This is a genomic window from uncultured Erythrobacter sp., from assembly GCF_947502395.1.
Lineage (GTDB): Bacteria > Pseudomonadota > Alphaproteobacteria > Sphingomonadales > Sphingomonadaceae > Erythrobacter.
Genome location: NZ_CANMZM010000001.1, coordinates 909181 through 965443, shown reverse-complemented (window position 1 = coordinate 965443; position 56263 = coordinate 909181). Strand labels below are relative to the sequence as shown.

At 57.1% G+C, this 56263-nt stretch carries 57 protein-coding genes and 1 other RNA gene (2 of these 58 running past the window's edge); 31 read left to right on the top strand and 27 right to left on the bottom strand.

Features of this window, described 5'->3' with window-relative positions; translation table 11 throughout:
* Both Q0778_RS04720 and uvrB read right to left on the bottom strand, forming a co-directional pair.
* Nucleotides 1–60 carry the 5' portion of a hypothetical protein gene (locus Q0778_RS04720; protein WP_298334384.1) on the bottom strand. The gene continues 468 nt to the left of window position 1, outside the view, so only the first 60 of its 528 coding nucleotides appear in the window; its start codon is at nt 58–60; its stop codon lies off the left edge, out of view.
* 65 nt (nt 61–125) lie between these two features.
* Nucleotides 126–2321, bottom strand: coding sequence for an excinuclease ABC subunit UvrB (gene uvrB / locus Q0778_RS04715; RefSeq protein ID WP_298334382.1), 2196 nt, complete (start codon nt 2319–2321; stop codon nt 126–128).
* A gap of 88 nt (nt 2322–2409) precedes the next feature.
* Between uvrB and Q0778_RS04710 the strand changes: the two genes are divergently transcribed.
* The 7 genes from Q0778_RS04710 to Q0778_RS04680 all read left to right on the top strand — a co-directional run bounded on the left by Q0778_RS04710 (nt 2410) and on the right by Q0778_RS04680 (nt 8798).
* Complete coding sequence (locus Q0778_RS04710) at nt 2410–2982, top strand: DUF3617 domain-containing protein (RefSeq protein ID WP_298303799.1); 573 nt, start codon at nt 2410–2412, stop codon at nt 2980–2982.
* A gap of 132 nt (nt 2983–3114) precedes the next feature.
* Nucleotides 3115–3897, top strand: coding sequence for an alpha/beta fold hydrolase (locus tag Q0778_RS04705; protein WP_298303801.1), 783 nt, complete (start codon nt 3115–3117; stop codon nt 3895–3897).
* A 98-nt stretch (nt 3898–3995) separates the two neighbouring features.
* Nucleotides 3996–5450 carry a circularly permuted type 2 ATP-grasp protein gene (locus Q0778_RS04700; protein WP_298334380.1) on the top strand — a complete coding sequence of 485 codons (1455 nt, stop codon included), beginning with the start codon at nt 3996–3998 and terminating at the stop codon, nt 5448–5450.
* Nucleotides 5451–5467: 17 nt separating this feature from the next.
* The gene (locus Q0778_RS04695; protein ID WP_298303804.1) at nt 5468–6412 is read left to right on the top strand and encodes an alpha-E domain-containing protein; all 945 of its coding nucleotides are present in this window, start codon (nt 5468–5470) and stop codon (nt 6410–6412) included.
* A gap of 10 nt (nt 6413–6422) precedes the next feature.
* The gene (locus Q0778_RS04690) at nt 6423–7232 is read left to right on the top strand and encodes a transglutaminase family protein (RefSeq protein ID WP_298334378.1); all 810 of its coding nucleotides are present in this window, start codon (nt 6423–6425) and stop codon (nt 7230–7232) included.
* A gap of 25 nt (nt 7233–7257) precedes the next feature.
* The gene (locus Q0778_RS04685; RefSeq protein ID WP_298303808.1) at nt 7258–7995 is read left to right on the top strand and encodes a peptidase; all 738 of its coding nucleotides are present in this window, start codon (nt 7258–7260) and stop codon (nt 7993–7995) included.
* 170 nt (nt 7996–8165) lie between these two features.
* A complete protein-coding gene (locus Q0778_RS04680; RefSeq protein ID WP_298303810.1) occupies nt 8166–8798 on the top strand; it encodes a LuxR C-terminal-related transcriptional regulator in 633 nt (210 codons plus the stop codon).
* Nucleotides 8799–8965: 167 nt separating this feature from the next.
* On the opposite strand, the gene Q0778_RS04675 is transcribed toward Q0778_RS04680, so the two are convergent.
* Together Q0778_RS04675 and Q0778_RS04670 are read right to left on the bottom strand one after the other, a co-directional pair.
* Entirely contained in the window at nt 8966–9355 is a 390-nt protein-coding gene (locus Q0778_RS04675) for a VOC family protein (RefSeq protein ID WP_298334376.1), read from the bottom strand.
* Nucleotides 9356–9575: 220 nt separating this feature from the next.
* Nucleotides 9576–9977, bottom strand: a complete 402-nt coding sequence (locus Q0778_RS04670) for a thioredoxin family protein (protein WP_298303815.1) — start codon at nt 9975–9977, stop codon at nt 9576–9578.
* Between the two features lie 476 nt (nt 9978–10453).
* Here Q0778_RS04670 and Q0778_RS04665 point away from each other — a divergent pair, with 476 nt between their 5' ends.
* The 6 genes from Q0778_RS04665 (at nt 10454) to Q0778_RS04640 (ending at nt 15966) form a co-directional block, all read left to right on the top strand.
* On the top strand, nt 10454–12817 hold the full coding sequence (locus tag Q0778_RS04665; RefSeq protein ID WP_298334374.1) for a DNA/RNA non-specific endonuclease: 2364 nt from the start codon (nt 10454–10456) through the stop codon (nt 12815–12817).
* 73 nt (nt 12818–12890) lie between these two features.
* Nucleotides 12891–13667 carry an SDR family oxidoreductase gene (locus Q0778_RS04660; protein ID WP_298334372.1) on the top strand — a complete coding sequence of 259 codons (777 nt, stop codon included), beginning with the start codon at nt 12891–12893 and terminating at the stop codon, nt 13665–13667.
* A 107-nt stretch (nt 13668–13774) separates the two neighbouring features.
* Nucleotides 13775–14293, top strand: a complete 519-nt coding sequence (locus Q0778_RS04655; RefSeq protein WP_298334370.1) for a MarR family transcriptional regulator — start codon at nt 13775–13777, stop codon at nt 14291–14293.
* Nucleotides 14265–15194, top strand: a complete 930-nt coding sequence (locus Q0778_RS04650; protein ID WP_298303823.1) for a S41 family peptidase — start codon at nt 14265–14267, stop codon at nt 15192–15194. The genes Q0778_RS04655 and Q0778_RS04650 overlap by 29 nt, the downstream gene beginning before the upstream one ends.
* 153 nt (nt 15195–15347) lie before the next feature.
* Nucleotides 15348–15755: a hypothetical protein gene (locus Q0778_RS04645; protein ID WP_298334369.1), complete on the top strand. Its 408-nt coding sequence runs from the start codon at nt 15348–15350 to the stop codon at nt 15753–15755.
* Entirely contained in the window at nt 15748–15966 is a 219-nt protein-coding gene (locus tag Q0778_RS04640) for a hypothetical protein (RefSeq protein WP_298334367.1), read from the top strand. Before Q0778_RS04645 ends, Q0778_RS04640 begins: the two co-directional genes overlap by 8 nt.
* Here Q0778_RS04640 and typA read toward each other — a convergent pair.
* Nucleotides 15963–17795, bottom strand: a complete 1833-nt coding sequence (gene typA, locus Q0778_RS04635; protein WP_298334365.1) for a translational GTPase TypA — start codon at nt 17793–17795, stop codon at nt 15963–15965. The genes Q0778_RS04640 and typA overlap by 4 nt on opposite strands.
* Before the next feature lie 383 nt (nt 17796–18178).
* Between typA and Q0778_RS04630 the strand changes: the two genes are divergently transcribed.
* Entirely contained in the window at nt 18179–20839 is a 2661-nt protein-coding gene (locus Q0778_RS04630; protein ID WP_298334362.1) for a TonB-dependent receptor, read from the top strand.
* A 129-nt stretch (nt 20840–20968) separates the two neighbouring features.
* Nucleotides 20969–21451: an RDD family protein gene (locus Q0778_RS04625; protein WP_298334360.1), complete on the top strand. Its 483-nt coding sequence runs from the start codon at nt 20969–20971 to the stop codon at nt 21449–21451.
* Between the two features lie 31 nt (nt 21452–21482).
* Here the strand turns inward: Q0778_RS04625 and Q0778_RS04620 are convergent, their stop codons facing one another.
* Both Q0778_RS04620 and Q0778_RS04615 read right to left on the bottom strand, forming a co-directional pair.
* Nucleotides 21483–24038, bottom strand: a complete 2556-nt coding sequence (locus tag Q0778_RS04620; RefSeq protein WP_298334358.1) for an FtsX-like permease family protein — start codon at nt 24036–24038, stop codon at nt 21483–21485.
* The gene (locus Q0778_RS04615) at nt 24035–24799 is read right to left on the bottom strand and encodes an ABC transporter ATP-binding protein (RefSeq protein ID WP_298334356.1); all 765 of its coding nucleotides are present in this window, start codon (nt 24797–24799) and stop codon (nt 24035–24037) included. Before Q0778_RS04615 ends, Q0778_RS04620 begins: the two co-directional genes overlap by 4 nt.
* A gap of 94 nt (nt 24800–24893) precedes the next feature.
* Here Q0778_RS04615 and Q0778_RS04610 point away from each other — a divergent pair, with 94 nt between their 5' ends.
* Nucleotides 24894–25601, top strand: a complete 708-nt coding sequence (locus Q0778_RS04610) for an arylesterase (protein WP_298303840.1) — start codon at nt 24894–24896, stop codon at nt 25599–25601.
* Here Q0778_RS04610 and recF read toward each other — a convergent pair.
* Nucleotides 25598–26698 (bottom strand): DNA replication/repair protein RecF, encoded by a 1101-nt coding sequence (gene recF / locus Q0778_RS04605; RefSeq protein WP_298334354.1) that lies wholly within the window; start codon nt 26696–26698, stop codon nt 25598–25600. The two genes, Q0778_RS04610 and recF, sit on opposite strands and share 4 nt — an antisense overlap.
* A 244-nt stretch (nt 26699–26942) precedes the next feature.
* Here recF and Q0778_RS04600 point away from each other — a divergent pair, with 244 nt between their 5' ends.
* From Q0778_RS04600 to Q0778_RS04585, 4 genes are read left to right on the top strand one after another with little or no spacing between them, the layout of a single operon-like run.
* Nucleotides 26943–27053: an enoyl-CoA hydratase gene (locus Q0778_RS04600; protein WP_298334352.1), complete on the top strand. Its 111-nt coding sequence runs from the start codon at nt 26943–26945 to the stop codon at nt 27051–27053.
* A 40-nt stretch (nt 27054–27093) separates the two neighbouring features.
* Entirely contained in the window at nt 27094–27204 is a 111-nt protein-coding gene (locus Q0778_RS04595; RefSeq protein WP_298303845.1) for an enoyl-CoA hydratase, read from the top strand.
* A gap of 46 nt (nt 27205–27250) precedes the next feature.
* On the top strand, nt 27251–27412 hold the full coding sequence (locus Q0778_RS04590) for a hypothetical protein (RefSeq protein WP_298303848.1): 162 nt from the start codon (nt 27251–27253) through the stop codon (nt 27410–27412).
* Nucleotides 27409–27621 carry a PspC domain-containing protein gene (locus tag Q0778_RS04585; RefSeq protein ID WP_298303849.1) on the top strand — a complete coding sequence of 71 codons (213 nt, stop codon included), beginning with the start codon at nt 27409–27411 and terminating at the stop codon, nt 27619–27621. The genes Q0778_RS04590 and Q0778_RS04585 overlap by 4 nt, the downstream gene beginning before the upstream one ends.
* A 246-nt stretch (nt 27622–27867) precedes the next feature.
* On the opposite strand, the gene Q0778_RS04580 is transcribed toward Q0778_RS04585, so the two are convergent.
* Entirely contained in the window at nt 27868–28854 is a 987-nt protein-coding gene (locus tag Q0778_RS04580; protein ID WP_298334350.1) for an AraC family transcriptional regulator, read from the bottom strand.
* 216 nt (nt 28855–29070) lie between these two features.
* Between Q0778_RS04580 and Q0778_RS04575 the strand changes: the two genes are divergently transcribed.
* Nucleotides 29071–30084, top strand: coding sequence for a sensor histidine kinase (locus Q0778_RS04575; protein ID WP_298334348.1), 1014 nt, complete (start codon nt 29071–29073; stop codon nt 30082–30084).
* Nucleotides 30085–30321: 237 nt separating this feature from the next.
* Here Q0778_RS04575 and Q0778_RS04570 read toward each other — a convergent pair whose 3' ends face one another.
* The 6 genes from Q0778_RS04570 to Q0778_RS04545 form a co-directional block, all read right to left on the bottom strand.
* Nucleotides 30322–31110 carry an SDR family oxidoreductase gene (locus Q0778_RS04570; RefSeq protein ID WP_298334346.1) on the bottom strand — a complete coding sequence of 263 codons (789 nt, stop codon included), beginning with the start codon at nt 31108–31110 and terminating at the stop codon, nt 30322–30324.
* A complete protein-coding gene (locus Q0778_RS04565) occupies nt 31107–31718 on the bottom strand; it encodes an NUDIX hydrolase (protein WP_298334344.1) in 612 nt (203 codons plus the stop codon). The genes Q0778_RS04570 and Q0778_RS04565 overlap by 4 nt, the downstream gene beginning before the upstream one ends.
* 152 nt (nt 31719–31870) lie before the next feature.
* Complete coding sequence (locus Q0778_RS04560) at nt 31871–32545, bottom strand: hypothetical protein (protein ID WP_298334342.1); 675 nt, start codon at nt 32543–32545, stop codon at nt 31871–31873.
* A 3-nt stretch (nt 32546–32548) separates the two neighbouring features.
* Nucleotides 32549–33421 carry a TPM domain-containing protein gene (locus tag Q0778_RS04555; protein WP_298303863.1) on the bottom strand — a complete coding sequence of 291 codons (873 nt, stop codon included), beginning with the start codon at nt 33419–33421 and terminating at the stop codon, nt 32549–32551.
* The gene (locus Q0778_RS04550) at nt 33418–33954 is read right to left on the bottom strand and encodes a TPM domain-containing protein (RefSeq protein ID WP_298303865.1); all 537 of its coding nucleotides are present in this window, start codon (nt 33952–33954) and stop codon (nt 33418–33420) included. Before Q0778_RS04550 ends, Q0778_RS04555 begins: the two co-directional genes overlap by 4 nt.
* Before the next feature lie 2 nt (nt 33955–33956).
* The gene (locus tag Q0778_RS04545; protein WP_298334340.1) at nt 33957–34559 is read right to left on the bottom strand and encodes a LemA family protein; all 603 of its coding nucleotides are present in this window, start codon (nt 34557–34559) and stop codon (nt 33957–33959) included.
* A 183-nt stretch (nt 34560–34742) separates the two neighbouring features.
* On the opposite strand from Q0778_RS04545, the gene mscL reads away from it, so the two are divergent.
* From mscL to Q0778_RS04530, 3 genes are all read left to right on the top strand, one after another.
* Entirely contained in the window at nt 34743–35180 is a 438-nt protein-coding gene (gene mscL, locus Q0778_RS04540) for a large conductance mechanosensitive channel protein MscL (RefSeq protein ID WP_298334338.1), read from the top strand.
* 34 nt (nt 35181–35214) lie between these two features.
* Nucleotides 35215–35580: a transfer-messenger RNA gene (gene ssrA / locus Q0778_RS04535) on the top strand.
* A gap of 169 nt (nt 35581–35749) precedes the next feature.
* Nucleotides 35750–36214 (top strand): GNAT family N-acetyltransferase, encoded by a 465-nt coding sequence (locus Q0778_RS04530; RefSeq protein WP_298334337.1) that lies wholly within the window; start codon nt 35750–35752, stop codon nt 36212–36214.
* Here the strand turns inward: Q0778_RS04530 and Q0778_RS04525 are convergent, their stop codons facing one another.
* The 4 genes from Q0778_RS04525 to Q0778_RS04510 form a co-directional block, all read right to left on the bottom strand.
* Entirely contained in the window at nt 36215–36505 is a 291-nt protein-coding gene (locus Q0778_RS04525) for a hypothetical protein (RefSeq protein WP_298334335.1), read from the bottom strand.
* 140 nt (nt 36506–36645) lie between these two features.
* Nucleotides 36646–37893 carry an N-succinylarginine dihydrolase gene (locus Q0778_RS04520; RefSeq protein ID WP_298334333.1) on the bottom strand — a complete coding sequence of 416 codons (1248 nt, stop codon included), beginning with the start codon at nt 37891–37893 and terminating at the stop codon, nt 36646–36648.
* Nucleotides 37893–38909 carry an arginine N-succinyltransferase gene (locus Q0778_RS04515; RefSeq protein ID WP_298303880.1) on the bottom strand — a complete coding sequence of 339 codons (1017 nt, stop codon included), beginning with the start codon at nt 38907–38909 and terminating at the stop codon, nt 37893–37895. Before Q0778_RS04515 ends, Q0778_RS04520 begins: the two co-directional genes overlap by 1 nt.
* Nucleotides 38906–40108 (bottom strand): hydrolase, encoded by a 1203-nt coding sequence (locus Q0778_RS04510; protein WP_298334331.1) that lies wholly within the window; start codon nt 40106–40108, stop codon nt 38906–38908. Before Q0778_RS04510 ends, Q0778_RS04515 begins: the two co-directional genes overlap by 4 nt.
* 154 nt (nt 40109–40262) lie before the next feature.
* Here Q0778_RS04510 and Q0778_RS04505 point away from each other — a divergent pair, with 154 nt between their 5' ends.
* The gene (locus Q0778_RS04505) at nt 40263–42359 is read left to right on the top strand and encodes a malate synthase G (RefSeq protein WP_298334329.1); all 2097 of its coding nucleotides are present in this window, start codon (nt 40263–40265) and stop codon (nt 42357–42359) included.
* A 7-nt stretch (nt 42360–42366) separates the two neighbouring features.
* On the opposite strand, the gene Q0778_RS04500 is transcribed toward Q0778_RS04505, so the two are convergent.
* The 5 genes from Q0778_RS04500 to lptD all read right to left on the bottom strand — a co-directional run bounded on the left by Q0778_RS04500 (nt 42367) and on the right by lptD (nt 48736).
* Nucleotides 42367–42936: a hypothetical protein gene (locus Q0778_RS04500; protein WP_298334327.1), complete on the bottom strand. Its 570-nt coding sequence runs from the start codon at nt 42934–42936 to the stop codon at nt 42367–42369.
* Between the two features lie 50 nt (nt 42937–42986).
* Nucleotides 42987–43817 (bottom strand): 16S rRNA (adenine(1518)-N(6)/adenine(1519)-N(6))-dimethyltransferase RsmA, encoded by an 831-nt coding sequence (gene rsmA, locus Q0778_RS04495; RefSeq protein WP_298334324.1) that lies wholly within the window; start codon nt 43815–43817, stop codon nt 42987–42989.
* On the bottom strand, nt 43818–44819 hold the full coding sequence (pdxA, locus tag Q0778_RS04490) for a 4-hydroxythreonine-4-phosphate dehydrogenase PdxA (RefSeq protein WP_298334320.1): 1002 nt from the start codon (nt 44817–44819) through the stop codon (nt 43818–43820). It lies immediately after the preceding gene.
* A gap of 12 nt (nt 44820–44831) precedes the next feature.
* Nucleotides 44832–46232: a peptidylprolyl isomerase gene (locus Q0778_RS04485; protein ID WP_298334318.1), complete on the bottom strand. Its 1401-nt coding sequence runs from the start codon at nt 46230–46232 to the stop codon at nt 44832–44834.
* Between the two features lie 185 nt (nt 46233–46417).
* On the bottom strand, nt 46418–48736 hold the full coding sequence (lptD, locus tag Q0778_RS04480; RefSeq protein WP_298303894.1) for an LPS assembly protein LptD: 2319 nt from the start codon (nt 48734–48736) through the stop codon (nt 46418–46420).
* Between the two features lie 144 nt (nt 48737–48880).
* Here lptD and Q0778_RS04475 point away from each other — a divergent pair, with 144 nt between their 5' ends.
* The 5 genes from Q0778_RS04475 (at nt 48881) to ndk (ending at nt 52167) form a co-directional block, all read left to right on the top strand.
* A complete protein-coding gene (locus Q0778_RS04475; protein ID WP_298334316.1) occupies nt 48881–50338 on the top strand; it encodes a leucyl aminopeptidase in 1458 nt (485 codons plus the stop codon).
* A gap of 40 nt (nt 50339–50378) precedes the next feature.
* Nucleotides 50379–50522 carry a DUF2256 domain-containing protein gene (locus tag Q0778_RS04470; RefSeq protein WP_298334315.1) on the top strand — a complete coding sequence of 48 codons (144 nt, stop codon included), beginning with the start codon at nt 50379–50381 and terminating at the stop codon, nt 50520–50522.
* 98 nt (nt 50523–50620) lie between these two features.
* Nucleotides 50621–51055, top strand: coding sequence for a DNA polymerase III subunit chi (locus Q0778_RS04465; protein ID WP_298303901.1), 435 nt, complete (start codon nt 50621–50623; stop codon nt 51053–51055).
* Nucleotides 51056–51115: 60 nt separating this feature from the next.
* Nucleotides 51116–51625: a hypothetical protein gene (locus Q0778_RS04460; RefSeq protein WP_298334313.1), complete on the top strand. Its 510-nt coding sequence runs from the start codon at nt 51116–51118 to the stop codon at nt 51623–51625.
* A gap of 119 nt (nt 51626–51744) precedes the next feature.
* Entirely contained in the window at nt 51745–52167 is a 423-nt protein-coding gene (ndk, locus tag Q0778_RS04455; protein WP_298303906.1) for a nucleoside-diphosphate kinase, read from the top strand.
* A gap of 59 nt (nt 52168–52226) precedes the next feature.
* On the opposite strand, the gene Q0778_RS04450 is transcribed toward ndk, so the two are convergent.
* From Q0778_RS04450 to purM, 3 genes are read right to left on the bottom strand one after another with little or no spacing between them, the layout of a single operon-like run.
* On the bottom strand, nt 52227–53432 hold the full coding sequence (locus Q0778_RS04450; RefSeq protein ID WP_298334311.1) for a sulfotransferase: 1206 nt from the start codon (nt 53430–53432) through the stop codon (nt 52227–52229).
* Nucleotides 53432–54409: a phosphoribosylglycinamide formyltransferase gene (gene purN / locus Q0778_RS04445; protein WP_298334308.1), complete on the bottom strand. Its 978-nt coding sequence runs from the start codon at nt 54407–54409 to the stop codon at nt 53432–53434. The genes Q0778_RS04450 and purN overlap by 1 nt, the downstream gene beginning before the upstream one ends.
* The gene (purM, locus tag Q0778_RS04440) at nt 54402–55499 is read right to left on the bottom strand and encodes a phosphoribosylformylglycinamidine cyclo-ligase (RefSeq protein WP_298334306.1); all 1098 of its coding nucleotides are present in this window, start codon (nt 55497–55499) and stop codon (nt 54402–54404) included. The genes purN and purM overlap by 8 nt, the downstream gene beginning before the upstream one ends.
* A 70-nt stretch (nt 55500–55569) precedes the next feature.
* Between purM and Q0778_RS04435 the strand changes: the two genes are divergently transcribed.
* A protein-coding gene (locus Q0778_RS04435; RefSeq protein ID WP_298303916.1) for a heavy-metal-associated domain-containing protein crosses the window boundary here: on the top strand, nt 55570–56263 show its 5' portion. The gene runs 593 nt beyond the window's last position; the window shows 694 of its 1287 coding nt (coding positions 1–694); the start codon lies at nt 55570–55572; its stop codon lies beyond the right edge, outside the window.

The following is a 56263-nucleotide window of genomic DNA, read 5'->3' as shown; positions in this document are numbered from 1 at the left end:
AGGCGAGGGCAGGGGATCGGAAGCGAAAGTCTCTGCAGCCTCAGGCATATCGCGCATCATATCCGCATCCGTGGGAGGCGGTTTACAGGCTGCGAGGGGAAGCAGTGAGAGTAGCGCGAGTGTCCTCACGGTTTCCCACCCATCCGCTTGGCTCGTGTCTTGCCGAACCGTGTCTTCCTCGTGCCTGGCTTGCCCTCGTTTGAGCGCCCCACGCGTGGGGCTTTCTTCTGTTCGTCGGGCAGGCCCAACTCGTCATTCTCAAGCCTGCGGATTTCGTCGCGCAGGCGGCCTGCTTCTTCGAACTCAAGATTAGCGGCGGCATCGCGCATGCGTTTCTCAAGGTCTTCAATGTAGCTGCGCAGATTATGGCCGACGAGGTTATTGACCTCATCATCGCCGGTATCGACCGTCACCCCATCCTGCGACGCGGTGTGCGCAACGATATCGGCAATGTCACGCTTGATCGTTTGTGGGGTGATGCCATGCTCTTCGTTGAAGGCGCGCTGCTTCTCGCGGCGACGGTCGGTCTCGGCCATCGCGCGTTCCATGCTGCCGGTGACGCGATCGGCGTAGAGGATGACGCGCCCGTCGACGTTGCGCGCCGCGCGCCCGATGGTTTGAACAAGCGAAGTCTCTGAACGCAGGAAGCCTTCCTTGTCCGCATCCAAGATCGCAACCAAGCCGCATTCGGGGATATCAAGTCCCTCGCGCAGCAAGTTGATGCCGATCAACACATCATACACGCCCATGCGCAGGTCGCGGATAAGCTCGATACGCTCCAACGTCTCGACATCGGAGTGCATGTAGCGGACCTTCACGCCTGCTTCGTGCATAAACTCAGTGAGGTCCTCTGCCATGCGTTTGGTCAGAGTGGTGACGAGTGTGCGATAGCCTTTCTTGGCGGTGGCAAGGCATTCCTGAATGCAATCTTGGACCTGATCTTCAACTGGACGGATTTCGACCGGCGGGTCAATCAGGCCGGTGGGACGGATAACCTGTTCGGCGAACACACCGCCTGTTTGCTCCATCTCCCATGGACCAGGTGTTGCTGAGACAGCCACGGTTTGCGGGCGCATCGCGTCCCATTCGTTGAAACGAAGCGGGCGATTGTCAATGCACGAGGGCAGGCGGAAACCATACTCCGCGAGCGTAATCTTGCGGCGATGGTCTCCCCGCGCCATCGCGCCGATTTGCGGCACGGTCTGGTGGCTTTCATCAACGAAGAGCAGAGCGTTTTCAGGCAAGTACTCGAACAGCGTTGGCGGCGGTTCGCCGGGAAGGCGACCGGTCAGGAAGCGCGAATAGTTCTCGATCCCATTGCATGACCCCGTCGCACCGATCATTTCGAGGTCAAAATGAGTGCGTTGTTCGAGGCGTTGATGCTCCAGGAGCTGACCCTCTGCTTCCAGTTCCTTCAACCGCTCGGCCAGTTCGAATTTGATCGCTTCGGTTGCCTGCTTCATGGTTGGGCCGGGCGTTACATAGTGCGAGTTAGCATACACCCGTACTGTATCCAGCTTCGCTCCGGTCTTGCCGGTTAGCGGGTCAAATTCGGCAATCTCTTCAATATCATCGCCAAAAAAGCTGATGCGCCATGCCATGTCTTCATAGTGGCTGGGGAAGAGCTCCAGATTGTCGCCGCGCACCCGGAAACATCCGCGTGTGAAGGCAGCATCATTGCGCTTGTACTGGAGTGCAACGAGCTTTCGGATCAGCTCGCGTTGATCGACGCTCTCGTCTTTCTTGATGTCAAAGATCATCGCCGAATAGGTTTCGACAGATCCAATACCGTAAAGGCACGAAACCGAGGCAACGATCACCACATCGTCGCGCTCAAGCAGTGCACGCGTGGCCGAGTGCCTCATTCGGTCGATCGCCTCGTTCACCGAGGACTCTTTCTCAATGTAAGTGTCGGAGCGTGGGACGTAGGCTTCGGGTTGGTAATAGTCGTAGTAGGAGACGAAATACTCGACCGCATTCTCTGGAAAGAAGCTTTTCATCTCGCCATACAATTGAGCGGCAAGGATCTTGTTGGGCGCAAGGATCAGGGCAGGACGTTGCAGTTCATTGATGACGCTGGCCATGGTGAAGGTCTTGCCTGACCCGGTCACACCCAGCAGGGTTTGCGTCTGTTCCCCCTCGCGCGTGCCCGCCACAAGCTCTGCAATCGCAGTGGGTTGATCGCCAGCGGGCTCATATTCGGAGACAAGCTTAAACGGCTTGCCCGGCATCGACTTTTCCGGCCTCGCGGGACGGTGCGGAGTGAATTCCTCCCCGGTTTCGGGCTCTTCCAGCCCGCGTCTAATCACCAATTCTGACATGCGAACATATATGGTACATCAGATGGCTGTTGTGAAGCGGTGGCTTGGTCTCTATTCACCCTTTCGCAATGAGGGAGGAACTTTAGAAATGACTACAGCCAAATTCATGGGCGCAGGCGCTCTCGCTTCGGCCTTGGCTCTTGCCGCTTGTGGCGGCGCGCCGGAAGCCGACGCAGACGGTGACGGCACAATCACTCAGGCAGAGGCCGAAGCTGTCCTCGCCAATTCTGACCTGACCATCTCCCCCGGCGAGTGGGAAAACACGGTCGAGTTTGTTGACATCAAATTTGACGAAAGCCAGTTGCCAGAAGAGGCCCGCGGCATGGTTGGGCCGATGCTTGATGCGATGCGCGGGCAGAAGAACACGACCAAATCCTGTGTGACTGAGGAAGAGGCGAAAGAACCTGCGGCTGAAATGTTCTCAGGCAGCGATGCCGCGGACTGCGAATACTCAAAGTTCCAGTTTGCTGGTGGTACCATCGATATGGCGATGACCTGCACTGATCCGAACTCGGGCGTGGCCAAGATCACCAACACCGGCACCTATGATGAAACAAGCTACGCTATGGAAATGGACATCTCCATGGAAGGCTCTGAGATGGGTGCGATGAGCATCAGTGCAAAGAGCAACGGCAAGCGCGTGGGTGACTGCACCGGGTAAACTGGTGCATTGACTGCATTTGAAAAGCGGCTGGGGCGACCTGGCCGCTTTTTCGTCGAGCCGTTGGAGTGAACGGGTACCTCACGAAGCCTTCACTATGCGTTCATTGGCTCAGTGTGTATATGAGAGCCGATGTCCCCGGTTGAACATTTTCTCGCTTCTTCCAAAGCGGCTCTCAATGAGACCGAACTTGCGCGTCGCATTGCATTGGCAACCGGCGATTATTCGGAAGAGGAAAAGGGCAAGCCCAGCCTGTTCAAACTTATGGCTGAGGCGGATTTGCTGATCGAGCCGGCACGACGATTGATCCGAAAGTTTGAAGTACCGCTCGCAGAAAACCCACAAACTGTGATCCTCTTCCCCGGCTTTGGTCATGGCCCGTCGCGGATGCAATATATGGCCGAGCGTTTGGAGGAGGCTGGTCACACGGTCAAAGACTGGGGGCAGGGCCGCAATTGGGGGGTCGCGGAGGAAACTCTGGGAGCTCTTGAAGGTCGCCTTGCCGAGGTTTGCGAGAAGAATGGAGGCTCTGTCGCGCTGGTTGGGTGGAGCCTTGGCGGGCTTTACGCGCGTGAGCTTGCCAAATTGCATCCCGACCTTATCACCAAAGTCATCACCATGGGCTCCCCTTTTTCGGGGAGCCCGCGCAACAATAACATCTGGCGGCTCTATTCTGTGATTGCGGGTCATAGTGTGGATGAGCCGCCGATTGAAACCGATGCTTCGGAAAAGCCCGATGTTGAAACCATCGCTTTCTGGAGTCCGAATGATGGCGCGATTGGCCCTCGTAGCGCTGCGGGTAAGCCGGGTGAACGGGACCACGCGATTGCCCTGCGCTGCACGCATTCCGGCTTTACTTATGATCCCAACGCAATCCTTGCGGTTCTGGCTGAACTCGACCGGCAAAATGACTGATTTGCACCTCTTTTTGCGAATACCGAAAGACGCGCTTTTCTTTTAGAGTTCGAGCGTTACATTGCCATTCTGCACTTGTGATAAGCGTGTGGGGACAGATGGCTGGTGGCGCTTCGCCCGATGGATCGGGCAATTTTGATGAGATGACCGATGGAGCGGGAGATGTGCGTCCCGCTTACGCCGCCTATGGCCAATGGTATGAAGGACAAGAAGCCTCCTACCTAAAGCGCAAAAACTCCGAAGCAGACGAGAGCTTTCGCCGAACGGGCATCACTTTCAATGTCTATGGCGAAGATGAGGCCGAGGAACGCCTGATCCCTTTCGACATGGTGCCGCGCATTATCACAGCGGGCGAATGGCGCAGGCTCGCTCGTGGGATCGAACAGCGGGTGCGTGCGCTCAATGCCTTCCTCTACGACCTCTATCATCGGCAGGAGATCGTGCGCTCTGGCCGACTTCCGGAGCGTCTGCTTCGAGACAATGCCGCATGGCTCCCGAATATGGTTGGTCATACGCCACCGGGAGGCATCTACACCCATATTGTCGGCATCGATTTGGTCCGCACAGGACCCGATGAGTGGTTTGTTCTTGAGGACAATGCCCGCACACCTTCGGGCGTGTCTTACATGCTCGAAAATCGCGAGACGATGATGGCGATGTTCCCGGACCTGTTCAGTCAGGTCGGGGTCGAACCGGTCTCGAATTACCCACGCCGTCTGGCTCGCTCTCTCGCGGCTTGTGCTCCGCCGCAATTTGACGCGAGCGGAGGGCGCGAACCCACTGTCGCTGTCCTGACCCCGGGTATCTACAATTCCGCTTATTATGAGCATGCCTTCCTTGCCGACCAAATGGGGGCCGAGCTGGTCGAAGGCAGCGACCTTCGAGTGATCGACGGCAAGGTGCAGATGCGCACAACGCGCGGGTTTGAGCCGGTGGATGTGATCTACCGCCGGGTGGACGATGAATATCTCGACCCGCTGACATTCCATCCGGATAGCGTACTCGGAGTGCCCGGCATAATGGATGTCTATCGCGCGGGCGGGGTAACTATCGCCAATGCGCCGGGAACGGGTATTTCTGACGATAAGGCGATCTATTCTTTCATGCCGGAGATCGTCGAGTTCTACACCGGTGAGAAACCACTTTTGCCTAATGTAAAGACGTGGCGTTGTGCGGACAGCGATAGCCTCGCCTATGTGCTCGACAATCTCGATGAGTTGGTAGTGAAAGAAGTCCACGGGTCTGGCGGATACGGTATGCTGATCGGGCCAACCGCGACCAAGAAGGAAATCAAAGCTTTCCGCGCAAAGCTTGAGGCTAAGCCGGAAAACTACATTGCCCAGCCAACTCTCTCATTGTCGACCTGCCCGATTTACACCCGCGCAGGCCTGGCCCCGCGCCATGTCGACTTGCGACCCTATGTGCTGGTCTCACCAGATGGCGTCGACATCACTCCGGGTGGGCTTAGCCGTGTCGCTCTCAAACCGGGTTCGCTCGTGGTCAACTCCTCACAAGGGGGCGGCACAAAAGATACTTGGGTGCTGAAAGACTGATGGGGGGACGCACGCATATGCTAGGCCGCACCGCCAATGGTCTCTTCTGGATGTTTCGCTATCTGGAGCGGGCTGAGAACACCGCTCGATTACTTGAAGCTGGCCTGCGCATGGCACTCACTCGCGATGTCCAGAGTGCTGAGGAGGAATGGCGGTCGGTTATTTCGACCCTTGGACTTAAGTCCTCATTCGAAGCTGCTTCTGACACCTATGACGGCGCAACTGTTTGGAATTTCGTTCTTCGCGACCGCGCGAACCCTGCAAATGTTCGGGAAATGATGGGGGCCGTGCGAAGCAATGCTCGCACCGCGCGCACCCATATTTCAAGCCAGGTGTGGGAAGCGGTCAATGAAAATTGGATGAAGCTCGACAACCAGTTGAGCCGACCGATCAGTCAATCGGCACTGGGCGATGTTGTCACCCGGTTAAGGCGCACAGGGATGGAGATCCACGGTGCGATGGATGGGACGATCTTGCGCGATGAAGGTCACCATTTTGCGCGCGCTGGCACCTATCTTGAACGCGCAGAAAGCACCGCGCGCATTCTCGATATGAAATATTATCTGTTGCTTCCCTCCCTTTCCTATGTGGGTTCCAGTCTTGATACCGGTCAGTGGGAGCAGGTTCTGCGCTCGGTCGCCGGGGTGAGCAGCTACAGCTGGATCAACCACGGCAATATCGATGCGCCGTCCATAGTTGAGTTTCTGGTGCTCGATGATCGTTTCCCGCGGAGTCTTGCATTCTGCCGCAACGCGGTGCGCGTTCATCTCACCGGGCTTGCGCGACTGCATGAGCGTGAGGGGAAGTGCTCGGCCTTACTGGCTGCCAGGGAGAGCGATATTTCCGGACACACAGTCGATGCGATCTTCGACCAGGGCCTCCATGAGTTTCTGATCGAGTTCATGGCCCATAATACGGCGATTGGTGAAGCAATAACCGAAGACTACAGATTTCTCGCGTGAGGAACAGGACATGAAACTCGCGATCCGCCATTCCACCCGATACGCTTTTAAAGAGCCGGTGATTCATGCGCTCCAACGCCTGCGAAAGATGCCGAAGGAGACCCAAGGCCAGCAGATCCTCGAATGGGATATGCTGTATGAGAATGCTCACCCTGAGCTCCAATATGAGGATCAGAACCACAACACGGTGACACTGATCGCAGTCGACCCTGGCGCCTGCGATGTTACGGTTACGTGCCAGGGCAAGGTCGAAACGCGCGATTATGCCGGAGTGATCGGTCGGCATTCCGGACACCTCCCATTGTGGAGCTTCCTGGACCAGACAGAGCTAACCAAACCTGGGCCTCAGATGCGCGCCCTGCTGCGTGAGGTTGGACCAGCCAAGGATGCCGGTGTCAATTTCCTGCACGAGCTTTCCACCCATATTGCTGAACGAGTGCCCTATGCGAAGGGGGCAACTGGTGTTGCTACCAAGGCAGAGGAGGCCGTTGCGGCAGGGGAAGGTGTTTGTCAGGATCATACGCATATATTTATCGGTGCCGCGCGCATGCTCGATATTCCGGCGCGATATGTTTCTGGCTATCTCATGATGAACGACCGGGTCACCCAAGAAGCGAGCCACGCCTGGGCCGAGGCGCACATTGATGGACTTGGATGGGTTGGCTTTGACGTTTCAAACGGAATTAGTCCCGACCCGCGCTATGTTCGGGTTGCTACGGGGCGTGATTACCGTGATGCAGCCCCCGTAACCGGCATCAGCTTCGGTGCGAACGAACAAGTACTCAGTGTCGATCTCGAAGTTGAGCAGCAGAGCCAGTAGACGGGCCAGTAAGGAAGAAATCACAATGACATATTGCGTTGGCATGGTGCTCAGCAAGGGCCTAGTCTTGATGAGCGACACACGGACCAATTCGGGTGTCGACAACATATCTGTCTTTCGCAAGATGTTCTCTTGGCAGGTCCCGGGCGAACGGATGATATCGGTCATGACGGCGGGAAATCTGGCCACGACGCAAGCAGTTGTCAGCAAGCTTGAAGAGCGTACCAAACAGCCCGGTGAACGCGACACGACTTTGCTCAACGGACCCACCATGTTCACGGTCGCGACCGAAATCGGCAAGCTGCTGCGCCAGACTATCAGCGAAGTTCAAGATGCGAACAGCACGACCAACCGATTTACCGCTTCAATCATCCTTGCTGGTCAGATCGCGGGAATGGAACCGCGCCTCTTCATGATCTATCCGGAAGGCAACTTTATCGAGGCAAGCTCTGACACACCCTTCTTCCAGATTGGCGAAACAAAGTATGGTCGCCCGATCCTGATCCGGGGTTACGATGCCGATATGAGTATTGAAGACGCAGTGAAGCTGCTCATGGTTTCCTTCGACTCCACTCTGAAGGCGAACTTGTCGGTCGGTTTACCGCTAGATCTGATGGTGATCGGCAAAGATGATTTTGCCCCGACCCACAAGCGCCGTGTCAATCAAGGGGATGTCTATTTCGAGACAATCTCTTCGAATTGGGGCGATGCATTGCGGTCAGCTTTTCAGTCTTTACCCGGTTACAGCCTCGATTCGCAGTAGAATAAGAGACTAATCCGTGAATAACTTTGGATGAGTTGCAAACAAATGATCCGTTCCGGATGAATTTATTGTCAGAGATTCACTATTTTGGGTAAAATCTGGGCGCTAATGCTCGACAATGGAGTTAGTGCCGCGTGAATTAAAATTTGGGTGAGCGCACGACACTAAGCATGTCACGCAAAGCCACCCTCCATTTCATCGATTCCAGCAGTCGCCATCGCGCCGAATTGGCTCGTGTCGGGTTTTCACTCGGCCACCATTCGGAAGTGTATGGCGACATTTCGGAATTATCCTCTCATCCTCCACGCGAAGGGATCATCGTTGCTCGAGATCTGCCTGATCAGGGCGGAGTATCGATGATCTTGGATCGACTAAGTCGCTTGGGCATCTGGTTGCCCCTTATCGCAATCGAAACTGACCCTCGTCCGGGCAGGATTGTGGAGGCGATCAAAGCGGGGGCGCTTGATTACCTTTCACTTCCACTTGATCCGGGTCGGTTCGAAAGGTGTCTCACCCGGATTGAGAAGGAAGCCGAAGTGTTTGGCGCGGCTCGTCGTCGAATGATCGAAGCTCGCGACCGTATTGCCAGTCTGTCGGGCCGTGAACGGGAAGTCCTGGAATGGCTCGCCCAAGGAAGCAGCAACAAAGTCATCGCTCGGGAACTGGAGATCAGCCCGCGCACCGTTGAAATCCACCGTGCCAACATGATGCACAAGCTTGGCGCACGCCATGCTGCCGAAGCCGTCCGTCTCAAACTTGAGGCGAAATTGGAACCTCAGATTGAACCCCAAGTGAACCATTAATCCCGCTTAAGAAGTGCTGGTCTACTTCCGGCCTCCATCCTGCGAAGGGCGCCCTTACGATACGCGCAAGGCCATCCCGCCCTTGGTACCCGCACGACCTCGATATCTTCCCCCCTGATGTCGGGGTCGTGTTTGGCTCTAGGCACTCTCCGCAATGGGTCGAGCGTCTAGGGTGTCTCGTCAGCGACCTGTTCCCACAGCTCGATCTTCACTCCGTCGGGATCGAGTATCCAGGCAAACTTGCCATACCCTTCATCAGCAGTGTCGAGCACTTCGACATCCCGCGATTTGAGGATTTCGACAAAGCCATCAAGATCGGTCACGCGTAGGTTGATCATGAAACCGCCTTTGCCAGGCTTGATATACTCATCGTCCTTGAAGTGGCTGATCAGAGAGTAGGGGTTTTCTTTGGGTTCCTCTGACCAAGCAAACTGCGGCCCATACTCGCCATCCACACCAAGTTTTTCGCGATACCATGTGCGCGTTGCCTCGGTGTCTTTGGCGACATAGAATATCCCGCCTAAACCGGTGACCCGCGGTCCAGTGCTCTCGTTCATTTCACTGCTCCTCCCATTTCGATCCAACAGCGGCTTATGCCTTAAAGGGGTAGGGCTGGCAAAGACGAGTCCTGCAGTGGCAAAACATGCTCAAGCCCTATCAGAATTAGAGATTCAGATGTCGTGCCTTGGTAAAGACCGATCGCCACGATCGCGACGCCCTCAAAATACATCGAGCGCGCGACTACGATATCGCAGGCTTCTTATCTCTGAAATCGCTCTAAAGAGCGTTCAGCACAGTGCCGCGCAGACGGCCACGATTGGTCTCAGCGATGGATCGAGCGACTTCGTCTGTACCCTTGAACACGAGGACGGTTGAATGGCGCGGGATTTGTTTCTCACGTAGGAAGTCTTTCTCATCGTCGAAATTGACCTTCACGAAGAGGACATCGTTGCTCTGCCGCTCTGCGCGCAATTCGTTGAGGATTGGGGCCTGAGTGCGGCATGTCAGGCACCCATCGGAGTAGACATCGACAACGATGGTCTTGCCTTTCTTCTGGGCAATCGTGAATTCTGCCGCGTTGTAGGAGCTCCACTCCGCCGCATTTACCTGAGCGGTGATCTGCGTTGCGGCGATCATGGCTGCGCCAAGAGCGGCGATGATGAGAAAGATGCGGGTCACTTAACAAAAACTCCAAACATATATCCTGACGCGTCGCGCCAGCGTTGCCTAGACTTCGAGCGAGACCTGAGCAGGGTTACACAGGCGAGGATAAATAAAACTGGACAGTTTCGACGAGCCGGGCGGGGCAACGTTGAAATTGACACAGTGAACCCCCTGTTTGGGGTGAAATATTCTGATCCTCTAAATGACTGATAATTTGAATGAAAATGCGACTTTAAATGGTGGCATGTGTCAACTTTCAATCCGTGTGAGTGGTGGCGCATACGTCAAACTCCTCCGACCGTAGCGCTGGCCGATACCTGTAGGAAAATGGAAGAGGTCTCGCGACTGCACCCCTGGCGCCCGTGAATCTGAGCTCAAAAAAGCATCGAATTGAAATCTCGCGTGCCGGATCAATTGCACAAGACGAAATCAAGTATTGGACTCGTAATCATTTAATTGATATTCAGCGCAGACTTGTTCGGGGGGACAGGATGGCGATTTCAACTCCAAATTTTCATGAGGCTGCCAATAAGGCTGCCGCCCGCATTGAGGCCAGCGGCACGGATATTGAGCGTCTTGTGCGCGAAGTCCGCATGGGTTCGCCTGACAAGATCGCTTCTGAACAGCAAAAACAGCAACGCCGACAAATGCTGGAGAATCTCTATTCAGAAAAGCGCGAGGCTCAGCAGGCGTTCGAACGCATCATCGGCGGGAATGAGCTTCAAGACGCCAACTACCTACCGCGAGGCACCTTGGTCGCGCGCGCGGTGGTTCGGGTTGAGATCATAAATGGGCGAGGGCGACGCCTCGGCTTTGGTTCGGGGTTTTTCGTCGGCGACGGCGTGCTGATGACCAACAACCACGTGCTCAAGAATGAAGAGCTTGCGCGCGCCTCTGAAGTTCAGATGTTCTACGAGCGAGACGTGTTGGGGCAGGATCGTACCCCGCTGCGCTTTCGGCTTGATCCTGATCGCCTGTTCTACACGAGCGAGCCGCTTGATTTTACCATCGTGGCGGTTGAGGAAGTGTCGAATGGCGGGCAAGCAACACTTGAAGAAGTAGGCTGGCTTCCGCTGATTGCTGAGCTTGGCAAAGTCATGGAAGGGGAATGGCTGACCATCATCCAGCACCCCAATGGCGAGCGTAAACAAGTCTGCGCGCGCGACAATCAGTTCCTGGCGCGCAGCACAGATGTTCTGTGGTATTCGACAGACACCTTGGGCGGCTCTTCCGGCTCCCCCGTTTTCACCAATGACTGGCTTGTCGTGGCGCTTCACCACTCGGGTGTGCCGCGCAAAGTTGATGGGGTCTGGAAGACAGTGAATGGACAGGACTATGATCCTGACATTCATTCCGATGCAGACATCGATTGGGTCGCCAATGAAGGCATCCGCATTTCGAAGATAATCGAACGCTTGCGCACCGATCCCAAGATCGCAACCCACCCTTTGATTGCACCAATGCTCAATGTGGGCGTGCGCGATATCTCGGCACGCCTACCGGTCATGTTTAGAGGCGGAAAGCTGCCGGAGAGCTTGGCTCAAATCGTACGATCTGTGTCAGCTGCAGACTATATGCGGTTCGATGACACCGCCACTACACGGCCGTCATCAAGGCCAAAATCAGATATGATGAAAGACACTGTCCAAGTCGCTAGCGGAAAGGAAGACAATATGGGACGGCAATTGATCCAAGTGACGCTGGCGGTTGAGGACGGCCACGTTGAAGTGGTTGATCAGGATGCGTCTGGAGCAGGCGTATCGGAAATGAGCAGTGACGATCTGTTGGAGCGCCGAAAATCAGAGAAGATCTATGCACCCGTGGTGAAAGAGGAAGACTGGGTCGATGGTTATGATCCCAAGTTCCTGCGCCATAAGGATGGACCCGTACACCTTCCGCAAGTGAGTTCGCGTAAAAAGATGGACCAAAAGATCGCGCCCCTTCTGCGCGAGCGTGTTTATGACCAGCCTGCTCCAAGCGCTGCGGTCGCCAAGAAAGGAGTCCTCAACTACGACGGCTATTCCGTTGTTATGAACAGGGAGCGCAAAATCGCGTTCTTTTCGGCTGCTAATGTGAATGGCGGGGTGGATTTCAATATTTCCGGCACTGGCAATGACTGGCTGACGGAGAGGCGGATTTCCAAGGAGCACCAGCTTGAGAACACGTTTTACAAGGGCACTCGCTTCGACCGAGGGCATTTGACCCGTCGAGAGGATATGGAATGGGGTCTCGACAAATACGAGGCAACCAGACGAGCCAATGGCACCTGCCCTTGGACCAATGTCGCGCCGCAGCACTATCTCTTCAATCAGGATAAGCATCCCAACGACACGGTTCGGCTTTGGCTTGGCCTAGAGAAGTACATTCTCGAGCAGTCCGCACGCGCCCACAATTACCGGGTTCAGGTGTTTACGGGACCTATCTTTGATGATGGTGATCCCGAGTTTAAGGATACCAGGATCCCAATCCGTTATTGGAAAGTTGTGGTTGCCGTTGGGGAGCAGGATCAGCTCTACGCCACCGGTTACATCCTAAGCCAAGACGATGTGCTCGACATGGACACAATCACTAAACCGCGCTGGGCAAAGGAAAGCACCCAGATTGGTTCCTTCCAAGCTTATCAAACCAAGATCGAGGAAATCGAAGAGGAAACATCGCTCGACTTTCCTTTTGGCGACGGTGGGAAAAAACTGTCAGAGATTGACAGTTACGCGCTTGAAGAACGCTTGCCGGCGTGGAAACGACGCAGACATCGTGGCGGACTTGGAGCCCATGAGAGCATGTCAGCATATTCTGGCGGCGCACTTGAGAAGGCTGGGCGTATCGACAGTTTCGACGACTTGATTCTGGGCTGACGCGCTTCTCACTTGCGGAATTTTGGGCGTGGGATAAGGCCGTCGAAAGGCTCAAGATCAGGAGGAGTATCTCATGGCCCAATCCCAACGCTTTGCAGGTAAGTCTGTCATCATAACCGGCTCATCCACCGGGATCGGCGAAGGGATTGCTCGGCGCTTTCACGATGAGGGCGCCAATGTGGTCATCAATGCGCGCAATGCCGAAAAGTGCGCGGGCGTGGCCGAGAGCCTTGATCCGGACCGCACTCTTGTGGTCGCTGGCGATGTATCGAAATCAGAGTTTGCAAATGAGATTGTCGCCAAGACGGTGGAGCGCTTTGGTGGCCTACACTGCCTTGTCAACAACGCAGGCGTTGGCGGTGGCGGCATCTTGCACAAAACGGATGATGCAGAGATTGACCGTATCATCGACATCAACGTCAAGGGCGTAATCTATCTCAGCCGAGCGGCGATCCCGCATCTTATCGAAAGCAAGGGGTCCATCGTGAACATCTCCAGCGTCTCTGGCACGGGCGGGGATTCGATGCTGCCGGTCTACAACGCCTCCAAAGGTGCGGTGACCAATCTGACGCGCGGGCTTGCCTTGCAGCTGGGAGCCAAGGGTGTGCGAGTCAATGCGATCAACCCGTCGATTACGCGCTCGGATATGGTGGAGGAGATTACCGGCAATGAGATGGCGATGAAGATGGTCCTCAACCGTATGGCGATCAAGCGCGTGGGCGAGCCGGAAGACATCGCCGCTGCAACAGCCTTTCTTGCCAGCGATGATGCAAGCTTCATTACGGGTGTCAATCTGCCGGTCGATGGCGGGGTAAGTGCCAGCAATGGCCAGCCCAACTTTATGATGTAGTCACGTTTCGCCCGCTCGTCAGCAGCGATAGGGTAGAGACCTCCAAGGTTTGCAGCGCTCTGCCAGAGGACTTGACCAATTTCATTTATGTAAGTACTTACATATTTATGTCAGGTGATTTCCTTCGCGATTCAGGTGTCCAAACCTTTGGCACGCGACTTCGGCGGTTGCTGGAGCGATTGAACGGTAATGTCACAGATCTTTACCGCGACCGGCTTGGTTTTGAGCAACGTTGGTTCGCCCTAGGGATGCTCTTGTTCAAGCGCGGTCCATTGGACGTGGGTACTGCGGCTGGAATGCTGGGGCAAAGCCATGTGGCGATCACTCAGGTGGCCAATGCGATGGAGAATGCCGCTTTGCTTGAACGCAGACCGGATGATGAAGATCGGCGGCGCAAGGTTCTTGTCCTGACGAGCACCGGCAAGACCACGCTGGAGCGGGTCGAAGCCATTTCCCTGCGGGTTGAAGCGGCCGCACAGGCGTTGATCGACGAGGCTGCGCCAGAATTCATCCAAATGATTGATGCGCTGGATGACGCGCTCGAACGGCGCGACTTCGCTTCTAGGATCGCGGATGCATTTGACGGGAGTTTGATTGATGATGTTGATACCGGCAGCGCTCCTTAGCGCGGCGGCTTGTGTACAGGAGCGCGCGGCGGCCTTCGAAATCGCGGATGCGATTGAAGAACGCTACGTGATTGAAAATGTCGCCACTCGAAGCGCTGAAATCATTCGCCGCGACATTGCGGCTGGGGCTTTGGATGTGAACTGTGGTGACGGTCCAGAGTTTGCGGAGCATCTGACCCGTTATTTGCGGGACATCACCGGCGACAAACACTTCTTTGTCGATTTTCCGTCCGGCAATGATGACGGCGATGACTGGATAGAAGAGTGGCGCAAGGGAGCGGCCGCAAACGCCTATGGGATTGCGCGTGTCGAGCGGATGTCCGGGAATATAGGCTATCTGGCGCTCTCGAGCTTCTATGAGTACGAGCCAGCCAAAGAGGCGCTCAAAGGTGCGTTTACTCTGCTTTCGACCAGCGACGCCATGATCCTTGATCTGCGTGATAACGGTGGAGGTTCCCCCGAAACTGCATGGCCGATCGAGTGGACGTTCCGCGACGCTGGCGCTGCCATCGCGCGTCGGATCGATTGCCGCGTTTGTGAGGAGCAGCCATTGAAAGAGGCCGATTTTGATTGGCCCCGATATGGCAGTGAGAAGCCCCTGGTCATCCTGATCAACAAGCGCTCTTTCTCCGCGGCAGAGGCGGTCGCATACGGATTGCAAGCGGAAGGGAGGGCTACTGTTATCGGTGACGGTAGCGGCGGAGGCGCGCATATGGTGGGCGAAGGTGTCCGCGTTTCAGGAGGATGGGTCGTTGGAATTCCCGAAGCTCGCCCATTGAACAGCATGTCTCAGTCCAATTGGGAAGGTGGCGGTATTGTCCCTGATATTGCGGTCCCCTCAGAGGATGCTCTTTCCGAGGCGTTGGAGTTTCTGACCAATAAGGCTCCAAATATGCGCTAGTGAAGAGCGAAAGTTCCGTTGCGATCAATTCAAAGCTTAGCTGCCGATGCGCTGGAGTATTGCAAGAGGTGCCGCAAGCACTCGCTATCTTCCTAAGTATTGACCCCCCGTTGTATAATAATTAGACTTGCCAAGTATCAATGGGGGTAGCTTGTGCGAGAAAGTAACAAGAGCACTTGGGAGACAATTCTTCAAAGCGGTGGAGTCGCTGTCACAACAATAGGCCTAATTGCCACTGGCATTACGGGTTACTTCACCTTTATCGGTGGCGGTCAATCTGCTGAAACGGAGATATATAAGGCCGATTCCGAGGCTCAAACTGCTCAAATGGAAGCTGAAAGTGAAGAGCGCACCTCGCTTTGCGGTAAGTTCTTTGATTACCTTGGCGATGAAACGCCAAACACGGCGTTGAGTGAGGTGGCTCAAACCGCCGTCGATGAGATGATAGTGCAAAATTCTGAGAATTGCTCTATATTTGATGAGACGGCTTCGGAGGCTTTGTTCGACAATGCTGTGCCTGAAGAGGTTCCCAACGCCGATCAAGGAGCAGATGATGTTTGAATTCTTCGTTATCTCGATTGTCGGCGTATTGCTGGGCATGTCCATGATGTGGATGTCGAGTCAGCAGAGAGCCGAGCGACTTGCTCATGAAAATCTCGAACAAATGCAGAAGCAGATCGAAGTTCTTATGCATCAGAACGAGATTCTTCGGAATCAAGCCGAACAGCAGACACCGCGAGCTGATGATTATGTGGTGTCGAGCGAGGATTAACTCGCCTTAGCCCGTTTCGCCTTCTTACGCTCGTGTGGGCAAAGCAAGGTCTTGCGTAGACGAATGCTCTGGGGCGTCACTTCGACCATTTCATCGTCGTCGATATAGGCAATCGACTGTTCCAGCGTCATACGGCGCGGCGGGGTCAGGCGGATGCTGTCGTCCTTTCCCGAGGAACGGATGTTGGTGAGCTGCTTGGCCTTCATCGGGTTGACCTCAAGGTCGTCAGGCTTCGCGTTCTCGCCAATGATCATGCCTTCATACAGCTTCATCGAAGCGCCCACGAACAACTCGCCGCGTTCCTCAAGCATGTTGAGCGCATAGGCGTTGGATTCGCCGTCACCGTTGGAGATGAGCACGCCGTTGTTGCGGCCTTCGATCGGGCCTTTGTAAGGTCCGTATTTCTCGAACAGACGGTTCATAATGCCGGTGCCGCGTGTGTCGGACAGGAATTCGCCGTGATAGCCGATAAGGCCGCGCGATGGCGCCGAGAAGGTGATGCGGGTCTTGCCTTGGCCAGAAGGCTTCATCTCGGTGAGATCGGCCTTACGGCGCTGCATCTTCTCAACCACGGTACCGGAGTGTTCATCATCCACGTCGATGACGACGGTTTCGTATGGCTCCATTTTCTTGCCGTCTTCTTCGCGAAGCAGCACTTTGGGACGGCTGATGCCGAGCTCAAAACCTTCGCGGCGCATCGTTTCGATGAGAACGCCCAGCTGGAGTTCGCCGCGGCCAGCCACTTCGAAGCTGTCTTTGTCGGCACTTTCTGTGATGCGGATCGCGACATTTGTCTCTGCTTCGCGCAGGAGACGGTCACGGATCATGCGGCTCGTAACCTTGTCGCCTTCGCGCCCTGCAAGCGGGCTGTCGTTCACGGCAAAGCGCATAGCGAGCGTTGGCGGATCAATCGGCTGGGCTTCGATAGGCTCGCTCACCGATGGGTCGCAAATGGTGTTGGCAACCGTTGCCTTTTCAAGTCCCGCAAGTGCGATGATGTCGCCCGCCTGCGCGCATTCAACCGGAACGCGCTCAAGACCGTCAAAGCTCATCAGTTTGGTCGCGCGTCCAGCTTCGACGACATTCCCGTCCATGTCGATGGCGTGGATCGGATCGTTGATCTTGAGCGTCCCCGACTGGACGCGGCCCGTGAGCACTCGGCCCATGAAGTTGTCGCGGTCAAGCAGGGTTGCAAGGAAGCTGAATTTGCCGCTCACGTCGAGGCCGGGGGAGGGCACGTGCTCGGTGATCAGCTTGAACAACGGATCAAGTGTTCCTTCGCGCGCATCTTCATCGTCGCTGGCATAACCATCGCGGCCGGAGGCGAAGAGCGATGGGAAGTCCAATTGCTCATCAGTTGCATCAAGCGATGCGAAGAGGTCGAACACCTCGTCCAGCACTTCTTGCGGTCGACCATCGGGGCGATCGATCTTGTTGACCACCACGATAGGGCGAAGACCAAGGGCAAGCGCTTTGCCGGTCACAAATTTAGTCTGAGGCATGGCCCCTTCGGCGCTGTCCACCAGAAGGATGACGCCGTCGACCATGCTAAGAATACGCTCAACTTCGGCCCCAAAGTCGGCGTGGCCGGGGGTATCAACGATGTTGATACGCGTGTTGGCGCCTTCATGCTCCCACTCAACGCTGGTGCATTTGGCAAGGATGGTGATCCCGCGCTCTTTCTCCAGATCGCCGGAATCCATCGCCCGCTCTTCAACCCGCTGATTGTCACGGAAGGTGCCTGACTGGCGGAAAAGCTGGTCAACCAGAGTGGTCTTACCATGGTCAACGTGAGCGATAATCGCGATGTTGCGTAGGTCGCGAGACATATTGAGTTCTCATTTTTGGAAAAGAAACGGGGGATTTGGCCGCCCCTCTAGACGCTGTGCTGCGACGCAACAAGGGCGTAATTCACCCTCCTGCTATGGCGAGCCAATTGTGCAACACGCGCTCTTCAGTTCAGCTTGACGCGGCGTAAGTCTCTAAATCGTACTTTTTTTGAAGCCATTGTGCACTGCAAATAGGCGAATCCCGAGGTGTGACTCCTTCGCAACAGCAAGCCCATTACCCTTTGATGGCGAGCGGTTCTGCGCTTGTCGACCCGGAATCACTCGCCTAATCGGGATACAAGTCGCGCGGGACGGTCACGCATCTGGGGATGCAATACTAAATGATCGACCGCTTGCGACGGGATATGAGGAGAAGGATGCCCATGCGTTCAATCAATACCGGCACTGCCGGGTCGTTTAGGTTTGCACTGCTTGCAGGTGCTGCCGGTTTTGCACTTACAGCCCCTGGCGTTGCATTGGCGCAAGACGCCGATGAGGATGCTCTTGCTTCTGAACTTGGCAATGAAGAGAGCAGCAATGTCATCATCGTGACCGCGTCGAAGCGTGAACAGACACTCCAAGAAACTCCTATCTCCGTTTCTGTGACCACAGGTGAGACGCTAGAAAACGCTCAGATACGCGACGTTCTCGATCTGCAAACGGTCACGCCATCGCTCCGTGTTAGCCAGTTGCAGACTTCGTCGGCATCGACTTTTATTGTTCGCGGCTTTGGTAACGGAGACAACAACTTTGGCATTGAGCCATCGGTTGGTGTGTTCATCGACGGCGTGTTCCGTTCACGCTCAGCCTCTGCACTAAATGACCTTACCAATGTTCAGCGGATTGAGGTGCTCAATGGCCCGCAATCGACCCTGTTCGGCAAGAATGCCTCTGCCGGTGTGATTTCGGTTATCACCCGTCCGCCGCAGTTTGACTGGGGTGGGAGTGTCGAAGCAGTTTACGGCAATTTTGATACGTTTTTCCTCAAAGGCGATGTCACTGGACCGATCACAGAGAATATCGCATTCTCGGTTGACGGCAGTTATCAGCGCCGTGACGGCTTTGGCGAAATCGTCAATCTGGACGAGGACATCAATGACCGGAACCGCTGGGCGGTACGTGGCCAGCTGCTTATCGAGCCAACACCCGATCTGAGCGTCCGCATCATCGGTGACTATGCCGATATCGACGAAGTTTGCTGTCAGACCGGCAATCTCGTGGTCGGACCCGTCACTTCGGGCGCGATCGCTGCGGTGGGCGGGCAGTTCCCCACTGATGTGTTCTCACGCGAGAATTTCCTCAACGTCGTCCCAGAGAACAAAAATGAAAATTACGGGATTTCGGGACAGATCGATTACCAGCTAGGGGCGATCTCGATCACTTCGATCACTGCTTATCGCGAACTTCGTAATTCATTTTTCCAGGATGTGGATTTCACCAGCGCGGACCTCACGGTGGAAAACCGGGACCAAGCGGTCGATACCTTCACGCAAGAACTCCGCATCAGTTCTGATTTCGAAGGCCCGATCAACTTCCTGGTTGGTGGGTATTATTTCGACGAGCAGATCGGGCAGGAAAGTGGTCTGACCGTGGGCGCGGATTTCCGTGATTTTGCCGCATTCCAGGCGGCCGCACCGCTCGTGCCTGCAGGCACGCCAGCCGCGGTCCAGGTCGCCACGGGCAACCAGGTTCTGCTTGGCGCTGAAGCCGGGCTTGGCCTGCCACCGGGAGCGATCTTCGGCGGTGATGTGCTGTCGATCGAAAGCTTCTTCCTCGATAACGAATCCTATTCGATCTTCGGGACGGTCGATTTCGAGCCGGTTGACGGCCTCGTCTTCACCGCTGGGTTCAACTATACCGACGACAGCAAGGATTTCGGGGTTGATTTCGTTGCCGGAGATCCGCTGGCGAATATCAACCTGGTCGATGCCTTCATCGTTGGTGGGATCGCGCAGGCGCTGATGATCCCGCCAGGGCAGGTGACGCCTGATGTGATCGCCGGCTTCGCCGCTGATCCGGCGACGGCACCATTCTTCGCAGGAATCGCAGCCGCGGCTCAGGATCCGGCGCAAAACCCACTGCTTGGTCTTGGGGCGCTGCAGTTCCAGCCACCATTCCCGTCGGTTCCCAACCCGATCGAGGACGGGCAAACACGCGATGATGATTTCTCTTACCTGCTGCGCGCGTCGTATCAGGTCTCGAACGAGGTCAACATCTATGCGAGCTACGCCACGGGCTTCAAGGCCAGCTCGGTCAACCTGTCGCGCGATAGCCGGCCCTTGCTTTCGGACTTCACTCCGGGGCCGCTCAATTCCACGATCCTGGCACCGTCTTCACCGATCCTCGACGCTGGGCTGGCGACCCCAAACCTTACCACCGGCACGCGCTTTGCCGGACCGGAAGAGGCGGAAGTCTATGAAATCGGCCTGAAAGCGCAGTGGGACGGCATCGGCATCAATCTCGCACTTTTCGATCAGACAATCGAAGGTTTCCAGAGTTTCGCCTTTACCGGGCTTGGCTTCGCGCTTCAGAACGCCGGTCAACAGTCGGTGCAAGGGTTCGAGCTTGATGCGACAATCAATCCAACAGACGGATTGGTGTTCACGTTCGCTGCGACCTATCTCGACCCAGTCTTCGATGACTTCCCCGGCAGCGTTGTCGGCGACCTGAGCGGAACCCGCCCGTCTGGCATTTCTGAGTGGTCGATCGCCACCAGCGCAACCTACACGCATGAATGGGACAGCGGTACGCGGCTAATCAGCCGGATCGACTACAATCACGAAAGTGAGGTCGATATCGTCATTCTGCCCACCTTCAACTTCGCGCTTGGCAACGAGCCATTGTTCCGCCGCGATGTCAATCTGGTCAACGCCTCGGTAACGCTGGCGCTCAATAACGGACTCGAGATTGGTGCCTTCGCGCGTAACCTGCTCGATACTGATGACATCCTGACCATCTTCGATGGGGTGGCGCAGGCAGGATCAGTCTCGGCCTATCCGAATGCACCACGCACTTACGGCGGGGTGGTTCGCTTCCGCTTCTAATCAAGCGAGCGCTTAGGCGCTTCTTGCAAAAGGCCTCGTGCGAGTGATCGCACGAGGCCTTTTTGTTGGGACAATTCGGACGACACGCTTGCCTTGAGCAAGGTGCTGTGGTGCTTTGCCTCGTAGCAGATGAGGGGGAATTCTATGACGTATGGCGGATTTTGGGTTCGGGTCGGGGCATATATCATTGATATTGTTTTTCTAATGATAGTGTTTTTCCCGTTGATCTTTGTCTTCGGTACTTCGACGGTTGAGACCACTGCCACCAGTTTTAGCAGCAGTGCGCAATCGGATTCGCCTTTGCTGAATCTGGTATTTGGTCTGATCGGTGCGGCCTATTTTGTCGGCTTTGAAAGTTCTTCGATGCAGGCGACGCCGGGTAAGCGCGCGATGGGCCTTGTTGTGACCGGCGAAGATGGGCGCAGGATTTCTGTGCTGCGCGCGCTTGGACGCTATTTTTCCAAGATCCTTTCAAGCATGATCTTGCTCATTGGCTACATCATGGTTGCTTTTACGGCGCGCAAACAGGGGTTGCACGATATGATCTGCAGCACCCTCGTTGTGCATGCCAAGCCGGGTGAAACCGGCGTTGACCCGGATGTGTTCTCCTAAGGCCTAGGAAAAAGTTTTGAGTGCACCTGCCCTAAAGCTCTCTGAGAGCTTGGGCGGGTTTTGCTCTGAGAAGGGGCAGCGAGCCGCCCAGTGCAAAGGCGAGCACGATTGCAAGACCCATACCAAGAACCGCGAGTACTGCGCCCCAATCGGGCAGCCAGTCAAACTCGAACAGTTGGGTTATAATGACCCAGCCAAGGCCAGAGCCAAGCGCCAGCGCCACAAGTGCCAGGGCACTCGCGATCAGGCCATATTCTGCGAGTTGCAACCCTAGGATCTGACGGCGGCTCGCACCCATTACCCTAAGGACCACAGTATCGTAGGTCCGCGCAGCACGGGCCGCTGCGATTGCTCCCATAAGTACCGCAAGGCCAGCCAGAACCGCCACAGCGGCCGCGGCAAGCGTTGCCAGGCCGACCTGTTCCAAGAGAGTGCGAGCCTGCACCAGAACCTCACCCACTTCCACGACAGAGCTTGAGGGATACTCCTGCACCATCGCGCGCAGCAATTGTGCACGAGCAGCGGTGTCAGCGTCATCAGGGAGCTCGATTGTGGCGGACAGCTTGTGCGGCGCGTCGGCAATAGCACCCGAAGAGAACACCATGGTGAAGTTGAAGCCCATGGTCTCCCAGTCGATCTCGCGCAGATTGGCAATGCGTGCGTCGCGTTCCTGCCCAAGAATGCCGATGGTCAGCATATCACCGACGCCAAGGCCTGCGGCATCGGCAAATTCCTTATCGATCGAGACGAGCGCTTCGCTGGCTTGCTCTTCGCTCCACCATTCTCCCTCAACAACCCGGCTACCCATAGGGGCTTCGTCTGCATAGGTGATCCCGCGCTCGCCGCGCAGCGCCCAAGCGCCTTCCGGGATTTCTTCGAGGTCAGCGGTGCGCTGCATGTTGCCTTCGGGACCAAAGGCCAGCACCGATCCGCGCAAAGTGGGCACGGCGCGAACGGTCGCCTGGGGGAAGGGCGTGGTGATCAGCTCTTCGAACCGGTCTTTGCCTTCGGGCGGCACGTCGATCACGAAATAGTCGGGCGCCTCTTGCGGCACGCGGCTCTGGATGTTGCCGTCGATCGCGCTCTGGATTGCGGCAAGCAAGACAAAGGCTGCAAGCCCAAAGCCAAGCGCGGTCACAAGCGCGCTGGTGGGCGCGCCCGGCCGGTGGATATTGGCCAAAGCCGAACGCAGAAGCGGGTTCGAAGGACGCGGCAGTTTTCGCGCAGCATATTGAATGCCAAGCCCAAGCCCGGCGAGTGCGATCAGAGCAAGCCCAGCACCTGCAAGGAACCCTGCCGTGAGCCAGGCCTGACCGGTGGTGAACAAAGCAAGCGCGCAAATCGCCACAAGACCGGCTGCTGTCGCCATCAGAGCGCGCCGGTCCTTGGCGAGTGGTACGATCCGGCTGCGCATCAAGGCCATCGCAGGGTACGCGCGCGCGCGCAGAAGTGGGGCAGCGGCGAATGCAAACGCCACGAGCACGCCGTATGTACCAGCTAGAAGCAAGGGCGCTGGTTCAATCACGAAGCCGCCTTCCACTGGCAAAAGCCCTTGCAAGGCCATGCCCAAAAGCGGAGTCACGAGAACCCCTGTGGCAAGACCAAGTGCGCTGCCTAAGAATGCGGCAACCGCGATCTGAAGTGCGTAAATGCGAACTATGTCACGCGAAGAGGCTCCCAACACTTTAAGCGTGGCGATGCTCGCGCGGCGTTGATCGAGATAGGAGGAAACTCCGCCAGCGATCCCGATTCCTGCGATTACCAGAGCGGCAAGGCCGACAAGTGTGAGAAAGTCGCTCATGCGAGTAACAAAGCGGTCTGCGCCGGGTGAGGCGCGATCGCGGGTGCGGAAGTCAAAGCCAGCGTTGGGATAGGCCTCGGTGAGTGCTTCTTCGACTCCCTCCGGATCGCGGCCGGCATTGTCGAACGCAACCCTATACTTGCTCTGATAGAGCGATCCTGGCTGGAGCAGGCCTGCATCAACAGGCACTTGCTTGGCAACAAGGACCGTTGGACCGAGTTGAAAGCCTTCAGATAGCCTATCAGGCTCGTTCTCGATAATGCCAGCGGCGCGCACGGTGATGGTGCCAAGACGGAATGTCTCGCCTACCTGAATGTCAAGACGGTCGAGCGCGCCTTGCGCTAGATAGGCATCATTTCCGCTCGGGGCACCGGGCTCGCTGCCATCCGAGAGGGTGAAATTGCCAAACAGCGGCCAATTGCCTTCGACAGCCTTGAGCTCAACCGGCGCTGCGGCATCATCAGTGCTCGCCATCGCTTGGAGACGATAGCCGCCTGATAGTTCACCGTATTCACCTATTGCCGTTTGCTCTTCTGGGCTGAGGTCGCGCTGCCAAACTTCGACTTCAAGGTCGCCGCCCAAAAGCTCTCGACCCGAACTTTGCAATTCGCGCTCAATTGACGCGGTCAGCGTGCCAATTGCTGCGAGTGCAGCAGTGCCAAGGAAAATGCATACCAGAAGGAGGCGGAGCCCCTTAAACCGAGCATTGAGATCACGCCGGGCAATTTGCCAAGCGGCACCCCAACTCAGGCCATGAGTGGAGCCTTTAGCCGTGTCGGCGCTCATTCGGCGGCTTCCACAGAACTGGTAACACCGGTTTTGCGATCCGAAACGATCACCCCGTCGGCCATTGTAAGTACGCGCTCACACTTTTCGGCGAGCAAGGCATCGTGGGTGATGATGAGAAGTGTCGCACCCGTTTCGGCACGACGGGCAAACAGCAGATCGACGATCTCTTCGCCCGTCGATGCATCGAGATTGCCGGTAGGCTCATCGGCGAAGATCAGCGTCGGACGCGGTGCAATCGCGCGGGCAATGGCGACGCGCTGCTGCTCACCTCCGGAAAGCTGAGTGGGGTAGTGGTCGATCCTGTGGCCAAGACCCACGGCGCTCAATTCGGCTTCCGCGCGTGGAGATGCATCCTTGCTGCCTGCCAGCTCCATCGGGGTGGCAACATTTTCGGTTGCCGTCATGGTGGGGAGAAGGTGGAAGGCTTGAAGCACAATTCCGATCCGCCCCCGGCGCGCAGCAGCGAGGCCGTCCTCATCAAGCGCCGCGAAGTCCTGACCTGCAACATTCAGCGATCCACCGGTCGCGCGTTCGAGGCCCGAAAGCACCGCCATAAGCGAGCTCTTTCCCGAGCCAGAAGGTCCAAGCAGGGCAACCACTTCGCCCTCCGCAATGTCGAGGTCGATCCCTTTCAGGATCTCGACCGGTGCACTGGTGCTGCCGAGTGTAAGAGTAAGGCCGCGCGCGCTAATTGCGAGGTCAGCGGAAAGGGTGGCGGGCACAGATGTGAGAGAGGGCTTTGTCACGACTTTTGTCATGGGGCTCCAGATGGGATAGAGAACGGTTTCAAACAAGTACCAATTGTGAGGTTTGCAGAAAGCTATGCGCCGCTTGCAGATAAACCAGATACGTATGAAAGTCCTAATCAGTTCCGCCCTGGCGGTTTCACTCGCGGCATGCGGGGCTGAGGCACCGGTTGAAGAAGCAGTCGCTGGCACTGCCGAAGGGGCATTTGAAGCCGGAGAGCAGGCTATTCCCGTCATGGGCGAGGAGGTGCGAATCCTCGCTTTTGGCGACAGCCTGTTCGCCGGATACAACTTGCCTGATGCGGATGGCTATCCCGAGAAGCTTGAGGCCGCGTTACGGGCGCGTGGAACCAATGCACGGGTGTTTGACGCAGGCGTTTCTGGAGACACCAGCGCCGCGGGCCGTGATCGGCTGGACTTCGTTCTTGCGGGGCAGTCTGAGAAGCCGGACCTATTCATTCTGGAACTGGGCGGGAACGATCTTTTGCGCGGCCTATCACCCGAAGAAACCCGCGCCAATTTTGAGACGATGCTGACAACTCTGACCGAGGCCGAGATTCCGGTGCTCATCATGGGAATGCGCAGCCCGCCGAATTATGGCCCCGAGTACACCGCCGCATTTGATGCGATTTATGCCGATATGGCAGAGAAGTACGATACCGAGCTGATTGGCTTTTGGCTGGAGGACATTTACGAGCAGCCGCAATTGTTCCAGTCCGACCGTATTCATCCCACTGCCGAGGGGATTGAGGCTCTGGTGACTTCGACAATTGACGAGATCGCGGCGGCGCTCCCGTCGGAGGGCGAGGGCTAGAGCCGCTCCAACTCGCCGCCACTAACCCGCCAGACCGCGGCTTCCTCCTCGATTTCGGCGAAGGGAGCTAGCTCGGTCCCGGTCATCCAGATTTGCGCTTTGCCAGCGCGCAGACGCTCGAACAGGGCCTTCCTGCGCACCGGATCGAGGTGAGCGGCGACTTCATCGAGCAAGAGCACGCTGGGCCTTCCAGAAGCGGCCAGAACGCCGTGCGCCAAAGTGATCGCGATCAACATCGCCTTTTGCTCGCCTGTCGAACATGATGCCGCCGGGGGTCCGGGAGAGCGGTCCGCCATCGCCATCACCACTTCCAGTTCATCGCGGTGAGGGCCGGTCAATGCGCGTCCTGCCGCGCGGTCGCGGGGACGGTTCCGAGCAAACTCGGCGAGCAGCTCTTCGGGAGTGGTGGGGCCTCCCGGGCGATAGGTCAGGATCGGCCGCGCAAAGGGTTCTGCCGGAAGTGCGGATAACTCATCGGAGAGCCGTGATACCAGCCGCGCGCGCGTCTCGGCGACGATACTACCATTCTGTGCAGCCTGTGCTTCTATCGCATCGAGCCAGCGCGCGTCGCCGCGTTCCTCAAGCAGTCGGTTGCGTTCGCGCAGGGCCGTTTCAAGCTGGTTCACAGCTTTCGCATGACCCGGCTCTATTGCCAGAGCCATCCGGTCGACAAAGCGCCTTCTTGCCCCAGCGCTATCGGTGAAGAGGCCATCCATTGACGGGGTGAGCCAAGCCACCGCGTGCCATTCACTCAAGGCAGACGCGCTCGCATCCGCACCGTTGATCCGCACGAGACGGCGCGTGGGACGCTCGGCCTCAGTATAGGTGCCAAGCCGTGCACTGGTCTGGCCCTGTTCGATCAGCGTTGCGCCAATGGCAAAGGCTTGCTGAGCACCACCCGCCGCAACCTTACGAGCAAGATCCGCTAGCGGCGCGCGCCTTAGGCCACGACCGGGAGAGAGCAGCGATATCGCCTCCAGCACATTAGTCTTGCCAGCGCCATTCTCACCCACCAGCAGATTGAAATGCTTAGGCTCCGCGAGCTGCGAGCTCGCGTGATTTCGAAAGTTCTGAAGGGTGATCTTCGTTAATGCCATGGCCGTAGAAGCGGTTAGCAGGGGTGAAGCGAAAGTGCAGCAGAGCTCAGTGCAGAATCCCCGATACTAACAGTTGGCGAAAAATACCAACCTTTCGGTTTGCTGAACAGCGCGTAAAGATTGTAAATCCGTGTAAACCCCAGAATTCTGCCGTTTTTCGAGTTTGGCACGTCTCCTGCAGTGTCATTTGTGTCCCCGGGGATGGCCTCGGGAAAAGCAATAAAGACCAATTAGGAGACCAACAATGTACGTATCAAACACCGCAAACCGTTTCGCAGCCGCAGCTTTCAGCCTCGTCGTTTCAGCTGCCATGTTCGCTTACGCAATCGTTCCTGCAAGCCCAACCCTCGCTTGATTTCAGGCGCTTAATCAACCCGTTCGAAAGGATCAAAACCATGTTCGCCAATGAAACTGCCAACCGCCTCTTCGCCGCTGCTTTCTCAGTTGTCGTGACCACGGGCGTATTCGCTTATGCAATCATTCCTGGCAGCCCAGCTATCGCCTGAATTGATCCGCATCACACTTCGCACTTCCCAGCAACAGGATAGGATAATGTACTCTTTCTTCGATCTTTCAAGCACCAAGGCGGCCCGTGTTATGGCAGCCACTGGAGCGTTGATTATTACCGTGATACTGATGGCCGGTGCCATCATCCCCGCCCAAGAAGGAACTGGGCCCAACACTGTACTTTTGACCACTGGAGTTCTCGCATGAGCAATTTGACCCAAAACAACAGCCGTCCGCCAAGCCGCGGATTCCGCCTCGACAAGCAGAGCGGCAAGCTGTTCGGTGTCTGCTCAGGCCTTGCCAATTGGTCCGGTGTTGACGCCCTGATCTGGCGCATCGGATTTGTAGGCGCGGTAATTCTGGGTGTCGGTTTCCCGATCCTCATCTATCTCGCCATCGCACTGATTGCCGACTGAGGCACGGCTGACCCGGTTTTCGGCCCGTTCAGTCACTGCCACTGGTCTCCGACGCACATTACTGAAAACCGGGAAGGGGTCTTTTTGGGCCCCTTTTTCGTGGACAATTAGAAAAGCCGACATTCCGCATGCGACCCAATTGCGGGGATTTGACCTTGCATGCGACAATTGCATTTAGAGTGTCATTTTCGTGCTATTGAGCGGTCCACGAGAGCCACACTGCGGTACGCAAGCTTGCAGCGGCTCTCAAACTCTGAATTTCCTGCGATACTTGCCGGGCGTAACGCCGAGATGTTTTCCGAACACGGTCGTCATATGCTGCTGACTGGCAAACCCACAGGCAAAAGCAATATCAGCGATGCTCTGTGTTCCTTGCAACATTTCGCGCGCGCGGCGCAGACGCGCTTGAAGGACATGCTGGTGCGGTGTCAGGCCTGTTTCGGCCTTGAACACGCGCTGGAAATGGAATGGTGACATGCCAACATGATCGGCCACTTCTTGCAACGCGACGTTCGCCTCCAGCCGCTCGTCCAGATAAGCGCGCGCGCGGACGACCTTGACCCGTTCCCCGCGCTGGGCCTGTTGCGCGAGTGCAGACTGCATGCGATAACTATGGTTCGAATAGTGGCTAAGCAGATGGGCCGCGATCACCCGGTCGAAACTGTCGAGCAGAAGTTGCGAAGGCGGATCGCCTGCTGCCATCTGCTCCATAATTGCTGGCGCGATCCCGCGAATGAAAGGGTCATCAATACTATGTCGGTCGATGATCGTCAGATCGGCGGCGTCATGCCCGGTCTCTGCCGTTGCAATTTCGCGTAGGACCGCGTCGTCCATGTAGAAATGCAGCACTTCGACTTCGCCGGAAGCCATCCAACGGCAGGCACGGTGGGCCGCGACGATCGTTGTCGTGCCGATGCCACCGACCGGCGTCGCCTGCTCACCCAGATACTGACGGTGCACGTCTGTTGCTCCGCCAAGGTGGAGCACAATCGTGTGATCAATTGCCGGAGGAACATCAACACCCTGCGAGAAATCCTGAAGCATACGCTGACTGCGCAGCCGCTCCCCGGTAAAACCGGCCAGCGTTGTAACGGCGAAAACATCCGCTTCCATGGTCTCACGAAGTCGAATTGCAGTCTGCGCTTCGTTGGTGGCAGCATCAGCCTGGAAGCCGGGCCAGAAATCGCCCGGATCCGAAAGGACTACGTCTTTGGGCTCGCTATTTTCGGACATTTTGTGCGGTCCCCATGGGCACCGGTTTTCCCTCCCGTTACGGCTTTTATCAAATCTTGCGCCGACTTACAGCATCTTGCTGCCAGCGCAAAGAAACACGGTCTTCCGCCGCATATAAGCGCATCACTGCGGTGGAACCGGCACCTAAGCGCAAGATAACGTAATGGCGCTGAGCCATGGAAGAGCCGGGTGAAGAATTGAGCCATAACCTACAGCATGGATCAGATTACCAACTCTTTTGCCACGACAGGCAACAAGGATAGGAGGAAGGCTCCTGACTTAGATGCCTTCGCTGGTGTCAGGATTAAGATGCTGGTTGCTTTGAGCATCAGCAACGCTTTGTTGCTGGGCTATGCTCTCTGGTTTTGGCTGCCGGAGTATTGGTATCTTCTGCTGGTGGCAGCCACACCGCCGACCTTGATTATCTCGATGGTCGCGATTGCAATGATGCGCACCAGATCAACCGTTCGTCGCGGCCTGGAGGAAGAACAGTCTACTCCGGCCACTAATCCTGACAAGTACGACGATTTGGAGGTAGACGAACCTTCTCTGGTTGCGGATGCCGAGAAGTCTGGTGGTACGAAGATTCCGCCAAACTTGGTAATTGCCGAGATTTGCCACCGGGTCGGCAACAGCCTGCAGACCACGACGAGCCTTATACGCAGGGCTGAGCGCCAGATGCGCAAGGACGCTGACCCGACTCAAGAAACGCACGCATGCGCCGATATTCTGGCCGTAATTGGCACTCGCATAGCGACCATCTCATTCGTACAAAACATGCTCTATTGCGAAGATCAGGCAATGGGCAAAGCGGGCCAAGTTACTCAAGCATCACTAACGGAATTTTTGCTAAGCTTGGTCGATCACCTTAAGATAATCCACGAGCGCCCCAATGTTATGATCCGGGTGGAGGTGACATCGACGGACGTCGGCTCAGAGCACATCCAGTCGGCAGGGTTGATTGTTTGTGAGCTCGTCACAAATGCTCTGCGTCACGGCTATAAAGTCGACGACCACGGAAACGTTGCGATTACCATTCGCGATGAGGCTCATCGCAGGGGATTTATTATGGAGGTCGCGGACGATGGATGTGGCATGAAGGGAACGCCGCAAAAAAGTGACACGGACAAGGGACTTTCGATCGTTGCAGATCTGGCCGCCGGTCTAGGATCTTCGGTGACATTCGTAGCATCCGACAAGGGGGTTCTTTGTCAAATAGCTCCGAATTAAGCCAACACCCAGAAACGCTTCAGCTAAAGACGGCAACGATGGGCTTTGGATAATCTAAGAACGACACTGAAGCGGGCCTGGTAGTTTACAGCCAAACGCCCCTTGGGATCTATTCCCAAGGCTGCTTGAGCGTCAGCTCTCACCCCCAATTTACGGCATACAGGTGCTATACGCGTAGTGTCTAAAGCGGAAAGTCTGTCTTCCTTTTGTACTTGTTCCACATAGCTGGTGCGCCAGCTACATCGCGCTGATCCCACCATCGAGCTTGATCTCTGCGCCGGTCATAAATCGGCTTTCATCGCTCGCGAGGTAGACCACGGCGTTGGCGATATCATTGGGTTCGCCGACGAACTTCAGCGGAATCTGCCGCGCCAGTTTGTCGAGCAGCACATCCTTGTCGAGCCGCGCCGCTTTGGCGGTGCCGTCGAGGATTGGCGTATCAACAAAGGTCGGGTGGATCGAGTTGCAGCGGATCTGCATGTTCTTCTTCGCGCAGTGTAGGGCGATCGATTTGGACAGCATCCACACCGCCGCTTTGGAGGCGTTGTAAGCGGGCATGGTGTCGCTCGCGATAAGTCCGGCGATGCTGGAAATGTTGATGATCGACCCGGGTGCGTGCTCGCGCATCAAGGGTAGGGCCTTTTGACAGCCGTGAAAGATGGAATCGACATTGATTGAGAAGCAGCGCTGCCAGTCGCCAAAATCGCAGTCCTCAATGTTGCCAGGCACGCCAATTCCTGCGTTGTTGACCAGCACGTTGAGCCCGCCGATTTCCTCGCGTGCGGCATCGACCGCCTTCTCCCATTGATCGGGGTCTGTCACGTCGTGAGCGATGCCGTGCGCGTGGCCGGCACCGCATTCCGAATTGATCCGCGCTGCTGTGTCCTCAGCACCCTGGCCATTGATATCGGTGCACAGCACGCGCGCACCTTCGCGTGCCAACAGCGTCGCGTGAGCCGCACCAAGTCCCTGAGCCGCGCCGGTGACCAGGGCCAATTTGCCTTCGCAGCGTTTGCCAGTGCTCATTTCAATTCCTCTCCGAGATTTTCAGGTGCCAGATATTCCGGCGTAAGCAGCATTCCGATCCGCACATCGACGCCGTGACCTGCCTCGCGCCACTTGGCAACAAAGTCAGACAGTTCGGCAAGAGCGACGCGGTGTACAGTGATGTTTTCATCTGGAAGTCCGCCGCCTTCGCTGACCTTGGTGAGGCCAGTCGCGCGCAGCAGGGTGAAGCATTCAGAGACCATGCCGGGGGAAGAGTAGAATTCTCCCAACACTTCCATTTTGGTAGCTTTGTAGCCGGTCTCTTCCTCAAGTTCGCGCGAGGCTGCATCGGAGGCGAGTTCGCCTTCGGCCCCATCATCGTCGCCAACCAGCCCTGCGGGTATCTCAAGGCAGAAGCGGCCCAATGGCACGCGGTACTGGCTCACCAGAATAACGTGACGGGTTCCGTCCGCGTCCTGATCTACCGCGATGATGGCGGCAGCACGGATGCCTCTGGTGCGCCCAACATATTCCCATCGCCCGCGTGTCTTGGCGGCGATGAATTTGCCCTCCCACCGAGTTTCCTCCGGAAGGTCAGCGTCTCCGTCTTTTTCGAAAGAGTCTTTGATGAAATTGTCGCCCGACATAAAATCCGCTCATCCTGAGCCTGTTGAAGCCTGTCCTGAGCGACTGACTGGTCAGTCAGTGAAGGGGATCGCCCTTCTTTCGCGGCCCAAGGTCAAAAAGTGAAGTACAGCCCTTCGACAGGCTCAGGGCGAACGGGTCAAGAGGGAAGTGATCAAACCTCAATCAAGCGGTCGGGCAACTCGTTTTCGTCCTCTTCGCCGCGTGGGAAGTGCTGAGAGAGGACAAAGCCCACATCGCGCACCCCAGCGGCCATACCTTCCGCGATCTGCCCCTTGCGGATGCGGACCAGCATGTCGCCCATCGCTTCGCCCCAAACCTCGGGCTCGACTTTCTCTGCAATGCTATCATCCGCGACGATTTCTGCCCGGTGCTCGCGCATTGAGAGGTAAATGAGGACGCCCGTTGCGCCAACCGTGCGGCGCTCTGCACCCACTTTAAAGTGCTTGATCGCCTGTTCGTGTGCACGCGAGGTCTTGACCGGGTTGGGGATAATGAAGAATTTAAGGGGTTGCCACTGTTGAAGGCCCAGCATGATCACAAAGGTGAGGAGGCCAAGACCGATGGTCATGCTGGCCAGCTCTCCGGTGGTCCATTCATGGCTCCACCCACCAATCAGCATGTCCCAGAAGTTTAGAAACGGCTCGGGCAAGGCGGCAAACAGGCTCATGGCAGTAAAGCCCAGGCCGGCTGCCCACCACAAGGCCACGTCGTTGTAGTCGTCTGACCGGTCGGCCAGAACGGTCACTATTTCGCCCGATGTCGTCAGCTCCGCTTCGGCTACTGCGCTGGAGACGATCTTGTGCTGTTCTTCATTAAGATAGCTCATGCCTCACCAACCCCCAGAGGCGCCGCCGCCTCCAAACGAGCCGCCACCACCGGAGAAGCCGCCGCCAAATCCTCCACCGCCGCCCCAGCTTGAGCCGCCGCTGCTGCCTCCGCCTGACATGGCGCCGCGCGCAATGGCCGTGCCGATTTCCCAGAGGATGATATTGCCCACGGCACTTCCGAAGTCGTCATCGTCATCGTCGTCATATTTGTCACGCTTGCCCCAGGGGCCTTTTCCTTTGGAGCGGTAACGCCGCCGCCTTCGCGCGCCCCGCATGATCGGGAGCACGAAGAAAAAGAACATAAAGCCAAGCCAGATCAGCACGCCGAAAGGAAAGCCGCCGTCGCTTTGCCGTGTCTCGGTCGCGTCTATCGCTATTGGCCCAGCTATATCGGGGGGCAAAACCAATTGGGTAATGATCGCGTCCGTGCCAGCCACAATCCCCCCCGGCATATCGCCATCACGAAAGCGCGGGAGGATGTCATTCTGAATGATCAGCGAGGAAAGTGCATCGGTGAGGTAGCCTTCAAGGCCATAGCCCACCTCGATCCGCACTTTGCGGTCATTGGGCGCAACGATCAGAAGCGCGCCGTCATTCCTCTCCGCATCACCCAGGCCCCATTCGCGGCCCAGCTGATAACCATAATCGGAGATATCATAACCCTGAAGATCGGGCACCGTGGTGACCACCAGCTGACGCTGCGATTGGGTCTCGAGAGCTTCCAATTTGGCGGTCAACTGTGCTTCAACATCAGCGGGGATGATGTCAGCGGTATCGACCACGCGCCCTGTGAGCGCCGGGAACTCAGGCTGAGCGTAGGCGGGGGACGCGAGAAATGCGAAAAATGCAGTGATGATGAGCGCAAGGCGTCTCATGCAGCTTCCTTCAATTCATAGGTTGTCGCTTCGTCAATCAGGCTATCGACCCCGGCCACTATTCCGCTCTCGTAATTGCCATTGCGAAAGTGAGGCAACATGTCCTCTTGGATTATCCGGGAGGCCTCTTCGTCTTTTACACTCGTTTCGAGGCCAAGGCCGACTTCTATGCGTACTTGGCGTTCGTTGGGGGCGACTAATACCAGTAAGCCGTCATTGCGTTCTGCACTGCCGAGGCCCCATGCGTTTGCTAGGTCGAACGAGTAAGTGGAAATGTCATATCCATCGAGCGAGGGAGTGGTGGCGACCACCAACTGAGGTCCAATCTCGTTCTCAAACGCTGCAAGAGCCTCAGTCAATTCGCGTTCTACAGGTTCGCTGATGATGTCAGCTGTATCGACCACGCGCCCCGACAGTTTGAATGCCGGAGAGCCAGAGTTTGCAGTATCAGCACTGATATCAGCAGAAGTTTCGGCGGCGCACCCCGAAAGGAGGAGCGCCGCCAAACCGGTCAAAAGAACGCTTTTGCTCAAACTTAGTCCGACGTCAGATCAAGCGAAGGAGCTTCTTCTGCGCCCTCGGTCACTGCGCTGTACGGTGCCAGAGGCTCCGCGCCGTGGATGATGTTTGCACCGATCGTATCGGGGAAGGTGCGGATCGTGGTGTTATACTTGCGCACCGCTTCGTTATAATCACGCAGCGCCACCGCGATGCGGTTTTCCGTGCCTTCCAACTGGCTTTGCAGCGCGAGAAAGTTCTGGTTCGACTGGATCTGAGGGTAGGCTTCAAAGCTTGCAAGCAGACGGCCGATGCCTTGTCCCAATTGGCCTTGCGCAGCGGCAAACTCTTCCATCTTGGCCGCGTCGCCAAGGTCATCAGCAGAAATCTGGACACTGGTTGCTTTGGCGCGTGCTTCGGTCACACCCAAAAGGATGGCCTGTTCATTCTCTGCTGCACCCTGAGCAACTTCGGCAAGGTTTGGGATGAGGTTTGCACGGCGCTGGAACTGCGCTTCGACATCGGCCCATTTGGCCTTTGCCTCTTCCTCAGCGGCCGGGACTGAGTTGATCCCGCAAGCGGCCAGCGTCAATGAAACGGCAGCGACGACAATGCCGCGCCCGAAATTGCGAAAATTCATGAAATCCCTCCTTTGTGCTGCATCAAGTGCGCCTAGGCATCTCGCAGCGAAACTCACGTGTATTGCTGATATAGGGCACCGAAGTACCTGATTCAAGCCGTGCAAAGTGTTGTAACCTGCGCTTGGCATCCAGTAAATTACCTGCAAGAGAGCCTCCAAGAAAGATAAAGATTGGGGATCACAATGCTTAACGAGTTCAAGGAATTCATCGCCAAGGGCAATGTTATGGAGTTGGCGGTTGCGGTTATTATCGCAGGCGCGTTTGGCACGATCGTCGCCTCGCTTACTGGCGATGTGATTATGCCAATCGTTGGATACTTGTTTGGCGGTGCGGATTTCTCTTCGCAGTTTATCCTGCTTTCCGCTCCCGAAGGCTATGAAGGATCGATGACAGACTACGCCGCTCTGAAAGAGGCTGGTGCCGCGATGATCGGTTACGGCGCGCTGATCACCACGATCATCAACTTTATCATCCTGGCTTTCATCATCTTCCTGCTGGTGCGCTATGCCAACAAGGTGAAGGAAGCGACCGAAAAGAAAGAGGAAGCGGCGGCTGAAGAGCCGGCCGGTCCAAGCGAAATCGATCTTCTGATCGAGATCAGAGACTCGTTGAAGAAGTAGGGCGAGAGCGCATTCAGGCGCAGCTCTCGTACATACACTTCACATTAAGCGGGCAGAGCCTATATAGGTTCTGCCCGTTTTTTGCGGGCTATGGCGATAAATTGCTGCGTGCAATAGGTACAACGGACCCGGGGGCAGTACCCGGCGGCTCCACCATAACCCTCGGTATTTGCGAGGTTTTTGGCTCTTTTCGAGGGCTTATGATGGGGCCGAACTAGGATCGACGTGGACTGAAAAGCGTAGTTTTTGCCCGGGCTGAAAACCCCGTAAAACTGTTCATCTTTATAAGTGCAAACGATAACGAAGCACTCGCAATCGCTGCGTAATGTGACGGCCTAACGGCCTGAATTTACAAAGCCTATGCGCGGTTGGGCCCACCGGGCAACAGAAGCGGATTCCGGGGGCCCGGGGGGGCCTAGCAACAGAACCCCCCACCTTGATACGGAGATTTTTTGAACACGATTGCTAGCTGACGCTGATCCTACATGAGGTCAGCATGAGATTCTGCGCCGCGAGAGATGTGTCTCTTAGCGGCATTTTGCATATCCGATTCAAAGAAAGCTCAAACATTGCAAAACAATCCAATTCGCCCGCTAAAGCGGGCCGATCTCGAACGCGTCGCTTTTCTTGTCGACGTCAATGAGATGTTTCCTTCCGAAATGCTGCCTGAGATGACTTCGGGGCATTTCGCCGGAGAAGCTGATTCACATCGCTGGATCGTATTCGACGACGGCACGGTCAATGCCGCAGCGTACTACGTGCCTGAGCCTCTTACGGACGGCACTTGGAACGTTCTTATGATTGCAATCGACCCGGCCGAACATGGTCGTGGTATCGGCGAACAATTGATGCGCTTCGTAGAACGGGAACTGGCTAACGAGGGCGTGCGCGTCCTGCTGGTCGAAACCTCGGGCATGCCCGATTTCAAGCGGACCAGAGGCTTTTATGACATGCTTGGATACGAGCGAGAAGCACGCATCCGAGAATACTACGGCCGAGGTGACGACAAGGTCATCTTCCGCAAGGAGCTGTGATTATGAATGGTCAGGGCGCGGTTTGGGCTGCGCTCCGGCTTTTTGAGCGTCAGCCAACTCCGCCTTTAACTCTTCCAGCTCTTTCTTCGCCTTCAATGAGTCCAAGATCGCCGCGCCACCCATCAGCACTGCAACGCAAGCTGCCAGAAACAGTGCCTCGCCCCAATAGGGTGGGAAGGTCTCAAGGTAGACAAGCCCGCGATTGGTTGCACCGAGCGCCAAGGCATAGATAATCGCGAACGCTTCAAAGCGGTTCTTGATCACGAAAAGACGCCCAATCTTGCGCAGCATTCTTACTCCTTGCTCGTTTTTCCTAGAGCAAGCCGCGTGCCAAGAACGGATTACTGCGGCTCTTAAGGGTTAACGGGAAGATAAGTGTAAACCCGACCGACTCTCGGTTGCAAACGCGTTAACCTTGACCTGTTCAAGCCTCACGCAAGCTTCTGAAGATCCAGCATTTCTAGCAGAGCCAAGCGGGCCGCTATCACGCTTTTGGCCAGAGCTTCGCTGCCGATATCGGCTGGATCGATTTGCTCAGGCCAAGCCTTTGCAATGACACGCTCCATTTGGTTGGCCTTGGTCTCATCGAGCAGGAAGCGCGGATCGACCGTGGCCGGATCGCACACTACGCGCAGGCGCAGGCAAGCAGGACCGCCGCCATTGGCCATGCTTTGGCGCACATCGACCGGGACCACTTCGCGGATGGGGCCGTTGGAGGCCATCATCTCTTCGCAATAGGTCCAAACAGTGGGGCTCTCGCGGCATTCCTCGGGGACGATGAGATTCATGCTCCCATCGGGCAGGGTGACCAGCTGAGCGTTGAACAGATAGGTCCGGATCGCCTCTGCCATGCTCACCGCTGATGAGGGCACCTCGACCACTTCGAGCGCGGGGAATTTAGTGCGGATTGCCTCATAGGCACCTTGTTGATCGGTGAAGGCTTCTTGGTGGGTGAAGAGCACGCGCTCGTTTACAACGCTCACCACGTCATTGTGGAACGCGCCTGCTTCGATGGTTGCGGGGTTCTGTTCAATGAAAACGCATTTGGTCGTGTCGAGGCCGTGCAGCCTTGCAACAAGGCGGCTGGCCTGTTCGTGCTGGCGGGCGGGGAAACGACCGCCAGGCTTGCCGTAGACGAAGAGCTCGACACCCGCAGATCCATGGCCTTCACAAAAGCGTCCGTGATTGGCAGCGCCTTCATCGCCAAAGGTGGGTGGGACGGCATCGTGCACGGCAAAGTGTTCTTTGTCGCCAAACGCGATGTCGAGTTGAGCTTTGGTGTCTTGCCATTCTTGCGCGCGGTGAAGCATTGTGATGAGATTGGCCGGTGTCAGGTGGCATTTTCCGTCCGCAGTGTCCGGCGCTGGCGAGACAGTCGCCGCATTGGCGGTCCACATGCTTGATGCCGACCAAGGTGCTGCACGCAAGGCTGCCGCTTCGCTTCCGTCATAGGCAAGCGCAGATTGCAATGCGCCATTGGGGCGGGGGAGGGGGAGAAGGAAACCTTGCACCCCAAGCCGCGCCAGATTGCCTCGCATCTTGGCCAGACCCTGAAGCGCAGCGGCCCGTGGGTAAGACGGATCGCCCTTGTGGCTCGCACTCGCAATATTACCCAGGCTCAACCCCGCGTAATTGTGGCTGGGGCCAACGATTCCGTCGAAATTGATCTCTTTGAGCATTAGCGGGCAACACTCCATACCGTGTCACCCTCTGAGATATCGAGCGCGTCTGCGGCAGCTGAATCGATAGCAATCCCACCGTCTTGATCAAGGATCCGTGCGCCATAACAGGCACGAAAATCAGATAGCCGGCCAGTTGCGAGGATGGCGCGCTCGCCTTCTTCTATATCCATCGCAGTGACACTCGCCTTCACGCTGTTCTTGACGCTTTCGACGTTGTCCGTGCGCGCGGTCATGCTGGGCCCGCCATCAAAAATGTCGACATAGCCCTCATAGGCAAAACCCTCGTTCTCAAGCATGCGCATCGCCGCTCTGCCAGAGAGGTGGGGCACGCCGATCACTTTACGAGCATCTTCGTCGAGCATCGCGACATAGACGGGGTGCTTGGGCATCAGGTCGGCGATAAATTGATTACCATTGATCGCGTTGAAATAGTCCGCCTCGTTGAAGGTCATTCCGAAGAAACGCCCCGCGACATTGTCCCAGAAGGGACTATCGCCGCGCTCATCGATGATGCCGCGCAGCTCAGCCAGAATGCGGTCGGCAAAACGCTCGCGGTGCATGGCGATGAAGAGATAGCGACTGCGCGCGAGCAAAAGACCGTGCCCGCCAGCGCGCTCATTGGGGTGAAGGAAGAGTCCACCAACCTCGCTCGATGCTTCCAGATCGGTCACGAGATTGAGCATCTCGGTGCGCACCGTACGGTCAAGCTCTTGGCTGTATTGGGTGAGTGTGTTGAGCCGGTAGGAGTAGAACGGCCATTGCTGGCCTACCATTGTCATCAACTGGCAAGTGCCGCGCACAGCGCCAGTCTTGGGGTCTTCCAGCACAAGCACGAATTGCTCATCGCAAAGCTCATGGCCCGTGTTCTCAAACGCAGCAGCCGCGCGTTCCAGCTTGGCGGTCAGCGCCTTGCGATCGGCAGGCAGATTGGTGAAGCCGCCCCCGGTGAGCTTTGCCATCTCATACAGATGTTCCAGATCGGAAAGGCGCGCGGCGCGCAGGCGAAAACTCAAGAAAGTGCCCCCTCATCAAGACGCTGTATCACCCTCGCAGAAAGAGCCGCCCGTTCGGCCAAGCTTTCGGTGATCACAAACTCTTGCGGGGAGTGGATCGATCCCCCTCGCACGCCCATGGTGTCCACCACCGGGATACCGCAAGCGGCGATATTGTTGCCATCACACACGCCGCCTGTCGACTTCCATTTGATATCCTGACCAAGTTCTGCACCGCATTGGCGCACCAGATCGAATAGCTTCTGGGCCTTCTCATCGACCGGCTTGGGTGGACGAGTGACCCCGCCATGGGTGTGGGTCGATATCTCATGAATGGTTTCAAGTGTGCTCAGTAGACCTTTGAGATCACGTTCAAATTGCTCACCCACTCCGGTTGATTGCGGGCGAATGTTGAAACGCAGGACCGCGTGATCCGGCACCACATTATTGGCAGAGCCTCCCTCGATTTTTGCGGGATTCACGGAGATATCGGGGCAATGTAACGCTTTCAACTTCACCGCTAAATCGGCCGCGGCTACGATGGCGTTGCGTCCGTCATCAGGGTTGCGGCCGGCATGGGCGGATTTGCCGGTTATGATTACGGAATAATTCCCGCTTCCTCCGCGAGCATGAGCAAGCGTGCCATCAGGAAGCGCGGCTGGCTCGTAAGTGAGGGCCGCCAGCTTGCCACGCGCCGTCTCTGCGATCAGGTCCGCGCTGGCGAGCGATCCTGTTTCCTCATCGGAATTGAGAAGCACATCATAGCCAAGTGACCCTGCGCCTGTGTTCTGCTCAAACGCCATCAGCGCGTGGAGCATTACTGCGATGCCGCCCTTCATATCGGCCACGCCAGGACCGCCAAGAACGCCCTCTTCAAGCCAGGTCAGCCCCTGAAACGAGTGACCTTTTGGGAATACGGTATCCATATGGCCAGTTAGCAAGATGCGGCGGTTGGCGGTGGGTCGCACGCGCAGCACCATGTGCTTGCCGTGAGGCTTTTCGAATTCAGTGCCGTCGGCTGCTACCGCCGTGACGGGAGCCGGATCTACAAACTCGACCTCTCCTGGAAGTGCCGAAAACGCTTTAGCCAGAATGTCCGCTTGCCGCGCGAGCCCATCGAGGTTCGCCGTGCCTGTGTTGATCGCGCACCAAGCAAACACCTGCTCCAGCATGGTGTCTGCATCGATATCGGAAGTGGCGATTTGGCTGGTTGGTTTCATCAGAAACGATTTCTAGCGGAGCGGCGGAAACTATCAAGCCGGTCGTCAATCGAGGTGGTGACGTTAGGTCACGATTGCATTGTCTTATGTCTTTGGCCATAGGAGCCATCGTCCTCCTCCCCGGGATCCATCTTTATGGTATCTGAGGACGTTTATGCACGATTACACCGCCCGAGCTGGCCTTTCTGTCGATAGCCGATTGGCCGATCTGTTGGAGACCCATGTTCTGGCTCCGCTGGGCCGGGATGTCGGTGCCTTCTGGCAAGGTTTTGCGGACTTGCTTGCTTCATACGCGCCGCGCAATGCGGAACTTTTGGCCAAGCGCGAAGCTCTGCAAGCGAAGATTGACGCTTATCACATCGGGCGCGCTGGTAAGCCGCATGACGCGGCCGAATACGAAGCCTTCCTGCGTGAGATCGGCTATTTGGTGCCAGAGCCCGGCGACTTCCAGATTGGCACGCAGAACGTGGATGCAGAGATTGCCACGATGGCAGGACCGCAGCTCGTGGTTCCGATCCTCAATGCGCGCTTCCTGTTGAACGCAGCCAATGCGCGCTGGGGCAGCCTCTACGACGCTTTCTACGGCACCGATGCGCTCGACGCACCGGCTGCTAGACCCAGTGGTTATGACGAAGAACGCGGCGCTGCGGTGATCGCTCGCGGGCGGCAATTCCTTGATGAGACCCTGCCTCTGGTGGACCAGAGCTGGGCCGACCTGAAAGATGAAAACGACGGCAAGCTTCTGGACGAAAGCCAATGGGTGGGCTTCACCGAAAAGGGCTTATTATTCCAGAACAACGGTCTCCATATCGAAGTTGTTTTCGACCGCGAAAGCCCGATCGGAAAGACCGATAAAGCGGGCATCGCCGATATCAACCTCGAAGCGGCGCTTTCCACTATTGCCGATTGCGAGGATTCGGTTGCGGCGGTCGACGGCGAGGACAAACATCTCGCTTACACCAATTGGCTCGGCGTAATCCGGGGCGATCTGGAAGAGAGCTTCAATAAGGGCGGTCGCACGCTGACCCGCACTCTCAACGGCGATAAAACCTACAAAGGCAGCGCGGGTCAGACCCATGCTGTGTCTGGCCGTTCGATGATGTTTGTGCGCAATGTCGGGCACCTGATGACCAATCCGGCGATCCTGCTGCCCGATGGGAGCGAGATTCCGGAAGGGATCATGGATGCGGTCTTCACTTCGGCGATCAGCACTTTGGATGTCGAAGGTCACGCTAGATACGGTAACTCCAAGCACGGCAGCATCTACATCGTGAAGCCCAAGATGCACGGGCCAGAAGAATGCGCCTTCACCAATGATTTGTTCAACGCGGTGGAGGATCTGCTGGGTCTCGAGCGCTACACGATCAAGGTCGGCGTGATGGACGAAGAACGCCGCACCTCTGCCAACCTCGCCGCGTGTATTGAGGCGGTGAAGGACCGGATTGTCTTCATCAATACGGGCTTCCTTGATCGCACGGGTGATGAGATCCATACATCCATGCGCGCTGGCCCGATGATGCGCAAAGGCGCGATGAAGGGGAGCGATTGGCTGGGGGCCTACGAAGCGCGCAATGTCGCGATTGGCCTTAAGCACGGCCTCTCTGGCGTCGCGCAAATCGGCAAAGGCATGTGGGCCGCGCCCGATCTTATGGGTCAGATGATGGTCGAGAAAATCGGTCACCTTCGCGCAGGGGCCAACACTGCATGGGTGCCATCGCCCACAGCTGCAACCTTGCACGCGCTGCATTATCACGCCGAAAACGTGTTCGACATTCAGAAGGATTTGCCAGAACCTGCTGGGCTCGAAGCGCTGCTCTCGATCCCGCTCGCTGAGGGCACCAATTGGTCCGACGAAGAGCTGCGCGAGGAGCTCGACAACAACTGCCAAGGCCTGCTCGGTTATGTGGTGCGCTGGGTCGATGCGGGTGTTGGATGCTCCAAGGTCCCTGACATCAACGATGTGGGCCTGATGGAAGACCGCGCAACCTTGCGCATTTCCTCACAGCATCTTGCAAACTGGCTGCTACACGGTGTCGTGAGCGAAGAGCAGATCATGGACAGCCTTACCCGCATGGCGGCAAAGGTTGACGCGCAAAACGCTGGCGATCCAGACTACCAACCGCTGATCGGCAATGAGGATGCGCCCGCCTTTAGCGCTGCCAAGGACTTGATCTTTAAAGGGGTAGAGCAACCCTCAGGCTACACCGAGCCATTGCTTCACAGTTGGAGGCAGGTGAAAAAAGCGGGCTAATGCCAGCCTATTGCTTGGGCTCGATATCGTCCCAATCGATATCGAGCTCGCCCAAGTCGAATTCGATATCGAGGCCGGTCTCGGCATCTTCCATTGCTTGTAGCGCCTCTACGCCCCCTTCGGCGAGGGTCGCAAGTTTCTCTAGGTCACCGGTGACGGCCATGCTCATCATGGCGACTTCGCTTGCCACTTCTTCAAGTGACAGATCATCATCGAACGTCGCAAGAGTGGTAAGCTTTACGCGACAAGCATGATCGTTTAGCGATTTGATTTCATAGGTTTCAACCGACTTTACCAGTGCGAACAGTTGCGGCTCCATGGCTGCCTCAAGCGAATATCTCTTGCTTGCGACCTGATCGATTACGCGGAACTGAAAGACCGTATCGAGACCCTCCATGATCATTTCGAACTCGTTATCTGTCCCCTCAACGGCTCGCACACTTGCACCTGTTTGGGCGTGACGAAATTTCGGATCGGCAACATTAATCAGCGAGAAAACGTCTGAGGCCGCACAGTCGACTTCTACCTCAGCGGTGAATTCGATTGGGCCTTCGATCATTTGCTTTGATTCAAACACAGCTATCTCCATCACACCTTCGCGATGGTTGTCCGATTACGCGAAAAGCCTTAACGCTCTTTGCTCAAAGCAAAAGCCAACGCGACAAACTCCTCAACGCTCACCGTTTCAGCCCTGCGCGTGGGATCGATACCCACAATCTCCAGCGCATCCAGAGCGCCGCTCACGCCTTTGAGGCTCTGCCGAAGCATCTTGCGACGTTGGCCAAAGGCGGCCTCGGTCAGGCGTTCGAGCGTCTTGGCGGATACACTTGCCGGAGCTTCTTCGGGCGTCACATGCACAATAGCGCTCATCACCTTGGGGGGCGGGGTAAAGGCGCTGCGGTGGACTTTCATGGCGAGCTTGGCTTGCCCGCGCCATTGAGCGAGCACTGCCAAGCGTCCGTAGGCAGATCTGCCCGGCTTCGCGACAATCCGCTCGGCCACCTCGCGCTGGAACATGAGGGTGAGCGATTGCCAAAGCGGCGGCCAATTCTCGCCCGACAACCACCGCACAAAAAGGGCTGTGCCAACGTTGTAGGGCAGGTTCGAGAGCACGTGAAACGGCGCGCCGCCCATAATCTCTGCGTGGTCGAGCTTCATCGCATCGCCCTGGATCACAGTCAGCTGGTCAGGAAAGGCTTCGCTCAATTCCTTCAGTGCCGGCAGACATCGACTGTCCATCTCGATGGCGGTGACATTGGCTCCGGCTCGCAAAAGTGCGCGGGTAAGGCCGCCGGGGCCGGGCCCGACTTCGAGCACATTCGCGCCCGACAGATCGCCGGGTAGCGCGGCGATACGGTCGAGCAATTGTTCGTCGAGAAGGAAGTTCTGACCCAGCGCCTTGCTCGCGGAGAGTCCGTGCTTTGCGATGGTCTCTCTGATGGGCGGAAGGTCAGTCACCTAGGGATGCGCCCGTGAAGCAGCGCATTCGCCCGCCATACGGATCGCAGCGATCATGGCACAAGCATCAGCCTTACCTGTTCCCGCGATGTCAAAGGCCGTCCCATGATCGGGCGATGTGCGGATGATTGGCAGGCCCAAAGTTACGTTGACGCCTTGGTCAAACTCGAGTGCCTTGATCGGGATAAGCGCCTGATCGTGATACATACACAGCGCCGCATCGTAGCTGGGTCGCAAGAGCGGGGTGAACATTGCGTCTCCAGGGACGGGCCCGAATACGTTCACATCCTTGGCCTTCAACGCCTTGATCGCCGGTTTGATGATGCGCGCTTCCTCGTCGCCAAACTGACCGTCCTCGCCCGAATGAGGATTAAGCCCGGAGATCGCGAGGCGCGGGGCAGAAATGCCGAAGTCGCGTTTGAGAGCTGCGTCGACGATCATCGCCTTATGCTCGATTAGCTCTTGAGATAGGAGCACCGGCACTTCTGTCAAAGCGACATGCACGGTAATTGGCACGGTGCGCAATGTCGGCCCTGCAAGCATCATCACCGCGTCCTCAGGCGCTAATCCGCAAACGGCGGCGAGAAATTCGGTTTGGCCGGGATAGTCAAAGCCCACTTTGCCGAGCTGTGATTTGCTGACTGGAGCAGTTACAACCCCGCTCGCCTGTCCCAGCAGGACTGAACGTACTGTTTCGGCCAACGAATGCAGCGCGAGCGCAGCGCCTTCTTCGCTCGGGCTTCCGGGAGTGTACGCGGCATCACTGCCGACAAGGACTGGCAGGCCTTCATCAAACGCACCTACTGCTTCGCGGGCATCCGCAATTGCAATGATGTCGCAGTCAACGCCGCACGTGTTTGCGCAAGCGTGCAGCACATCGAACCCGCCAACCACAAAGAAGGGTTGACCGCCATTTTTGCGCTGTTGATAGGCGCGGAGAATGATCTCGGGACCGATACCCGCCGGATCACCAAGCGAAATCGCAAGCGGTAAACCTGTCACCGCATGCGCACCCTAATTGTACTCGATATAGGCGTCATTGCGCAGGTCGCGCAGGTAACGCTGGGCGCGCTTGTTGATGCGCTCCTCTTCGATTGAGTTCATCACTGACTGGAAGGTCGGCGCACCGTCATCTTCCGGATCGTCGCGACCGCACAGAACCAGCACGCGAACACCGTCTTGTGCTGTGCCGAAGGGCGGTGTCGCCTGCCCTACCTGCATGTTGAGCAGGATCGTCTGAAGTTGCTCAGGCAGTTGACGAACTTGAATCTGCGGGTTTGACACCACCGATGCTCCAATCGCTGCCGTTGCATTCTCGGCGTCGGAACAACCACGAAGCGATTGAACATAGGTGCCGAATTCCGCGACCTTGGTGTTCGCATCTGCCTCAGAAATACCTTGAGGAAGATCAAGCGAGATTTGCTTCAGGCTTAGCACGGAATCGCGCGGATCAGCCGTCAAGATACGCCGCTTATCAATGAGATACATGATGGTATAGCCACCTGGGATGGCGATCGGCCCCACCAATTGCCCCGGTTGCATCTGTAGGGCAGCATCCGCCATCGCTTGCGGCAGAGTTGCGAGCCGCAGAAAGCCTGTGTCGCCCCCTTGGATCGCGGTTGAGGCCTCCGAAAACTGGCGCGCATAGGCGACAAAGCTTCCACCTTGCTGAAGCTGTTCAACGATGCGTTGCATGTTTTGGAGCACCGCCTCGCGGTTCTCGTCATTAGCGCTCAGGTAGATTTCGCCAAGACGGTATTCTTCTGTTCCGCGCGAGGCTTCAAGCCGTTCAAGCACACCGGTCACTTCTTCAGCCGCGACATTAACGAATGGGCTGATGTTGCGGCGAATGAGGTTTTCCCAAGCAAGCTCGCCTTCGATTTGTCGCTTCAGAGCGTTGGACGAGGAGCCGATGGACTCGAGATACTCGTCCATCGCATTGGCTTCCTGGCCGAAATTCTGCGCTGCCAACTGGCTGTAGGTCTGTTCGATCTGAGCTTGTTCCACTCCGATCTCTTGCGCTTGGGCGGCTTGAATCTTGATTGTTTCATCAATCAGATTGCGGAGCACCTGAGAACGCAAACGCTGCAATTCCTCATCAGAAACCTCGGCTTCACTAGCGTTGGTCACGAGCTTCACACGCTGCTCAATGTCCGTGCCAGTGATCACGTAGCCATTGACCACGGCGGTCGCGCTTCGCTCATTAGGGCTGACATCGCCCAGAAGCGTTACATTGTCCGGCAAACCAAGTGGATTGCCGGGAGCAGCCGCATTGGGAGCACCGTTCTGAGCTACAGCCGGCACGAAAGGCACTGTCGAGGCTGCAAGAGTGACGGCGCCAAGGGCCATGAGAGGTGTGCGGAGTTTTGAAAATGCCTTGATGGTCACGATGTTGATCCCGGTTTTACGCATCATATGATTTGTTCTATTCGGAGCTGAGGGCAGGACTTGGGCACACTTGACGCGTGCCAATTGGCGATCCCGTTTCTGCCAAAGTCCATCCCCAACTATTCGGCCCCAGCTTAACAGAGGCTGAGTGTCGTTAGTGAGGCGCCTTAACCCCTTTTTGCACCGCTGCAAACGCGAATGCGCGTTCTAGATCAACGGAAGCCCAGATTTCGCAGAGCGAAAAAGACCTGAAAGCTGTTGCCCTCTTCCGCATCCCCAAAGGTGATGAAGTCGCGCCTCCAGGTGGCGCCGAATTCGATGCAGTCGTCGCGGTAGGCAATGCCGAACCGTGTCCGGATCGGTTCAAAGCCATCCGGGGCAAAGACCGGGTCTTCATCTTCATTGGTGAGGTTAAAGACCCCTGACCCGAATACCGACCAATTTCGTCCTATTGTGATGCGTGCGGCGGCGCGCAATTCTTCGCGGTCAGGCAAATCTTCGACCGTCTGAATGTCGCGGTCGAGCCGCAAATAGCCCAACTCAACGTAGTTTCGCTGTGACCCAACCGTCGCATCGATTTCATTGCGGCGCACGGCCACGTTATCTTTGTCCAGGCGGAAGCGATGGGTGAAGGAGACAAAGTTGCGAAAGCGCACCTCTGTCCGTCCGACAAAATCGGAGAAACGATCTGACAGACCGGTACCGTCCGGAAAAATCTCTTCCTCGTTTGAGAGGCGATAGGATTGACCGATATTGGTCTTTACCCGCCATCCTGGACGGTTGACTTCCCAATCCATGCCGTAGGTCACGCGTGCGCCGTCTTCGACCCGGTCATAGCCAGAGAAACGGTTGAGCGCGAACAGGTTTGAATCTTCCAAATCGATCGCCCGCGCGTCCTCGTTTGGAATATCAAGGTTACGGGTTGGCGGGCTGGCGACGAATTGAACGCGCGGGGTGAAAACCTGTGTTCCGCCGAAAGCTTCACCCACGAGCGGCCATTCAATATCGACCGCAGCCGTAGCCACTCCGCGCGCGGTAAAGCCCTCATTGCCGCGAAACGCTTCCGTGACAGTGGAGAGCGTGTCATTGGTGTTGTAGACGTCACCGCGTAGGAGTCCGGTGAATGTCACCAGTTGACCTAGTGGTGTGAGGGTCTTCTTGTCCCAACGCGCGCCCGCAAATGCACGCTGCGTGTCCTGCCCCTCGGTTCGAAGCAGGCTCAGCGTGTTGGCTTGCAATTGGAATTGGCCGCCGAGCAGGTCTTCATCGAAATTCCGCCGATAATCGATCGCCGGGATCGCCACAGGGATTTGGCCTTGATCCGCCGCAATCCGCAGTGTTTGCGTCGCCCATCCAGCGATACTCAGGTAGGAATTGTCATCAATCCGCTCGAGATTGATGGTCGAGCGCAGCCGATCATCGCGGCTGATGTCATAGCGGCGAAGAAAGGTACGGTCTGAGGCGACGCGGACCGATCCCGTGAGGGTCCAATTCGGCGAAAGAATGAAGCTGCCATTGGCAAAAAGGTGCCCGCGCGGCTCGTTTGTGGTGGTAGGTGCGACGCCAAAATTGGCCACCCGCCGACTGTTGGTCGCATAGCCGGTGATCTGGTAAGCACCCTTTTCCGTAAAATGCCGCCACTCTGCACTGACCAAAGGGGGAGCCTCGGTAAAGACACGGGCACCTAATGTAAGGTCTTTGTTGTCAGCGATTCGGGCGTAGTACTCACCCGATAGCTCAATCCCGTTCACCTGATCGATGCGGAAGTCAGGAACTAGAAACCCGCTTTCTGCGCTTCCATCTGTGCGCAGGGCAAGGCCCGGCAGGGGTAAAAGTCGCGTGCCGAAAATTTCTAGCGTCGCCCCTTCGAATCGGATGCGATTTTCAGCCGGATCAAACATCACCCGGTCAGCGGTTATGCGCCAGCTTGGGTTTCGCGCGCAGCCTTTTTCATCGGTGACAGGGCACGCCGAATAGGCAGCGTGGTTAAGGCTTACTATGCCATCTTCGCCGCGATCGGCAGAGCGGGCCGCAAGCCGCCCTCCAGTGCGAAGCGCGAGCAAGAGCTCATCCATGGCACCCGCTTCAAAAGCATCGTTGAGTTCAACAGTCTCTGTGAAGACCTGATTGCCGGCCCGATCGACAAAGCGAACCGAGCCACTCGCCTTGATCGCGCCAGTTTTCCGGTCCCAGACCACTTCATCGGCACGTACGGAGGCTTGTTCATTTCGTAGTATCACATCGCCGCGCGCGATGATGGTCTCGCCTTCGGAATCGTAGGCGACCTCATTGGCTTCGAAGGATATCTTCTGGCCAATCTCGCCCTCTGATCGCTGGCCTTGGGAATCCGGCGAAACTTGATCACTGGATGTAGGCAAAGGGATTTGCTCAGGCGCTTCTTGCGCAATGGCAACGGGGGCAAGAGCGACGCTACCGAGCATCATCGCGCTTGCGAGCGCGGCCTTGCCGCTAGCCTTCCGCGCGCAGCTGCGCTGAAATCCCTTCACGCTGACCCCGTAAGTTCCCGACATGGCTTGCCTATTGCACCGCTCACGCCTAATCGCAATCGCGTTTCCGGGCATTGGAACTCTTGCCCACGGTCAGGCGTTCTTGGGCGTCGGTCAAAGCACTCTCAATTTTGCGCCCGCGCGTTGGGCCAACTCTTTGGAACAGTCATGCAAATCCTTTTCACAGACACATCTCCTGCTCAAACGCGTGTAAGAGCGACCATCGTCAACCAGGGCGATACGCCAGAAGGTCTCGATCCGGTCCTCATCGAGGGTGCTGAGGCTTCGCGATTTAAGGGCAATGCGGGGCAAGTGTTTGAGGGCTTTGCAAGCGTGGATGGTGCGACCAAGCGGATCGCTCTCGTCGGCGCTGGAGAGAAAGGTGCGGACGATCGCCGTCTCAAACTGGAACGTGCAGGCGGCGCAGCGGTCGCGAAATATCTGCGGTCGGGTGAAGGAGAATTGGTGTTGGACCTTGGCAAGACAGGGTTGTCGGCAGAGGATGCGGGCGCCGTGCTTTTAGGAGCGAAGCTGCGCAGCTGGGCGCATGACGAATACCGCACCAAGCTTTCTGCTGACAAAAAAATCTCGTTGAAGACCGTCCATGTGGTCGGCGCACCAGAGGGCACCGAGTCCGATTGGGAGCGCAATGCCGCCATCGCGCGCGGGGTGGAGTTCACCAAGAAGCTTGTCACTGAGCCTGCAAATATCGTTTACCCGGAAAGCTTCGTCGCGCTTTGTCAAGAAGCGTTTGCGGGAACCGGCGCGGAGCTGGTTGTGCTCGGCGAAGCAGAGATGACTGAGCTAGGCATGGGCGCGCTGCTTGGCGTTGGACAAGGCTCTCGACGCGAATCGCAATTGCTCGCCATCCGCTGGAACGGCGGCAAGGAAGGTGATAAACCTTCGGTATTCGTCGGCAAGGGCGTGACCTTCGATACCGGCGGCATTTCGATCAAGCCAGCACCGGGTATGGAAGACATGAAGTGGGACATGGGCGGCGCTGGCGCAGTGGCTGGCGGAATGCTCGCAGTCGTATCGCGCAAGGCGAAAGCGAACGTCATTGGCGTTATGGGCCTTGTTGAGAACATGCCCGATGGCAATGCGATCCGCCCCGGCGATGTCCTCACCACGATGAGCGGCCAGACGGTCGAAGTGCTTAACACCGATGCGGAAGGTCGCCTTGTTCTCTGTGATGCGCTGCATTGGGCGCAGGAGACGTTTGACCCGGCTCAAGTGGTTGACTTCGCGACCCTGACCGGTGCGATGATTGTAGCGCTCGGCAATGAGCACGGCGGTCTCTTCGCCAATGATGACGCGCTGGCGGACAAGCTTCTGGCGGCGGGCAAGACCACCGATGACAAGCTGTGGCGCATGCCGATCGGGCCAGCATACGACAAGCTCATCAACTCACCCATCGCCGATATGAAGAACATCGGTGGACGCTGGGCGGGTTCGATCACCGCGGCGCAATTCCTCCACCGCTTCATCAAAAAGGGCACCCCTTGGGCGCACTGCGATATTGCGGGCATGGTGTGGTCGGACAAGCCGGGCGCAACCCACGAGAAGGGCGCAACCGGGTACGGTGCGCGGCTGATCGACCAGTTTGTCGCCGATTACGCTGAGTAATCTCGCCGTCCTCAAGTAGCGAAGCGGTAGGACAACAAAGATGCCCAGAATGCGGAAGAAATCAGATCTTCCGTCCAAAATCTGTGAGACCTGCGGGCTCCCGTTTAGCTGGCGCAAGAAATGGGCGCGGGAGTGGGAGAATGTCCGCTATTGTTCTGAGCGGTGTAAGCGGTCCAAACAATAGCGCCTCGACCACCCGCTCCCTACACCCTGATCATACTCCGGTGCGAAAATCCGGGTGGAAGGGTGGAGGGAGCGGGTGGCTTGGTCTAACGGTACCTCATGAAAGTCGATTTCTGGCAGCTCTCTAGCGACCCGGTTGAAAAGGTCGTCTCTCTGATCGCGCAGCGAGTCATGGACAGCGGCGAGCGTTTGCTTGTGGTGAGCAAATCACCCGATCAACGTCAAACCGTATCGCGCGAACTTTGGAAGGCGGGATCGGAGAGTTTTTTGGCCAATGGGGAGGCAAGCGGGGCAGGCGCAGCGAAGCAGCCAATCTTGTTATCCGACGCGACCGATGCGCCCAATTCGGCCAGCCACGTGATCTTTGCTGACGGTGAATATCGCGAACAATCGGGCTTTCAGCGGGTCTTTCTGCTGTTCGACGATGATACCCTCGACGCAGCCCGCGCGACTTGGCGCAGTCTCGACGGCATCGACGATCTCGAACGCGCCTTCTTCCGTCAGGACGGCGGCAAATGGATCAAGGTTGCCTGAACTCTTGCGCTCAGCCGATGGGCTGGCATGATAGTGCGCGAGGGTATGGGGAGATATCTAATGTGTAAATCAGCGATTGCATTGTCAGCTGCAGGCGCGCTGCTTCTGATAGGGTGCGGGTCAGAGACATCGGGTGAATTCACCACAGATGATGGCGAAACCGGCGAATACACCATCGACCAGACAAGCGGTGAAAGCTCTATGACGGTTGAGACCGAAGACGGGACGGTCAGCATGCGAACCAACACCGAGACGCCGGATAGCTTGCCGGCGGGTTTCACTCTATTCAGTGGGGCCGAAGTGCTCAGCAACACCATCATAGACCAAGGTGACACCAAGGGAAGCCTTACGACCTTCCGAACCGACGAAACGCCTGACGAAATCGTCGCGCACTACCGGGAGGAGGCCGAGGATGCCGGGATCACGATCCAGATCGAAACCAGCATGAACGGTGGTAAAATGATTGGCGGAGAGAATGAGCAAACTGGCACAACGTTCTCAGTCAGCGCATTTCCCGACGATGACGGTATTGTGACTGGCCAGCTGACAATTAGCGAAGAGCCTGGCTAGAACGCCGCCACACACCAAACACAAAACTTGAACTTGGCCGCGCTCACCGCTAGGGGCGCGCGAGAAATTTTTGACGTGTGGTTTCCGCACGTCCCTCTCTCAAAACAAGGAACAGTCCAATGGCGGTTACCCGCACCTTTTCGATCATCAAGCCCGATGCGACCAAGCGCAATCTCACCGGTGCCGTCACTGCCAAGCTTGAAGAAGCTGGCCTTCGCGTCGTCGCTTCCAAGCGCATCCACATGAGCCGTGAACAAGCCGAGGGCTTCTACGCCGTACACAAAGAGCGTCCCTTCTTTGGTGAACTCGTCGAGTTCATGATGAGCGAGCCAGTGGTTGTGCAAGTCCTCGAAGGCGAAGACGCTGTGAAGCGCAACCGCGACGTGATGGGCGCAACCAACCCAGCAGACGCTGATGAAGGGACAATTCGTAAGGAATTCGCGCTCTCAATCGGTGAGAACTCGGTCCACGGTTCAGACAGCGAAGAGAACGCAGCGATTGAAATCGCCTTCTTCTTCAACGACGACGAAATCGTTGGCTAAGCCGTATCTACCCCACAGGCTTTTGGAAGAGGCCGTCCTTAGGGGCGGCCTTTTTCGTGTCAGCTTCCCTCGGCGAAGCGTTTGAGTTGCTCTGAATGCGCAACGTGGGTCCCCTTGGCGCTTTCTGCCATCTGCGCGCGCATGGCGGTTAGCGCCTGCCCGTTGAGCTCCAGGCCTAGCGCTTCGTAGCAGCGTCTCATCGCGCTCTCCCAATCGTCATTGAGTTCATCAAAATGAAGCTTGGCGATGGGTCCCGTCCAGCCTTCGAGTGCGTCGGCCATCCGCTCCTCACGCATGGTGATCTTGTGCTCCCACAGCGCCTCGATCTGAGCGAGATCGCAATGGTCGGACTGGATCGCCATCTGGTTTGCGCACAAGGAGACGGCGCTGCGGTGCACCGCATCATGGTCGCGGGTCGCGATGACAAGCCGGGCATCGGGGAGCTGGGCAAGCAGGGCGGGCAGGTCCTCGGCAAAGGCTGGGACTTTTATCACACGTGGCTTATCCGCAATTCCCCGGGTCGCTGCATCGGTGCGCAGAATCCGCGCGAATTCATGGTAGATTGGCGTGGGGTCGCGAGCCTCGCTAAAGGCACTGTAGCTCGGGATATGCCACTGCGATTCGTAGATCGAATGGTGAAGCGCGGCGGAAATCCAGGCGAGCTCTTCCTCTACCTCTCCAACGCCCATCGGGTGAATCGATTGCAGCCACGGATTGAGCGCGCCCAGCATGGCGAGATCCAAGGCTGATTTGATCCGGTTCATGCCAGAGCGCGCCGGTACCGGATGATAGGCATCCTCATAGCGTGTGTGTGAATGCGCCGGGTCGCTCGCGAGCAGCTTGTGAATGCGCGTGGTGCCGCTGCGCATGTGGCCTATCACGATAATCGGCGGGGCGAACTTGGTATCGAGAAGGCTCGGTTGCACTCGCCAGAGCTCCCCGAAGGCCAGCCGGTTGCGGATCACCCTGACCAATTGGCCATGCGCCATCGCATGACCCAACGCATTGAGTTGCGCCTCTCCAGCCATTGCCGAGCACAGCTTCTCAAGCCGCAAACGGAAATCGGCAACATCTTCATCGCTCCGCCCGCTAATCTCGGCGTGTACTGAATCGTTGATGCCCTTGGCAGCAATAGCCCACAGCGCATCGGGCTCAAGGCTGGGCGGCGGGAGCCAGCCGCGCTCCCATGCGCGACCCAAAAACAAATTGGCGCGGTCTGCCAGTTTGCCACGCGACAGGAGGTGTTCGCGCTCTGGGGTGGGCATTAGAACTGATCGGCCGCGTCGAGCAGCTTGGTAAGCCTCGAAGGAGCGCACTGCCGCCAGCTTCGCTCTAGCCAGTCGGCGACGTGTTCCCAATCGACATTCGGCCGATTGAGGATCACTCCTACCCATCCGCTCGCGCCGTAATAGGCGGGCTTGTAGTAGGTCCCTGGTTGGTTCTCGACGAGGCCCATCAGTTCGTCCATGCTGCTGGTCTTCACCAGCACTGCAATGTGTTCAGATCCGTGGTGCTGCTGGCTGAAATGGGCGAAAAACTTGCCCGATTTCTCGGTGCCGACCCGAAAACCGGGCGAGCCATGACTGTCTTTCTCATGTGTTTCGGGAAGCGCCAGAGCCAATTCACGCAGTTTCGCAAACAGGAAATCCGGATCGCTCCCGCGCGAAACGTACTCGGCAATTGCACGCGGATAGAGCTGGTGCTCGGCCAGTTTCACCCTTTGCGCCAGGCTCTCTGCAGAATCCTCAGGCGCGATAGCGACGCGAACCTGCGCAAGCACCTCTCCTGCGTCGAGCTCCGCCGTGACGATATGCACGCTAGAGCCCGCATGGCTGTCGCCCGCATTAATCGCGCGATGAAAGGTGTCGAGACCTTTGTATTTGGGAAGAAGCGACGGGTGAATGTTGAGCAAACGACCTTCCCAGCGTTCGACAAATTCATCCGACAAAATCCGCATATATCCCGCGAGCACGATGAAGTCCGCGCCTGCCTCCATTACAGCGCGCTCCATCGCTGCATCCTGCTCTTCGCGGGTTACCCCTTTGTGCGAATGGGTGAAGGTTGCGAGCCCTTCGAGCTTGGCGAGCTCTAATCCAGTAGCGCTTTCAACATTGCTCGCCACCAGAACGATCTCAAACGCGGCTTCCTGAAGACGGCTGGCGTAGAGAAGCGCCGCCATATTGGTGCCTGTGCCGGATATGAAAATGGCGATTCTGGCCTTCGACTGCGAGCCTTCAGGCATTGTGCGTTGCACTCCAATCCTCGCGCCCGCCCCAGGTGCCTTGTGAGCCGCGCACGGTGCAGCCTTGCTCGCCAGCCTCTATCCGGCCCACTTGGACGACGGTTTCGCCCGCTTCCTCAAGGCGTGTTGAGACCGCGGCGACGCGATCTTCCGCGACCGCCAGCGCCATGCCGACCCCGCAATTGAACGTACGTGCCATTTCTACTGGCTCAATCGCGCCTTGAGCTTGGAGGAAAGCCATCAGGCGCGGCTGCTCCCATAGATCGGCATCGACCTGTGCATGGGCCCCCTTGGGCAGAATGCGTGGGATATTCTCAAGCAGACCGCCGCCAGTAATATGCGCAAGCCCATGGATCAGCCCTTCGCGGATGAGAGGCAGAAGGCTCGCAACATAAATCCGTGTCGGTTCAATCAAAGCGTCAATCAGCAAGCGCTCAGCATCAAACAACGCAGGGCGTTCAAGTTTCCACTCTTTATCCTCAGCGAGTCGCCGTACCAGCGAGTAGCCATTGGAGTGCACGCCAGAGCTTGCGAGACCGATCAGCACATCACCCGCCGCGACTTGCTCCCCGGTCAATTGCTCGCCGCGTTCAACCGCGCCCACGCAAAAGCCGGCAAGGTCGTAATCACCGTCTGCATACATGCCCGGCATCTCAGCGGTCTCACCGCCGATCAGCGCACATCCAGCTTGCTTGCAGCCATCGGCGATGCCTGCAACCACCCGCTCGGCAATGCCGTTCTCCAGCTTGCCTGTGGCAAAATAGTCGAGGAAAAACAGCGGTTCAGCGCCCTGAACGATCAAATCGTTGACGCACATTGCAACTAGGTCGATGCCAACTGTGTCATGCTTATCGTGCTCGATCGCCAGTTTGAGCTTGGTGCCAACGCCATCGTTGGCTGCGACCAAAAGCGGGTCAGTGTACCCCGCCGCTTTGGGGTCGAAGAAGCCGCCGAACCCGCCAAGTTCGCTGGTGGCTCCCGGACGTGCGGTGGCCTTGGCGAGTGGCGCGATGGCCTTCACCAGAGCATTGCCCGCTTCAATCGATACGCCTGCGTCGGCGTAGGTGTAGGGTGAGTTTTTGCCTTCCATTTTTTGCGCTTTACCCCTTTGGGCTTGGAATTCCACGCTGGTTTGGGCAAAGACCCATGAGATTTCCCCGATGGCGGCAATAGCAAACCTTTCTGGCCCAGTTTTGAGAGCCCCCATTCGTGCCCGCTGGGTGCTGGCAATCCTTGTGGCATTGGCTATGCTCGCGGGTGGATATGCGTTGGTGCTGGCGCAAGTTTCGGGTGATCGCGGAATTGCTCCGACGGCGTCGAGCTCGGATATCGAAGTTCGCGGGGTTGAGGTGGATGTCACCGGCGACGACCCGGCTGATGCACGCAGCAAGGCCTGGCGCGAGGCGGCCCGCAAAGCGTGGAGCCAAGCGGGCGGTCCGGCAGTTTCTGATGGCCAGCTAAACGGTCTTGTCTCAGCCATCGTGATTCAGCGCGAGCGAGTAGGGCCGAAGCGCTACGTCGCGACTCTAGGGGTGAGCTTCGATCGCCAGCGAGCAGGGCGCTATCTGGGCGGCGGGCGCTCCGGTCGGTCGTCCGCCCCGATGCTGCTCATCCCCGTAACTGTGAGCGGCGGAAGCTACACTGCATTTGAAGTGCGCAACCCGTGGCAGCGCGCTTGGGCAGAGTTCAATCCAGGCACCAGCCGGATCGACTACGTCCGGCCATCGGGAGCAGGAGGCGACTCGCTGCTCCTCAATTACGGCCAAGCCGGGCGGCGCAGCCGGGCATGGTGGCGATTGGCGCTCGACCAATATGGCGCGGCCGACGCACTTGTTCCTATCGCCAAGCTAGAGC

Coding starts and splice junctions, on each gene's coding strand:
- Q0778_RS04560 (WP_298334342.1), bottom strand. CDS start 32,545: ATGAGCTATCTTAATGAAGAACAGCACAAGATCGTCTCCAGCGCAGTA.
- Q0778_RS04600 (WP_298334352.1), top strand. CDS start 26,943: ATGTACGTATCAAACACCGCAAACCGTTTCGCAGCCGCAGCTTTCAGC.
- Q0778_RS04475 (WP_298334316.1), top strand. CDS start 48,881: ATGCAAATCCTTTTCACAGACACATCTCCTGCTCAAACGCGTGTAAGA.
- ndk (WP_298303906.1), top strand. CDS start 51,745: ATGGCGGTTACCCGCACCTTTTCGATCATCAAGCCCGATGCGACCAAG.
- Q0778_RS04590 (WP_298303848.1), top strand. CDS start 27,251: ATGTACTCTTTCTTCGATCTTTCAAGCACCAAGGCGGCCCGTGTTATG.
- Q0778_RS04685 (WP_298303808.1), top strand. CDS start 7,258: ATGACATATTGCGTTGGCATGGTGCTCAGCAAGGGCCTAGTCTTGATG.
- Q0778_RS04525 (WP_298334335.1), bottom strand. CDS start 36,505: ATGCTGCGCAAGATTGGGCGTCTTTTCGTGATCAAGAACCGCTTTGAA.
- Q0778_RS04565 (WP_298334344.1), bottom strand. CDS start 31,718: ATGTCGGGCGACAATTTCATCAAAGACTCTTTCGAAAAAGACGGAGAC.
- Q0778_RS04610 (WP_298303840.1), top strand. CDS start 24,894: ATGAAAGTCCTAATCAGTTCCGCCCTGGCGGTTTCACTCGCGGCATGC.
- Q0778_RS04625 (WP_298334360.1), top strand. CDS start 20,969: ATGAGGGGGAATTCTATGACGTATGGCGGATTTTGGGTTCGGGTCGGG.
- purM (WP_298334306.1), bottom strand. CDS start 55,499: ATGGAAGGCAAAAACTCACCCTACACCTACGCCGACGCAGGCGTATCG.
- Q0778_RS04485 (WP_298334318.1), bottom strand. CDS start 46,232: ATGATGCGTAAAACCGGGATCAACATCGTGACCATCAAGGCATTTTCA.
- Q0778_RS04695 (WP_298303804.1), top strand. CDS start 5,468: ATGCTAGGCCGCACCGCCAATGGTCTCTTCTGGATGTTTCGCTATCTG.
- Q0778_RS04470 (WP_298334315.1), top strand. CDS start 50,379: ATGCCCAGAATGCGGAAGAAATCAGATCTTCCGTCCAAAATCTGTGAG.
- mscL (WP_298334338.1), top strand. CDS start 34,743: ATGCTTAACGAGTTCAAGGAATTCATCGCCAAGGGCAATGTTATGGAG.
- Q0778_RS04710 (WP_298303799.1), top strand. CDS start 2,410: ATGACTACAGCCAAATTCATGGGCGCAGGCGCTCTCGCTTCGGCCTTG.
- Q0778_RS04580 (WP_298334350.1), bottom strand. CDS start 28,854: ATGTCCGAAAATAGCGAGCCCAAAGACGTAGTCCTTTCGGATCCGGGC.
- Q0778_RS04700 (WP_298334380.1), top strand. CDS start 3,996: ATGGCTGGTGGCGCTTCGCCCGATGGATCGGGCAATTTTGATGAGATG.
- Q0778_RS04680 (WP_298303810.1), top strand. CDS start 8,166: ATGTCACGCAAAGCCACCCTCCATTTCATCGATTCCAGCAGTCGCCAT.
- Q0778_RS04620 (WP_298334358.1), bottom strand. CDS start 24,038: ATGAGCGCCGACACGGCTAAAGGCTCCACTCATGGCCTGAGTTGGGGT.
- Q0778_RS04665 (WP_298334374.1), top strand. CDS start 10,454: ATGGCGATTTCAACTCCAAATTTTCATGAGGCTGCCAATAAGGCTGCC.
- Q0778_RS04520 (WP_298334333.1), bottom strand. CDS start 37,893: ATGCTCAAAGAGATCAATTTCGACGGAATCGTTGGCCCCAGCCACAAT.
- Q0778_RS04460 (WP_298334313.1), top strand. CDS start 51,116: ATGTGTAAATCAGCGATTGCATTGTCAGCTGCAGGCGCGCTGCTTCTG.
- Q0778_RS04675 (WP_298334376.1), bottom strand. CDS start 9,355: ATGAACGAGAGCACTGGACCGCGGGTCACCGGTTTAGGCGGGATATTC.
- Q0778_RS04505 (WP_298334329.1), top strand. CDS start 40,263: ATGCACGATTACACCGCCCGAGCTGGCCTTTCTGTCGATAGCCGATTG.
- Q0778_RS04585 (WP_298303849.1), top strand. CDS start 27,409: ATGAGCAATTTGACCCAAAACAACAGCCGTCCGCCAAGCCGCGGATTC.
- Q0778_RS04615 (WP_298334356.1), bottom strand. CDS start 24,799: ATGACAAAAGTCGTGACAAAGCCCTCTCTCACATCTGTGCCCGCCACC.
- Q0778_RS04570 (WP_298334346.1), bottom strand. CDS start 31,110: ATGAGCACTGGCAAACGCTGCGAAGGCAAATTGGCCCTGGTCACCGGC.
- Q0778_RS04660 (WP_298334372.1), top strand. CDS start 12,891: ATGGCCCAATCCCAACGCTTTGCAGGTAAGTCTGTCATCATAACCGGC.
- Q0778_RS04465 (WP_298303901.1), top strand. CDS start 50,621: ATGAAAGTCGATTTCTGGCAGCTCTCTAGCGACCCGGTTGAAAAGGTC.
- Q0778_RS04555 (WP_298303863.1), bottom strand. CDS start 33,421: ATGAGACGCCTTGCGCTCATCATCACTGCATTTTTCGCATTTCTCGCG.
- Q0778_RS04650 (WP_298303823.1), top strand. CDS start 14,265: ATGATGTTGATACCGGCAGCGCTCCTTAGCGCGGCGGCTTGTGTACAG.
- Q0778_RS04705 (WP_298303801.1), top strand. CDS start 3,115: ATGTCCCCGGTTGAACATTTTCTCGCTTCTTCCAAAGCGGCTCTCAAT.
- Q0778_RS04595 (WP_298303845.1), top strand. CDS start 27,094: ATGTTCGCCAATGAAACTGCCAACCGCCTCTTCGCCGCTGCTTTCTCA.
- Q0778_RS04545 (WP_298334340.1), bottom strand. CDS start 34,559: ATGAATTTTCGCAATTTCGGGCGCGGCATTGTCGTCGCTGCCGTTTCA.
- typA (WP_298334365.1), bottom strand. CDS start 17,795: ATGTCTCGCGACCTACGCAACATCGCGATTATCGCTCACGTTGACCAT.
- uvrB (WP_298334382.1), bottom strand. CDS start 2,321: ATGTCAGAATTGGTGATTAGACGCGGGCTGGAAGAGCCCGAAACCGGG.
- Q0778_RS04450 (WP_298334311.1), bottom strand. CDS start 53,432: ATGCCCACCCCAGAGCGCGAACACCTCCTGTCGCGTGGCAAACTGGCA.
- Q0778_RS04690 (WP_298334378.1), top strand. CDS start 6,423: ATGAAACTCGCGATCCGCCATTCCACCCGATACGCTTTTAAAGAGCCG.
- purN (WP_298334308.1), bottom strand. CDS start 54,409: ATGCCTGAAGGCTCGCAGTCGAAGGCCAGAATCGCCATTTTCATATCC.
- Q0778_RS04575 (WP_298334348.1), top strand. CDS start 29,071: ATGGATCAGATTACCAACTCTTTTGCCACGACAGGCAACAAGGATAGG.
- Q0778_RS04510 (WP_298334331.1), bottom strand. CDS start 40,108: ATGAAACCAACCAGCCAAATCGCCACTTCCGATATCGATGCAGACACC.
- lptD (WP_298303894.1), bottom strand. CDS start 48,736: ATGTCGGGAACTTACGGGGTCAGCGTGAAGGGATTTCAGCGCAGCTGC.
- Q0778_RS04630 (WP_298334362.1), top strand. CDS start 18,179: ATGCGTTCAATCAATACCGGCACTGCCGGGTCGTTTAGGTTTGCACTG.
- recF (WP_298334354.1), bottom strand. CDS start 26,698: ATGGCATTAACGAAGATCACCCTTCAGAACTTTCGAAATCACGCGAGC.
- Q0778_RS04655 (WP_298334370.1), top strand. CDS start 13,775: ATGTCAGGTGATTTCCTTCGCGATTCAGGTGTCCAAACCTTTGGCACG.
- Q0778_RS04640 (WP_298334367.1), top strand. CDS start 15,748: ATGTTTGAATTCTTCGTTATCTCGATTGTCGGCGTATTGCTGGGCATG.